Here is a 43,085-nt window from a genome sequence, read left to right on the forward strand (position 1 = left end):
ATTTCTTAAATAATAAAAAAAAATGAGAGAACACTACGCGATGATATAGCCGCCACCGAAATAGCTATCCGCAGAGATAGCACTTTCGGTGAGGTTGAGTACCACTTGATCACTAAAATTCTTACTGTTCACCACTTGAATACGATGTGGTATATTTAACAATGAAGCTTCTAGTCGGAATGCTTCCGACAGCTGTTTCGGATTATATGAGGTATAATCCTTCGAACTAATTTCGACTTAGTCAATTCTGAACGATTTTATTATATCGCTAAATCTCATCCTTCTCAATCCATTTGGGAACCAGTGGCGCTTCATACTGTTGCATCTTCTCGATCAGCTCCTCAATCGTATCAGCCACCAATAACATCGCTCGATTTTCCTGCTTAAGAAGGCCCTCTTCGACCATGTGATCAATAAATTGAATGAGATGATTGTAAAATCCATTGATGTTTAACAAACCAACTGGCTTTTTATGTAAACCCAATTGAGCCCATGTAATCATTTCAAAAAGTTCTTCCAAGGTACCAAAACCACCCGGCAGCGCAATAACTCCTTCGGCATAATCACTCATAATCCGTTTACGATCGTGCATGGTATCTACAGTAATCAGTTTTGTTACCCCCCTATGCTCTCTTTCTTTCGAATTTAAAAAATCAGGAATGACACCTATTACCTCACCTCCCTGTGCAAGAGCTCCATTCGCAACAGCTCCCATTAGGCCAACCCTTCCACCACCATAAACCAAACGAATACCGTATTCAGCCAAAACCTTTCCCACATAGGAGGCTTGCTCTTCATACACGGCCGAATTCCCTAAACTGGAAGCACAAAAAATAACAATACTATTAACTTTCTTCATATACAAGTATAGTTAAAAATAAACGGATCAGCTCTTTTTAATAAAAAAACAAACTCACTATCAATAATATACAAAAAAATACACGCATTATTTTCGCGCATAAATATAAATGTAAAAAAAACACTTAAAATAAATAACACATTTAATATCTTTGATTTACCGGTCTTTTTATACATAACGGCTAACCAGACAAGCTCATCAGATCTTGTTAATAACAAATGATAATTTCAGTCCATATGATCTTCAAAAACAAATTTTTGCACAGTGCTCTCTTAAGCTTATTTAGTCTGGCGCTATCTGCCCAAACAACTTCTCAATTGAATTATTTCGATTTAAGAGAAGTGAGGTTGTTACCTGGGATTTTTAAACATGCTGAAAATCTTGACATCAATTATTTATTGGAAATAGACCCGGACAGATTGCTGGCTCCCTTTTTACGCGAAGCCAATTTACCGCTAAAAAAAGACTCCTATACCAATTGGGAAAATACAGGATTAGATGGCCATATCGGAGGGCATTATCTATCTGCTCTCGCACATATGTATGCCGCTACAGGAGACCTTCGTATTAAGGAAAAACTAGATTATATGCTCAGCAACTTGAGACGTTGTCAGGAAGCAAATGGAAACGGCTACATAGGCGGAGTACCTGGGGGTAAAATTATTTGGACAGAGATTCAGCAAGGTAGAATCAACGCCGGTAGCTTTAACCTGAATGGAAAATGGGTGCCGCTATATAATATACACAAAACCTATGCTGGCCTGCGAGACGCCTACTTGTTGACAGGCAATGAATCTGCAAAAGACATGCTGATTCAAATGACTGATTGGGCGCTTAAGTTGGTCGCTCAACTTTCAGATGCTCAAATACAGGAAATGTTACGAAGTGAACATGGCGGACTGAACGAAACTTTTGCTGATGTTGCTGCAATTACCCAAGATCAGACTTATCTCGAGTTGGCTCGTAAATTCAGTCATCAATCCATACTTGAGCCTTTATTAGCGCATGAAGATCATTTAACAGGATTGCATGCAAATACACAAATTCCAAAAGTTCTCGGTTTTAAACGCATCGCTGACCTTTCTCACAACGAAAAATGGGCGGAGGCTGTTCGTTACTTTTGGGACAATGTCGTTGAGCAGCGCTCGATTGCTATTGGAGGAAATAGTGTAAGTGAACATTTTAACCCAACGGAAGATTTTTCAAAAATGCTCTATAGCATTGAGGGACCAGAAACTTGCAATACCTACAATATGTTACGGCTCACAAAAATGCTCTATCAGACCGATCCGCAAGGGAAATACCTCGATTTTTATGAACGTGCTCTTTACAACCATATCTTATCGACACAACACCCCGAAAATGGTGGATTAGTCTATTTCACGCAAATTCGTCCGGGGCATTATCGTGTTTATTCTCAAGCGCAGACAAGTATGTGGTGCTGCGTCGGATCAGGGATGGAAAATCACGCCAAATATGGTGAAATGATCTACGCATACCGCAACAATGACCTATTTGTCAATCTATTTATTCCTTCACGCCTGGACTGGAAGGAGAAAAATATGGAAGTTATTCAAGAAACGAACTTCCCGACAGAAGCCAAAACAAGCATACGAATGAACCCTAAAAAACCGACGTCATTCAGCTTGATTATTCGTAAACCCAGCTGGCTCACCACAGCTCCCCATGTGTTGATCAATGGAAAGCCTTACCGCAATTTCAGTTCCACAAATGAGCATATCCAGATCAAACGTACATGGCGAAAGGGCGATATCGTCAGCCTTCAATTACCCATGGGGATACATACTGAGCAGTTGCCTGATAAAAGCAATTATTATAGTATTTTATATGGACCTCTTGTTTTGGGAGCCCGAACTGGACAGGAAGATCTTTTGGGACTTCGAGCCGACGACAGCCGAATGGGGCACATTGCTTCTGGAAAACAAATCCCTTTACGTGATCTCCCGATTCTTCAAGCAGAACCGAACAATATTCCGGCACTTGTAAAACCGATAGCGTCAAAGCCCTTACACTTTACACTCTCAAATCTCTATTTGGGAAAAAAAGATATTCAAATGGAACTAGAACCCTTTTTCGGTATTCATGATTCCCGTTATATGATCTATTGGCCTCAAGCAACGCAGAAAGAATTACTGGCATTACAGGACAAAATGCGCCGCGATGAAGTGGAAAGCTTAGCGCTAGCGGCCAAAACGGTCGATAAAGTAGTCGCTGGGGAGCAACAACCAGAATCAGATCACTTTTTTCGCGAGCAAAATAGCAATGCTGGGGCATTCGGTGATACACGCTGGCGCGATACAAAAGGCTGGTTCAGTTATGTGATGAAAATAACGCCAGAGACCCAACTGGTCGCGATCAAATTGCTGGCAGACAACTCATCCAGGGTAACTGAGGTAATGATCGATGGTAAAACCATCAGTACATTGGAAGACAAGGATGAGAGATCCACCATGAAAACAATACGTATACAGCTTCCCATGGAAAGTGCAGGTAAAACCAAAATAGAACTGAAAATTAAGGCCGGGGCAGGATTTACAAGTCACAAGATCCTAGAAATAAGAACTCTTCGTCCTGACTAATGGATCTGGGAGATAGCTTCCATTAGTCAGGCGTGATTCACTTAGCCTGGATAATTCAGTTCATCAAAAGTGATTCAGTTCGTCAGAAGAGCGCTTAATTTATTTTCCAATTAAAACAACGGCGCCTTCAGGTTGCAACGTCAATTTGATGGACTTTGTTTTAGAAAGTCGAATCTGCTTCTGTTTTGACTCCCGGGCAACGTTATCGTCGATTAGCTGTACCGCATCTGTACTCAACATGGGCAAATTCACCGATACAGTCTTTTCTTTGCCCTCGGCATTTATCCCCGCTATATACCATGTATCATTCTTTCTCCGGGCAAGTATGACATATTTACCTGGATAACCATCAATAAAAACAGTCTCATCCCAGGTAGTTGGTACCTGCTTCATAAAATTAATCACATGGGTTGGCATTTCCTGTAAATTATTGGGTGTCAATCCAAAATTTTGTACCGGAGTCTGAAATAAAATCGCCGTTGCCAATTGAAATGTTTCTGTCGTTTTGCGGATAGTACCGCCGCTATTCTCGCGGTTATGACGTTTGTTCACCAAAACCGGGCCAAAATCCATTGCCGCCACGGCATTCCGAATAAAGGGATGTAAAGTCGCATTAAAAGCCTCCGTATCATTTGCATGTTGTGTGAAAATCAAATTTTCAGAGGCTAATACGGCTTCACTGCCCACGAAATTCGGATACATGCGCTCCCAACCACGCGGTAAAGTACATCCATGAAATATAACGGTTAATCCATAATCATTTGCATCCGAAAGAATATCTTCGTAAAGCTTGAGTGTTTCTTGTTTATCGCCTCCAAAAAAGTCGACTTTGATTCCTTTAATGCCCACATGCTGCATCCATTGCATCTCGGCTTTACGTGCAATCGAAGTATTCATTTTATTTTTTGGCGTCTGAGGTGCGTCGTTCCAGAATCCGTTCGAATTGTACCACAGACAAATACCTACGCCCCGCTCCTTCCCATAAGCCACCAATTGTTCAATTTTCTCATGGCCGATCTTTGTATCCCACCAATTGTCGATCAATACAAATTCATACCCCATTGAAGCCGAAAGGTCAATGAACTTCTTCTGGTCTTCAAAATTAATACTGCCGTCCTGCCATTCCAACCAGCTCCATGTCGCCCGTCCGAATTCGTATTTCTTCGATGCCGGATACTGCGGTTCAACAACATCAAACGGAATGGTCGTTTCCACAATGGGTTTTAGGTTGCTTCCGACAGTCAGTGTGCGCCAAGGTGTATAACCGGGTAATGAAATTGTGGGAGCTGCACGTCCAATGCCATTGTTCTCCCCTTCCTCCGGAAAAGAAATGCTATAAAGGCCATCCTTCGTGCCTTCGCTTAACTTGGATGCGCAATATGCACTTGATACACCCGTTTCCGAAACAAGTACCCATCCCCGATCTCCAACATGAAAGAGCGCAGGAAAAGTATAGCCAACACCATACTTCGAAGGTACGCCTAGCGCCTGATCTGCCTGATACTCCTCTTCGTAACTTGGTTTTGTTTTCATCCAGCCTATCATGGGGGAAGCTTGGGCTGTTAAAAATGTTGTTGTAACGAGGGGAAATTTAAAGCCGCTATTCTCCTTTATCAATGCAAAGTTGGCCGGCTCGCCCACCTGAGGCACATAATATCGGAACGCTATATTGTTGTTGCTAACACGGAAAGTAACCTCGATCTGCTGCTTTGAAGTATTCTCCAACACATAACGCAATTCATTCGCTTTATACTGTACCTGACTGCGTTTGATTTTTGGCTCGATATAATTGGTCAAAATTTCACCTCTTTTTTCTGCTATAGGACGCAAATTATCGCTTAAATTTATCGTCTTGCTTTGAAGCCCAAGCGGTGAAGCTTCCAACATTGTCTTTCCTTCCAGTTCAACCTGATAAAATAGATGACCGTTTTTCAGATCCAATTTAACGGTCAAAGTTCCGTCCGGACTCGATACCGATGTCTGCTGTGCTGCGGCAATTGTCCCCAACAAAGATAGCATACATACCAAAGCATAACGTTTTACTGGTAAACGTTTAAAATAGCGCGTATAATTGTGATTTAACATAGATTAACTCAAATAGTCGGTTAGTTATTCTGTTAAAGATAAGGTTTTATTTTAATAAATGTACAAAAAACACTTATTACAGAATACGTATTTTATCAGGTTGCAATCGACTGCGTCAAATAGGAATCGTCGTCTAATCTGGGAAGGCGCAAACGCAGCTTTTCTTGTCCTATGAGAAGATATACCAAACAAAAATTCCTTATAATTGTAAAGAAATAGTGACATTTATTTTACGATCTTAAAACGTATTAAACTATGAATCTAATTATGAACATGATAGCACTTGCCAGCATAGCAACTGCTACCTTGGCTCCATCATCTGCCAAATCAGGGTCATTGCTCGAGCAAAAGGACCAAAACATTACGCTGATAGAAAAAAAACAGGCTTTAAAACACGATTATGTTGGAACCGACTCGCTATTGCAATATTTTAACCAAACAACTGCGGAGCTTGAAAAGCAGGTTGCGGGTTTAAGCGAAGCGCAGCTCCAATTTAAGCCAGCGCCCGACAAATGGTCGATCAGTCAATGCCTTGAGCATATTATTCGTTCAGAACGAATGATATTTGACATGGCGAAAAAGGGCCTGGATCAAGATCCACAACCTGAAAGGAGAAAAGAGATCAAGATGAACGACGACAATCTAAAAAATGCACTCACAGACAGAAGTCACAAATATCAGGCACCCAAGGAACTCCAACCAGAGGGAATTTATAAAAATGTGAACACCGCTTTGGCTGATTTCAATGCCGCTCGCCAACCCGTGCTTGATTACATCAAAAAAGCTGATGCGGAAGATCTCAGAAATCATGTCAGCGATTCCCCAACTGGTCCAATTGATGGTTATCAAGCCCTGATGTTTATTGCTGCGCATTCTGCACGTCATACCAAACAGATCGCTGAAATAAAAGCCGATCGCAATTTTCCAAAACAATAGAAAGATGAAGAAATTAACTTATCAAATTAAGATCCATGCGCCTGTGCCGCGGGTTTTTAAAACAATGCTTGACAAAGAAACCTATAAACAATGGACCAGTGCATTCAATCCAAGTTCAGATTTCGAAGGCATCTGGGACAAGGGGCAAAAAATTCATTTTACAGGCGTCGATGAAAATGGTGAAAAAGGCGGAATGGTAGCAGAAATCGCCGAATACATTCCAAATTCATATGTGTCTATTCGGCATCTTGGTATCCTAGACAATGGCCAAGAAATTTTATCCGGACCAGCTGTCGAAGATTGGGCTGGAGCATTAGAAAATTATTCTTTTTCGGACATCGAAGGACAAACATTATTGAATGTAGATGTTGATACAAACGACGAATACATCGATTACTTTAATGAGGCTTGGCCAAATGCTTTGCAACGGCTAAAGGATATTAGCGAAAAGGAATAGGTGAAATACCCTGCATATTGAAGAGCTTTGCGAAATCAATGCGCAAGTCAGAAGCTTGTTGGCAAAAGTAAAAACGGCACCTAGATCTGGATGCCGTTTTTTTATCTTGCCGATGCTTTTTTTCGTTCGTTTACTTTTGTTTTTTGACCCGAATGTCAAATATATTGTAATACCGTAGCGTGCTATAGTCCTTCAGGCTCATAAAGTCATAGGTAAGTGGATAATTAAAGATATTTTCCGTCTGACTCACATAAAGGAGCATATCGCGGAGTGCTATTCCAATAGCCTTGGCTCCTTTCGGATACTGAATAAAACTGTTCTTGCCGCCGCCCCGATAGTAGATCAGCAGATTGCTGCAATCGAGGACTTTGGTATCTACATCATCCAGTGTTTTATTTTCCAGTATTTTGTCTATTGCCGTATTGAGGCCTGCCCGTGTTGAATCAGTTTCACCCATCAGAATCATATGGGTACCATAAGTCACCGAAGCAAGCACATAGGGAGAGTAACCTGCTTGGGTCAATACAGCTACCTCCGATTCCGGATAAGCATCAAAATACTCTGTGTGGTCAATATAAATTGTAAGCTTATTGACTTTGCCTATACGAAGCGTGCTGTTTTGCTTACTGATCGTCGTTGAGTCGGCATGTTTTACAAGGGATAATGCCTTTTTTACATCCTTCGAAATACCGAGAAATCCCTGTATTTCGGCGTAATCTCCAAAACTGCTCGAAGTAAAGTTCATACTACTTGCCTGTTTCGACTTTTCAAACTTATTGGCATAAGCAAGACCATTTTTATAGCTGGGCTCAAAGAATCCCATATCTACGGAGAAGTCATTGTAAGACAAGAAATGGAATTTTACTTTTTTCGCTTTTGCTTCCAGGCTTTCTAGCCGTGGGCCTTCAAGGGTGTCTTTGAGACTCCAAAGTCCGCCCAGGAAAACCTTTTCATCAATATTATCATCAGAGAAAAGCTCGCTCATCTGAAATTGTACTTTCCGAATTTCGTACTTATCAGGAGGAACAGTGGGCTCATTCTTGGTGGTATCTGAAGGTGCCACCTCTGGGGGCTCTACGTTTGGCTCGATGGGATCTTTTGTGCAACTTAGCCATATTAGTGCGCTAAGAAGAAGTAAAAAATTTCTAGTGTGCATATTGAAGTTCTTCAGTTCCAAATTCGGTTATCATTAAAAAAGGTTAGCTACGCTTTTTTATCTGATAAATTAAATATAATAATCTAAGATAATGTTTTTTTACATCAGTCCAACACGTACCATCCCGTTATAGCATATTTTTACAATTCAAATCAAAACGCTTCAACCTCGTTAAACGAAAAACAAGGTAATAACTTACGCGATAAGACTACCAGTAGTTGATCACAAATCATCAAAGCATACCCTTCCTAGCGTATTATAAGCGAAAAAGCGGGTTAAAGACTGAATTTTCTGCACACCAAAAAGACTTAACAGTCTAACCATTTAGGGCGAAAAAAAAGCGGGGTTTTCACCCCGCTTAAATTAATCGTTTGTAACAGCGCGAAAACGCCGAAACCTATCTGCCGGTTGAAACCAACAGGGATCGACTGCATTAAACACCCCAAAATGCCCTACATGCTTTAAAGAAAGATCCACAACCACCATTTGTATAGGTGTCTGAAGTATGTGTACCGACCAGTTGCGCCGTGTCATAATCATAAAAACTCAACACAAAAATACAGTGTGTCAATTTTCCTTCGCTTTCTTTGACCTCTTCGGTGACTTTCACGAGTGTATTCGTGTTAGGAAGACGGTAAGTCGTTGTCTTAGCATTGACATTTTCTTTCGGTGCCTTTTCCGTTGTCTTTGCAGAAGCGGCTGTAGATAGCAGTGCAACAGCCATCAAACTCATCATTAATTTTTTCATTGTTTCTATCTTTTTATTAAACTATAACATGCTTTTGAAGCAAGCCTTTATTTTATGGAAGTAAAAATAAAAACACCATTAATTAATTTTGCGGTTATTTATTATCTGTTGCAGTTCGTTCAATATTCGTGGTTTTTAGTCTATTATTCGCAATACAACTGTTTGTTAGGGTGATCTTAACCGCAAGTCCTATTTTTACAAATTGCATGTCTCTACCATAATTTATATTTTTAGAAATCTGATTCAAAATATTCTGTGGTTCAGCTGCCTAATTATTACAGCATCGGACAAATTCGGTAACAATATCCAAATATGCCGGCGCAAATGGCGGTAAAATTAGGGTAGCGAGCTGCAAACATTATTATTTAAAAGAAAATGGAAAATAATCGAGAAAGCAGAAAGATAAGGGACAAACAAAGAAAACAAAACGATAGAGGTTCTCGCGGCTTACACATGATTTGGCGCGTTACCATACTCGTTTATATTGTTGTCCTACTCTATTTTCTAGTTACTTGTGGCGGTAATGGCGCTAACTGGTTTCCCGGAAAACCTATCTATACAAGATAAAGACCACGAGCAAGTTACAGAATAGCTTCTTATAAGATTTAGGTCCATAAACATCAAAACGACCTCGGTACAAAACAACAGATAGGCAATAAAAGGGAGCAAACAGACTGTCAAAACGACTACATTTGGACTTTATTACCAAGAAAACTAGCCAAACTAAAGTCCGACAAAAACTATCAGTTACGAACCTGGTACCAGCAAGGTATACTCCTTTAAAATCATCCACATACAGCCCTGAATGGATTAAGACCTTAGTTCTACGCTAAATAATCTTTAGTTTCTTAACGCGTATTTTATATTCATTCAATGTTTGAAAAGCGGGAAACAAATAAGGCTTTATTATTCTCAAATTTATCAAATGCCTTCAGCTTGATCCCAAAAAATCGAACTGTGCTCAATTGCCCCTATGATCTGAGTGACAATATTTTTGTTCATAAAAAAAGGAGACAACTATTGACTAGTGTCTCCTTAAGTGCCCAGGAGCAGATTCGAACTGCCACGCCCATGCGAGCGCCACCCCCTCAAGATGGTGCGTCTACCAATTTCGCCACCTGGGCTCATATTCACCTTTGGTATCACAAAAATAAAGATTTTTCGCTCTTTTACAAGTCGAAAATCGCTTTTTACAGCATTATTTTACTAAATTCCTATTGATCAAGGTTCTAATTACACCGTCGACAAGCCCAACCCTTGGAACAATGATTTGTTTTAGACGACCATGCTTCATAATCGTTAGAAAAATCTCACTCGCAGGAATAATGACATCGGCACGATCTTCGTTTAAACCCAATAAGATAATGCGTTCTTTCAAAGAAAATGAAGATAAATGCTCATACACGGCTTTTAATTTAGCATAGGATAATGGTTTATCCAATTTTTCATTGGAAAGGCGCGCAAGCTTATTAATATTGCCGCCAGTACCAATACCAACCACTTGCTTATACATATGCGTATTGCTACGTACCCATTCCCTCAGTTCATCCCAGGTTTCTGCCTTGTCCTGATTGTCGAGGATACGGATTGTGCCCAAGTTGAAGGACCTGGAATTAACCAAAACACCATTGGCAAATAACGATAATTCTGTACTACCCCCACCTACATCAATGTAAAGGTAAACTTTGTCCTTTTCCATCTTATTATCCCAATGGCTATTGTAAATAATCTCTGCCTCCTTTGCCCCTTCTATAATATCGATGTTGATACCGTTTTTCTTGACCTCCGCAACAATATCAGCGCCATTTCGTGCATCACGCATGGCCGAAGTCGCGCAGGCCATATAATCCTCCACGTTATAAACATCCATCAACTCCCGAAAGGCCTTCATCGTTTTAACCAAACTCTCGGCTTTCCTAGGTGAAATTTCCTGATGAATAAACGCATCATCCCCCAAACGAAGTGGAACACGTAACAGTGTATTTTTCTTAAAATTATATTGGTCTTTCTGTCCAATAATGTCAGCTATCAAAAGACGGACTGCATTGGAACCTATATCTATTGCGGCGTATCTCACTTTATATACGATTTCATTAAATTACGCTAAAATAAACACAGTTATTAAAAACTGTGTTATATAAATGTTAAGTTATCATTAATTTAACAAATAACAAACGATTATTCCAGGGAATTCTTGTGTACACAACACTGATATGTCTTACAATAACTAAAATTTCCATTTTATCAAGAATACAAACTCATTTCCTGCCAAAATCATCTCGCTGGCAATCAACTGAGTCGGAATACAGATAGCACATCCTATCGAAACTCAGTACCTATCACAATTCCATGCAGAAAATCTAGTATTGTCAACAAAAAAATCATAAAAAAAGGAATATTCATCTTAATGAATACTCCTTTCCTTTTATTTATCTTATTTCTTAGTGATGGTGTTCTTCAACTTTACCGCCAGCTAATTTGTAGATCTCTTCCACTTTTTTCAAAGACTCCTCCGAAAGGTGAATAACATCCTTGTTTGTATTGTGCTCTTCATGAGACAATCTAGTATTGATCTCACCTTGTTTTTCAACCACTAGCGCTAAAAATGCTTTATCATTGAATGCCGCTGTACTGTCCGAACCAATTGTAGCAGGAACTTGAAATGCAGGCACGCCACGTTGCGCATCGCCAACATGCAATTCTTTTGCTAAATTGTCCAATTCTGGTAACACTGTTGCGTAAGCTTCTTTAATCTTTGCAGCTACATTTTTCACCTCTGCTGAGGTAGATTGTTTTGCAGCTACATCAGCAAGATTTACCAAGTAGTTTCCATTTTCGCCAACGAATTTAATCATTGCAAAGGCATCACCATCCGCTAAGGATGCATTAGAGTATTGACGCTGTCTATCTGCAGCTGTTTGACCACAAGATGCAAATAATGTACCCGCACAAGCCGCAACAATAAATAACTTATTAATCTTCATATCAATTTTGTTAACTATACAAAAGTAGATAAAATATATGTTCTCCGAAACCCTATCCGTGAAAAGAAAGAAAAATTACGCAACATTTCTTCCGGCATTCACCACGCCAAAGATTGTACGCGCTATTAATTTCGAATAATCTTCACGTTGTGCATCAGTCAGCTGATCCGAATTCAATGCACGAATCGCAAAATGCTGTATAACCAATAACGGTAATACAATTCCCTCGCGCGCTAAAATAGACTCACGATCCACAGGATAGTTTTCCATCAATTTTGAGGTTCCGCTCAGCTTTAACAGATATTCTTTTGTTATTTGGTACTCGGCATACAAAGTTTTCCAAAAGTCACCATAAATAGGATCATCTTTCATGTATGCTGTAATATCAAAGTTGGACTTTGTCATCGACATCATACAATTGTCGATCAATGTTTGGAAAAATCCAGATGACACATACAATTGCTGCACGTCTTTCCAAAGGTTATTTTTTTCAGCCCATTGCAATGCTGTTCCGACACCATAAAACCCAGGAATATTTTGTTTCAGCTGGCTCCATGAAGTTACAAAACTAATCGCCCGCAAATCTTCCAATCGCAATTCGCGGCCTGAGTTACGTTTTACAGGTCTACTTGAAATATTGATCGACGATAGCGCTTTCAATGGCGACATCGTTTCCAGATAAGGTAAAAACAATTCATTCGTCCGTAGATCCATAAACTTATGATGACTTAGCTCAGCCAGCTTATCAATGATCTCCTGTTGATGTTTGGTTAAGGTATCGCCTACGCGTTGTTTCAAATCTGAAATAATTCCAGCGTGCAACAATTGCTCTATATTAAATCGTGCCGTATCTAAAGAACCATACTGACTACTGATTGTTTGTCCTTGAATCGTCAATTGAATATGATCGTTGGCAATCTCTTTACCCATCGATGCATAAAAACGCTGTGTCTTACCACCGCCACGTGCCGGAGGTCCACCACGACCGTCAAAAAACACCAAATCGACATCGTACTCGCGAGATATCGCCGTAAGTTCGATTTTTGCACGATAAATCGACCAGTTCGCCATCAAGTATCCACCGTCTTTGGTACTATCTGAATAGCCCAACATAATGGTCTGTTTGTTTCCTCTACGCTTCAAATGCGCTTTATACTCCTTGTTACTATACAAGGTTTTCATCACATCTGCTGCTCTCGTCAAATCATCAACGGTCTCAAACAAGGGTACAAAATCGATCGTTAAAGCATCCTTCTTCCATCCAGACCACAAGAATAACTGACGCAGTCCCAAAATATCACTTGCCTGTTGGCAATTGCTGATGATAAAGCGTTGCGCAGCTCGCTCAGAACCGGAACGTTGAATCTCCTTTAACAATTTGATCACACCAGATGTATCTTTCGTCAACGGATCTGCATCTTCTCCCACCGTTAAGTCAAGTTCTTTGAATTTTAATGCTTTTTGCTTATCATTTTCACTGAGCTCCAGATAATCCAATGGCATTCCAGTCTTTTCCTGATTGTGCTGAACCAGATAATTGGTAGCCTCACGTAATATCCGACTGTCTTGTCTGATATCCAATGTGGTAAAGAAACAACCAAAAGTCATCACTTTGCGGAGTAAGTCATCAACGATTTCTACAAAAAGTCCATTGTGATATTCCTCCAAAACATTTTTGATTGCTTTCAGATTTGTGATAATATTATCAGTTTCGTCTGCTGGATGTTCGACTGGATTAAAACTGTTTTCGTAGAACAATGTTTGGAGATTTTCCATATATTCCTCTACACCTCTAAATGTGATGCGCCGTCTAACAATACGAAAATCCCTATAGTAACATCTAAACAAAATGGTACGTAGCAATGCGGCAACTTTCTTGGTGCTATCAACACTTACGTTGGGATTACCATCACGGTCACCTCCAGGCCAAAAGCCCAGTTCAATCAATTGTTTGACTTCTTCGGTATCCACGTCCAATTCATCATCAATAAAAGACTGAATTTCCGATGCTACTTTATAAAATACGTTTTCCAAAAACCAAGCTAAGCTCGCAGCCTCATCAACTGGAGTCGGTTTATTTTTATTGATGAAAGGCGTTTTACCCAGTTGCTGTAGCAATAAATGTATACTATGGATATCATTGGTCTTGATTGCATCGATCAGGTCGTTGATAATACCCAATACTGGTCCCGGATAGAATTGCGTAGGATGTGCAGTCAACACAAGACGTACAGAAAAATCCTTCAATTTTGACACGATCTTACGGCGCATATCTTCGCTGCCCTCGGCATTTTTTATTAATGCCCCCAAGACATTTTCGTCATCGCCACGGCCCACCATCTGAAAGGATGAGTCTTCGATCGCATCAAATAAAACAACCTGACGCTCTATATATTGAACAAATCGAAACAACAAATCAATCCGTTGTTCTTCCGAAGAAAATTCCTCATGCTGATCGAAGAAACTTTTTATGATCTCATCAGGAGTTAAATGCTGATCCACACCCTTTTCACATTGCTTTGCAAAAAATGGTAATAAAGTACCTGTATCTTTAACACGTTGAAATGGCAATGTTAAAAACAAACTTTTGAAAAGCTCAAAGCGTGTCAATACCTCGTCCTGAAAGACGGCTTCATTTTTACTTTGCTTCATATTTAAATCTTTGAAAGTGGTCAAGAGAGTTTAGGTGACTCTTGAAAATTTGTAATGTCTCTGAAATAACCCTATGGCTCCAAATATAACAATATTATAGCTAAACAAATAAAAAAATATAAATTAATCAAAAAAACAATTGAAATATTATAAACATACTAACAAATTTTAGTAAATTTTCATTTTTAACACATTAATGCAATGCAGTATAGCAACGAAGACCTTGAGAACCTGATCCTGTTAAGCCCCGCTACAAAATGAACCATCCCTGATCTGACAGGAACGGAACAGCTATCTCGCTTTCATCCGTACTAAAAAGGCAAACATAGCCGAACAATTGTTTTTAATATGAAAAGCAATTTATCTAAGTTTGTACTATACATTATGAAACAGACACAAGAAATAAAAAGTTTTTTCTATAGCCAATATTTTGCGGATGGACTCCGAATTACCATCGGATGTATTGTGCCTGTCCTAATCTTTGCAACTATCGGGCAATTTTCCAATGGAACCATTGTTTCCCTGGGAGCGCTCTTGGTAGGTCTCTCCGATACGCCCGGAGCACCTAGCCATAGAAGGAAAGGCATGATTGCGGGTGCGATTTTGACTACGTTAACTTTTATTTTAACCAATATAGTTAATCAAAATGTCTATCTACTGGCGATTTTTATCGGCGTAGCCTGCTTTATATTTGCCATGTTTGCAGTATTCAATAGCAGGGCCGCCAACGTAGGCCTTATGTGTATTCTGATGATGTTGATCCATGTGCAGATTCACTATCCTCTTGCTGAAGCCATCAACTATTTAGGCTTCTATACATTAGGTGGTCTATGGTATATCGCCATTAGTCTTTCCATCACCCAGGCACGCCCTTACAGGCTCGCCGAACAGGAGCTATCCGAAACAATTCGCTATGTGGCTGATTACATCCGGCTGAAAGCTAATTTTTACGATGCTAAAATTGATAATGATAAAAACTACCTCAAACTGATCGACAAACAAGTTGAAGTCAATCAGCATCAGGAAAACCTACGGGATGTATTGTTTCAAAGTAAACGATCAATTAAAGATACCACAAAGGTGGGACGTTATTTAACCCTCGTCTTCAACGATATTGTCGATCTCTTTGAGCAAAGTATGGCGGCACACTATGATTACAACACCATCAGCGAACGCTTTGGTCCTACCGGAATCTTGGAAGATTTCAAAAACGTGATCCTAAAATATACCAATGAGCTTGACAATTTGGCTTATCAGCTCAATACCAATACACAGCCAAAACCACTGTACGATTTCGATTCGGATCTCAGTCGCCTTCACACTAAAATCGATCAGCTGGATAAAAATCAAGAGTATAGCACCTTTGCTTTACGCAAAGTGTTGATCAATTTGCGTGATTTGGTTCGCCGAATCAAAAATATCTATGGTTACTCGCATCTACAACCGGACGATGTCAAACGAAAAGAAATTGACGACGCAAAACGCTTTGTCCAAAGTTCTGCAATTGATTTCAAAAAGTTCCGCGAAAATCTTACCCTAAAATCCACCATCTTTCGACATGCCTGCCGTATGGCGATTGTCATGTCGGTCACCTATTACGTGTTTGAGGTCACCAATATCACCAATAATGTATACTGGATCCTCCTCACCATCATGGTTATCCTAAAACCTGGCTTCGGACTCACAAAGGAGAGAAATATCCAGCGTCTCATCGGCACAACGATAGGTGGACTCATCGGAGCCCTCATCCTGTTAACCATACATGACCCAACTATACTATTTGTTCTCTTGGTATTCTTTTTTCTGACGGCATATAGTTTATTCCGCGTCAACTATGTTATTGCGGTACTTTTTATGACACCCTATGTATTAATTATGCTGAGCTTCGTCAGCGCCAATACCCTGGACGTCACCAAAGAACGCATACTGGACACCTTTATCGGCGGCATGATTGCATTCTTATCCAGTTATATTATTTTTCCAAATTGGGAAAGCATGCAAGTCAAGGAGTCCATGCGAAAGCTACTCATTGCCAACTACAATTATATCTTTCAGGCATTGAAAGAAATTGCAGGCCAAGCGCCTTCCATCACGGATTACAAACTAACCCGCAAGGCAGTCTACGTCGAAACGGCCAATATGGGTTCGACGTTCCAGCGCATGCTTACCGAACCCAAGAAACGTCAAAAATATAGTAAGGAAGTCAATAAATTCGTCATATTCAACCATATTTTAGCTTCTTTTTCGGTGACATTAATGAACCATCTCGACGAAATGGACAATAATTATATCAATAAGGACCATGTCCGGACAATTCGAAAAATATTAAGCTCCTTGGAGCAGTCCATTCAACTGCTACATTCTGACGATAGCGTCAATGCATTTATTCCTTTGGCGATCGAAATTCCCAACGACCAATTTGATAATACAGATGTCAGTTCAGTTGATGGACAGTTATTGAGCGAACAGCTGGACTTTCTCAATAAAATTGCACAGGACCTCCATAAAATAGTTCAGGATCTTCACGCTAAAAGCACAGCAATGTCAGAAAATGAACTGCCTAAAGCTTTAAGCTGATTTATTCTTTAAAATTCTCGACATTTATACCATGAGCGATACGATAACACGGTACGACCTGATCATAGTTGGCGGCGGGCCAATTGGCTTAGCTTGCGCCTTAGAAGCCAAAGAAGCAAATTTAAACTACCTTATTCTCGAAAAGGGCTGTTTGGTCAACTCATTATATAATTACCCCCAAAATATGACCTTCTTCTCTTCCTCCGAAAGATTAGAAATAGGTGATATTCCATTTGTCACCACCAATCCCAAGCCAAAACGCATGGAGGCGCTGGAATATTACAGACGTATACAGCAAAAGTTCGCACTGGATACCCATCTTTTTGAAGAAGTACTGGAAATTAAGAAAGAGGACACGGAGTTTCTGGTCAGCAGTAGCAAAAGCATATACCTGAGCAAGAAAGTCATCATCGCCACGGGTTTTTATGACATACCGATGTTGCTCAATATCCCGGGCGAAGAACTTCCCAAAGTGAGGCATTACTACGACGATCCACATTATTATAGCAGCCAAAAGGTGATCGTTGTCGGCGCCAGTAATTCATCCATTGATGCCGCCCTTGAAACCTACCGAAAAGGAGCACAAGTTTCTTTGGTAATCCGCGGTAGCGAAATCAGCCGCCGGGTAAAATATTGGGTAAAACCTGATATTGAAAATCGAATTGCCGCGGGTGAAATCGATGTCTATTATAACAGCCACTTAACAGAAGTTACTCCAACTACTGCGCATATCCAAACCCCAGATGGTATGGTCGAACTCGATAATGATTTTGTACTGGCTTTAACCGGCTATCGCCCAAATTTTGATTTTTTGAAAAAGATCGGAATTGATATTCCCCAAGAAGCACCTTGCATTCCCAGCCATAATGAAGAAACAATGGAAACAAATATTGCCGGGATTTATTTGGCAGGTGTCGTTTGCGGTGGCTTAAATACCCACCTTTGGTTTATTGAAAATTCACGAATTCATGCCAAACAGATTATCGGACATATTCGCTCAACACTTACTTGAAGACTTGAAAACGTAAGCCATTTAAGAAGATTTTCATCATTTTCTTCTGTAAACTGAGAATATGATCGAATTCTTCTTTTGTTGGGAACAACATGTTTTTCATATCCTTTAATATGCCCATACGCATACCGAATAGTGAATACAAAAGAATCCGCGCAGTTTCATTGATATCTTCCACCTGTATCTCGCCGGCATCGATACCAATCTTGAGAATCTTCTCAATAATTTCTACCTCACGGAGATAAGACTCTTTGAAAACCTGTTCCAGCTCGTCCGGAAGCTCTTTGACCATCTTCATGGTGTATTCAAATAAATTATAATACTGATTGATGATCTTGACACGCATATCAATGGAGTACATCATAATCTCCTCAAAGTCTCCCCCTTTTCCAATGACATCCTCAAGGTCCTCGATCATTTTGTCGATGACATATTCGAAAACCGCAGAATATAAGCTATTCTTATCCGGAAAATAATAATACAGCAATGCTTTTGAAAAATTGAGATCCTTGGCTATTTCCGACATCGTTGTCTTAGCCATTCCAAAATGTGCAAAGCGCCTTGTCGCAGCTTCTAGAATTTTGATTCTTTTTACATCTGCATTACCCATTAAACTTATATTTTTTATCGTTAAATAAACGGTTTATACTATCTTTACCGATTATCATGCTAAAGATAGCTGATTTTTTTGAATTTCTGAAAACTAAAGTCAACATGAAGTTAAACATTCAATCGAATATATCTTTAAAAGCTTTCAATACGTTTGGAATTGAAGAAAAGACAAATTTTCTAATCGAAGTGAATGACAATGAAACATTGACCGAAATTTTTAAAAATGGTATTTTTAAGGAGAACTTCTTTGTTCTTGGCGCAGGTAGCAATGTCCTTTTCACCAAAGCATTCGACGGCTATATTATTCGTATGACGAGCAAGGGCATACAGTCAAAAATTGATGGCGATGATGTCTATGTCACAGCGCAAGCGGGAGAAATCTGGAATGACTTCGTTTGGTATTGTATCGAACATAATTACGCGGGTATTGAAAACATGGCCCTAATTCCTGGCACTGTTGGTGCTTCACCTGTGCAAAACATCGGTGCCTATGGTACCGAGTTGATGTATGTTTTTCACGAATGTCAGGCTTTCGATACGCATACCGGTAACTTTGCGACCTTCAAAAAAGAAGATTGCGATTTCTCCTATCGCGACAGTATCTTTAAAACAGCACACAAAGGGCGTTTTATCATTACTCAGGTCACTTATAAGCTAAGTCAAACAGCTCATATCAATACAACTTATGGTGCAATTGAAGCCGAACTCGCCAAAGAAAACATAACAAACCCGAGCATTGCCGACATTGCAACCATTGTCTCCAAAATCCGCGTAGAAAAGCTTCCTGACCCAAGTACAGTGGGAAATGCAGGTAGCTTCTTTAAAAACCCTGTAGTGACAGCATCAACTTTTGGACCTCTTCAGAAAGAATACCCTACAATACCGCATTATCCAATGCCCAATAATGAAACAAAATTGGCTGCTGGATGGTTAATAGAACAATGTGGTTGGAAAGGAAAAGAATATGGACAAGCAGGTGTATGGAAAAATCAGGCACTTGTACTAATAAATAGACAAAACGCTACAGGACAGGAAATTTACAATCTATCGGAACAAATTATAAGTGATGTAGCCAACAAATTTGGCATCAATCTAGAGCGTGAAGTTAATTTACTGTAAAGATTTAAAAAAAGTATTTTTACTCTTTTTAAATCTGAAAGCAAAAGAAAAACAGGCTTCACTTTAGCTAAACATCACTTTGAGCTAATTTTATTTACTTAAAGTTAGCTTACGCACACGTTTGCTTTGCTTAAAATAATCTTAAAATTATATTAACAAATCTAATTTTGCCATTTTTGGCGCATTTTTTGCCTCATACTTAATGAACCGCATTTATAAACGTACTGTTTTGTAAAAAGAACAGTTATAATTCATTAAGCTATGACAAAGAATGAATTTGACACCATGGTTATTGAGCAATCGGACTCATTAAAACTCTACGCCAGAAATTTTACCAGTGATTACGAAGATGCCAACGATCTCGTTCAGGACACAATCCTGAAAGCTGTAACCTATTTTAAAAATTTCAAAGAAGGAACCAATTTGAAAGGATGGCTTTACACCATCATGAAAAATACGTTTATTAACAACTATAGACGTATTGTGAAAACCAACTCTTTCATTACGAAAGACGAGGATATTTCTAACGCTAACCTCCTATTATCCGCTTCCTCAAATCAGGGCGAAAGCAAATTTGTCATGGAAGACATCCATGAAGCTTTATCTAGTCTTTCCGAAGAATATTACATCCCTTTTTCATTGTACTTCGAAGGTTTTAAATACCACGAGATATCGGAACATTTAAATATCCCCATCGGAACGGTAAAAACAAGAATACATGTCGCTAGAAAATTAATGAAGAGATCACTATCGGCCTATAAAGTAGCTTAGTTTTTCTATCTTCGCCTTTTTACAATGACGAATGGCAGAAGAATTATCGGAATACAGCAAAAGCCAACTGGCTTTACGTAATGGTCAGGACAAACCACAGATCTGGGTTGCTTATCGCGGACTTATCTATGATGTCGGAGAAAGTAGACTGTGGAAAAACGGAATGCACTACGAACATTGGGCCGGACAAGATCTAACTGAGGAGCTCCAAGAAGCCCCTCATTCAGAATCTGTATTTTCAAAATTTCAGATCGTCGGAAAACTGAAAGATCAATGATTATAAGTTAAACTGAGATAGGGCAACAAAAGCATTCAAACGCTTTTGTATGTCCTCTTCGGTAAGATCAACCAACCGATCTGTTCCAAATTTCTCTACACAGAATGAAGCTAGCGCAGAACCAAAAATCAATGCGTTCTTCATGTTTGTAAAGTTGATACTTTTTACTTTGGCAAGATAGCCAATAAAACCTCCAGCAAAGGAATCTCCCGCACCAGTTGGATCAAAAACATCTGCTAATGGTAGCGCCGGAGCAGAAAAAATCTGATTCTCTCCAAAAAGAAGCGCACCGTGTTCACCTTTTTTGATAATTAAATATTTAGGTCCCATTGCTAAAATGACTTTTGCAGCTTTAACCAGCGAATACTCTCCAGAAAGTTGCCTTGCCTCTGAATCATTGATGGCTAAAACATCAACCTTGAGAAGCACTTTTCTTAAGTCATCCATGGCAACATTCATCCAGTAGTTCATGGTATCCAGAACAACCAACTTAGGCTTGTGTGCCAAGCGCTCCAACGTAGTCAATTGTATTTGAGGCGTAAGATTGCCCAAGAGAAGATACTCGCAATCCTGGTAACTTTCAGGAATAATAGGATCAAAATCAGCCAATACATTTAAGTCTGTCGCCAAGGTATCACGGCTATTCATATCGTTATGATACCTGCCAGACCAAGAAAAAGTTTGCCCACCAGTAATCACCTGAACACCCGTAACATCTATACCACGGCTCCTGATAAGATCGAGATTATCATTTCCAAAATCCTCCCCAACAACACTGACCAATTTGATTTGATCACATAGATATGACGCCGCTAGACTCGCAAATGTACCGGCACCACCTAGAATTTTGTCAGTTTTACCGAACGGTGTTTCTATTGTATCGAAAGCCACCGTACCAATAATTACTAAACTCATAGTTTTTTAATAAGCATGGTAAACAAAAAAACCGGCATAAAGCCGGTTTCAATATTGCTCCTGAAGCTGGGCTCGAACCAGCGACCCTCTGATTAACAGTCAGATGCTCTAACCTGCTGAGCTATTCAGGAATTTATTTTTCGAGAAATTCCTTTCTCATAGAGTGTACAAAAGTAGTACATTTTAATATCATTTGCAAATAAAATATTTGCATTGTTGCTCCTGAAGCTGGGCTCGAACCAGCGACCCTCTGATTAACAGTCAGATGCTCTAACCGGCTGAGCTATTCAGGAATGAAAAATTGAATATTTTAAAAACTCCGGTTATGTAAGTTATTAAATTGCTCCTGAAGCTGGGCTCGAACCAGCGACCCTCTGATTAACAGTCAGATGCTCTAACCTGCTGAGCTATTCAGGAGTGTTTTTCAATTTTTCCGGAGACCCTATTGCGTTTCCGTGATGCAAGTATCGGAAGATTATTAGAATACTACAAATTTTTTGAGCACATTTTTTACAACTTCCTAAATTCCAATTAGAATAATTTATTTTTATTTTTTCAAACAGCTCCACAAAATCCCCTTTTCAGCAATTAAACCAACATTATCCTTCTTTTACCTTCAATCGCCATCAGCGGATGAACGACCAGTATCGGCAATTGCGTACAATTAAAGCAACACACCTTTCAAAATTAGCGTTGCCACACTAAAATAAATCAGCAAACCTGTTACATCGACTAACGTCGACACAAAGGGCGCTGAAGAACTCGCAGGGTCGGCCCCAAGTCGTTTCATCACAAAAGGCAACATAGACCCCATCAACGACCCCCAAAGGACCACACCAACCAATGACAAAGAGATAACTAATGCAACCAACACCCAATACTGACCATAGCTATGCGCAAAAGATTGCCATGCCATAATCCTTATAAAACCCAAAGCCCCCAAAATAAGTCCCAGCAGTAAACCCGAAAGAATCTCTCTTCGCATCACACGCCACCAGTCACCCAAGGTAACTTCCCCCAGGGCCATCGCTTGAATAATTAATGTTGAGGCTTGCGAACCGCTATTTCCACCACTGGATATAATAACAGGCATCAGTGCAAACAACATAATCGCACTTGCCATTTGCTCCTCGAAATGCTCAATAACCGTAGCGGTCAAAAGTTGTCCCAGAAAAAGCACAATAAGCCATCCAGCTCTCTTCTTCACCAAGTTCTTAATCGACACATCCAGATAAGGTTCATCCAACGCCTCCGTTCCCCCGATACGTTGCATATCTTCCGTGTACTCCTCGTTTGCTACCCAAAGAATATCATCGACAGTCACAATCCCCAACATAACCCCCTGTTCGTCGACAACAGGCAAGGCCACGCGATTATTCATCCGGAAGATGTTGATCGCTTCCTCCTGGGGATCGTAAGCATTCAGCGAGATCAGCCGATGATCGATCAAATCTCCAACGACTCTATCTGGCTCCGCCATCAGCACATCTTTAATCCGAATATCATCAACCAGCTTCCCATTTCCATCAATCACATACAATACATCTATCGTTTCCGAATCTCTTCCATAACGCCTAATATGCCCCAATATCCGTTCAATACTCCAATGTTCTTTTACGGTAATATAATCAGGTGTCATTAGGCGCCCAACGCTGTCTTCCGGATAGCCCAGCAAAGCCAATGCTTCAACACGATCTTTGGGTGGCAACAGTAAAATTAAATGCTTAATATCGTCCTTCATTTCTGAAAAAAAAGAAGTCCGATCATCGGGAGGTAACTCGTTAATTAGTGCGCTAATTTTTGCTTTAGAAAGCTTCTTAAAAATCCTGTTTTGAGTAGGGAAATCCAGAATACGAAAAACGTTAACTGCGCGATTCAAATTTAACGATTCAATAAATAGTGAACCATGTTCGGGCAACTCATCAATCAGCTCCTCAACTTCTGAAATATTTAATTCATTCAAAAATTCTTCCAGCCCAACAAGATCTCCACCTGCTATCAATTGCTCTATTTGATTCACCTGCATTTCCAGTTCTTCCATATCTCTCAATTTAAAAATCCTACATCTAAACAAAGTTTATATGTTACAAAAATCGCTTTTTTAAAGTAAATTCTGCATAAAAAAATAAATAATAAAAACCTGCAGTCTGTCGCAGTAATTGGGATAAATACCCCGCGTAACGTTCAATGCCCAATTCAAAAACAAGACATTTTGTCATTAGTAAAAAACTAAGGGAAACCATTCTCGCCAACAACTTCAACAGATCTCTACAAAAGAAAGACGATGAAATTTATCGTCTAATTACCGATCCATTTTTTTTATCCAATAAAATGAATCAGGCCACACCCAACTCGCCAGCACACTCCCAAAGCAACACCCCATAGACGTCTGATTTTTCCACAAAAAAAACAGACAAATTTTCTCGGCGCAGTCTTAGAATCGCTATTTATTTAAGTATATTCGTCGTATACTTTAACCTGTTCAATATAGTGCTTTTTTTTCAGAACAGCCCAATATCATCAGGTTGTTTTACAGAAAAAAATAGTAAAAAGAAGTAAATCATAAAAATCATAAAAGCCTATTATTCAAATATAAATAAATTTGAAACAGAAGTTAAAGTTCATATAAATAGGAATAATAAAACTAAAAAAAATAGCAAACACTCGATATACAAAAATTAATGAAACATAAAAACCTAATTATCAACATATTATCATTATTATCATTAATAATATATTCACAAAAAAGTTCTGCTCAATTTTTTGAAGACAGCCAAGCGCCCTTAAGCCAAAAATGGTATAAAATTGAAACCAAGAATTTTCGACTAATTTTCCCTGAGGAAATGAAGAGCAAGGCCCCTACCCTAGCTGACCAGGTTAACCGATCGCTGCGTACAACTGCTAGAAATTACAAAATAACACCGCGGAAAATTCCATTCATTATCCATAACACGAATCTACAAACGAATGGTTTTGTACAGCTGTCTCCACGTAAATCTGAACTGTACAGCACCGCAGGCGCAGAACCCGACAACCAGACCTGGCTACCCAATTTGATCCTTCACGAGTCAAGACACGTAAGTCAATTTGACAAATTGACAGGAAAACTACGCGCGCCATTTTTTGAACAATTAGCCCTTGCCTACTACGGACTGACCGTTCCTTCCTGGTATTTTGAAGGCGATGCAACCCTTACAGAAACCATATATTCGGAGGGAGGGCGAGGAAGATTACCCGCTTTTGAAATGCCCATCAAAGCGAACTTTCAATCGAATCACAGCTATAGTTTTAATAAATATTTATTGGGGTCCTATAAAGATATAGTCCCGAGTTACTATACAATCGGCTATCTGATGACCTCCACTTTAAAGTCGGAATTACCTTCGAATTATGAAGCCGACCTCTTTTCGGAGCTGAACAAAAAACCATTATATCCCTATAATATCAATCGTGTTTTAAAGAAAAAAATTGGAGGAAATAGTGCCTACTTATACAATAAAACAATAGCAAATTTAGAGACCATATGGAATAAGAAAACAAGCGACTATCAATACCAGAAATACAAAGAAATAGACAAGAAAAACGACAGCTATTACAACAGCAATTTATTACCAAAACACAAGAACGGTCTGATCTATTTCATTAAGCAGAACCCACAAAAGACCAACGCAATTTACACGTATGATGTGGCAACAAAAACAGAAAATAGGCTCGCTAAAACTGGCATACAGTTAACACCACATTTTGACGTAAACAGCAATTACATCGTATGGGACGAGCTCCATAAAGATCCGCGTTTCAACAAAAGAACATACAGCGTTATCAATGTCATGGATCTCAAAACAGGTAAAATTAGCCAGCTCAGCAAACAGACGAGATATTATTCACCCATTTTAAGCCCATTAGACGAAACCATTGCCTGCGTTGAGGTAGATTTATCCAACGACAGCTATCTAACGCTCATAAGCCTTAAAAACAATAGCATCATCAAACGGATAAAAATAGGCAATTCCGAACAGCTGCAACACCCTGCTTTCAACCCCAAAGACGATAAAATAATAGCAATACGATTATCCGAATCCGGAACCGCACTGTGTGAAATCGATCTGAAAAATGACAAAATCACCAACCTAACACCTTGGGACAACCAGCAATATGAAAGACCGCAATACCTTTCGGGTATGAAAATCATCACAAAAGCTAACTTCAACGGTATAGATAATATTTACAGCATCGACCTCCTATCTGGAAAGAAACAGCTTTTGACAAAGGCACAATTTGGCGCGTTCAACCCTTTTTACGATAACGATACAAGGCAATTATTCTTCAACGACTACCAGTACAACGGCTACAAGATCGCCCAGACATCTATCGATACCGCATTTGATATCGACCCAGAAACGGATTACTTTTCGCATTATTACGCCACCGCATTGACCAGAGACAGCGTAAAAAATATCGCTGCAGTCTCCGTAGATACTAGTCAGCACTACCAAATTGTACCCTATCGTGGACTGGGCAGAACGTTCAATTTTCATAGTCTTTCGCTAAGTAGCAGCAATTTTGAAAGCTTCGACAATTTTAAACCAGGAGTCTTCTGGTTATCAAACAACATCTTAAACACCACACAAATTGCTCTGGGGTATGAATATGACACCGACATTCGAAAAGGAGTATACTCGGCAGAACTTACCTACAACAAGTACTTTCCAAAATTCTCGCTACGCTATGAAAACAGAGGGCAAATTGCAGCAGCAAGCATCCCTAACAAACCTGACAGTAGCATCCGTTTCGACTGGCGCGAGCATTATATATCTTCACAGATCTCCATCCCGCTCTCCTTTTACAAAAGAGACTACGTCTACTCCACTGGATTCAACCTGGCGACAGCCTATCTACGGCGCTATGACCTTAGCCGCACAGACGTCAAGAACTTTAATTATGAGACTGCATTTCCCTTGACCTATCAGCTTTACCTCAATCGAAATGCTCGAATGGCCAATATGGACCTCTACCCAAGATGGGGACAAAATTTTAGTGTCACCTACCGACATACGCCTTTTGAAAACAATGCAAAAGGTGAAATTTTATCAGCAAGAACAGTATTCTATCTACCTGGATTTATGAGCAATCACGGTTTTCAAATTAGATTGAGCGCCCAAACAGGATCAGGAATTTATCAATACATCAACGATATCCCTCTTGTGAGTGGATTTAGCTACTACAAATATGAAAAAATAAAAAACACGGTGTTGGTCAACTATCGTTTCCCTATAGCTTATCCCGACCTTGGATTAGGATCTTTAGCCTATATTAAACGTGTAAAAGGAGGAATATTTGCCGATTATCAAAATATACACAAACACAGGGAGATCTCACCAAAAAGCTTTGGAGCCTATCTGTCGCTTGATTTCAATGCTTTCAGATTCCCACTTCCAGATTTCGAATTCATCGTTAAGGGTACCTATATCAATGACAACACGACAACACAACGTGTAGTTCCAACTTTCAGTTTAAACTACACCTATTAAGGATAAGCTGCTTAAGGATGAATCGCCCAGTTAAAATTCAGTGCCAAGGCATAATGATCCGATAAGGGCAATCCTTTGACATTGGTGAATAGATTATTTTCTATTTTATAATCCCGGGCAGCAAGACTGAGGTGACTACTGCTCCGATAGAGGATCTTATCGATAGATTCGCTCTGATTGCTGATAGACAACATATGTGGCGGCTTAAACTCATGTCGCACCTCAGGCACTAAGCCTCCATTTTCGAGCTCAACCCAGCTATCAACCAATGCTGTGGAATCCATAAAATCATGCAGGTTATCATCACAAAAACTATAATGTGCATTAAAATCACCCATTACAATAAGTGGCTTACCACTCGAATGCTCTCCAATATAATCACGTAGCTGATTGAGATTATCCCGGCGTGCACTTGAAGCTTTCCTGCTATTTTGTGCATTTGCATGAACATTATAAACATCCAACCAGACTTCAGGAACGATTTCTATCTGAACTAAGGTGAAGCCCTTGGGTGTCAGAAAATCGGCTCCTGTACGTTTTTTCCAGGGCACACGGACAACATCGGTCATCGGAAAATGAGACAGGGTATTGAGACCATCACCAAAGGGAACACGTCCCTTGGTTCTTGTGCGATATGGATGTGAATTACCGCCCCAATATAGACTTCTATTATAATTGAAATCCTCCTGTACATTAACAATGTCAAAAGGATTGATCTTCTTTCCAATTTCAGCAATACTTCTGCTTCTTCCTGTAATCGCAGAGGAAATAATCCCAGGCAACCCCGCTACATTATACGTCAGTACCGAAAAAAAACCAGAACTATCTTTTTCTTTACTCTTATTAGCATCCATCAATATCTGCATATATAACCATGTCATGATAAATTTAGCAAATACAATAAAAACTCACCAGTGCTACACAAACATTTAACGGATAATTGATTTAATCTGACATTACATCAATAGTTTCGTACAAAACATCGATCTTTTTTAATAAAAAGATTAATATAGCACAAAGTGACTAATAAAGAGTAGTTTACAAGAGAGGAAAACTCTATCGGTAACGATTTAGTAATGGTGCTTATTACATTCTTTTTCATTTGATTACCTTGTAAATCAATATTGCAAATATAAAAAATAAAGGGTAGAGTACATTGGCTCTTTACCCTTTATTTCGACTTACAAAGTTATTGCGGAGGTTGCTCATTTGTGTGCTCCTACAATTGCGCATTACCGTAATCCCAATAGTATGAGCCCTGCTTTAGTATAAGACATGGCAAGGTGTATATAGAATATGTACCCAAACAGAGAGATACAGAATGCTTTAGATATATGGCTTAAGCAAAGGCTGGTAGTTTGACCTATCCATGTACCAGGAACACTGAGCATAAAGCTATGGTGCTGTTTTATATCCATAATGACAGCCTTACTGAGTTAGAGTTTTTTTCAAGACATTCAAAACTCAGTCAATCAGGTCGCACAATAATTAAATCGAAACCTATTAAGATCGATTTACCCTACTGTTCAAGATCTGCCCTTAAAGAGGTCTACGTTTTTAATTGCTATGTTTTTAAGCCTAATCCGCCTAAATTCTCTTCTTTTATTTGAGTCGAAATTCGGTAGGAGAAATACCTGAGAGTCTCTTGAAAAATCGGCTGAATACCTGCACGTTTTCAAATCCGAGTTCGTACGCTATTTCAGAAATATCCCGTTTTGTATAATGCAGCAAGTTTTTAGCCTCTAACAGAATACGGTCATGGATAAGCTGAAGTGGTGATTTTTCATCAATCTTCTTAAAGGTATTGGTAATGGTCTTTGGTGATTTGTGTAATAAACCTGCATAGTAAGAGACGCTATGCTGCTCCTTAAAGTTTTGTTCAACCAGAAAATTGAATTCCCTTATTAAATTATGCTGACTATCGTCGATGAAAGACAAGGTACCTTGCATTTTGTATATTCTTGTGCACAGTATCAGGATGCGCTTGAGGACAATTTGCAGCATTTCAAGCTGCAATTCGTCTTTCATTTCTAATTCCATATCGGTTAGGTTCCAGGCATCATTCATTATCGCAAATTGCGGCTCCTGAACCGAAACAACCGGTATTTTTGCAGGTGTATAATACAATACACCTTTACAGCCGACTTCGCTATCATGGTTAATTATGCAATAGAATTCTGAATTGAACCGAAGCATTTTCATAGCGTTAATCTGCTCATATTGCACATGATGGTATTGAGAGAGACTAACAATCTGGTTGTTATTAAAAGTTTGGTGAATGCCATCGATGATCAATTTGTTTCCGTCAGATTGAAACCACAGTAGCTGCAGAGCCCCAGATACAATCGGCCTAAAGCTTCTGAAATTGTCACAATCTACATACTCCAACTCAAAGTATTCGTTCTGCTTTCCTTGATAGATCATATTAATATTCAATTTAAAGTACTTCTATATTATTATCAAAAATACATATAATCTCAAAACACAATTTAATTTAAAGCGAATCTTTAAATCAGATCAATAGTTAAAAGTTGTTTCTTCCTTTGAATCATTCAATTTGATAGCTAACTCAGCGAGTCGGTTGCGTATCTGATCTGACAAAGTAAAGTTTCTATCTGCTCGCACCTTATTCCTAATTTCAATTAGTAATTTGATTGTCCCGTCGAGTTTTTCAGCGTAGCTGTCATACACACCCGATCTCATTTCCAATCCTAGTACGTCAAAAACAAAGGTTGAAATACCTTTATTGAAATGTTCCAGATCGGTTGCTGAAAGTATGGCAGTCTTGTCTTTCAGTTGATTAATATACGTAACGCCTTCAAAAAGGTGTGAGATAAGTATCGGCGTATTAAAATCGTCATCCAACGCCTCATAACATTTGGCTTCCCAACCAGCGATGTCGAGTGTCGATCTATTTCCAGGCTCAAGCTTCGATAAGCTATTTATCGCTTTCATCAGGCGGTCGTATCCTTTTTCAGCAGCCAGGATCGCCTCATTCGAAAAATCCATAATACTTCGATAATGCGTTTGTAACATAAAAAAACGCGTCACCGAAGCTGAAAACGCTTTGCTAAGAACAGGATTGTCGCCAGCCAAAATCTCATCTGGCAGAATATTATTTCCACTAGATTTGGACATTTTCTTTCCATTCAGCGTTAACATATTGGCATGCAGCCAGTAGTTAACCGGTGCATGGCCCGTGGAGGCTTCTCCCTGAGCTATTTCACATTCATGATGTGGAAATTTCAGATCCATACCTCCACCGTGGATGTCAAATCTTTGCCCAAGGTATTTTGTGCTCATTGTGGTACACTCCGTATGCCATCCCGGAAAACCATCGCTCCACGGCGAAGGCCAGCGCATTATATGGTGTGGATCAGCACGCTTCCATAGCGCAAAATCCTGTTCATTCCGTTTGTCAGACTGGCCGTCAAGTGGTCTGGAGTTATCAAGCGTGTGTATCAGGTCCCGATGGCTGAGCACACCATAATCGTAATCCTCACTATACTTTGCCACGTCGAAATATACCGATCCATTCGATTCGTAGGCATAGCCCTTATCTATGATGTTCTGTATGACATTGATTTGCTCAATCATGTGACCGGTCGCCGTTGGTTCAATGCTTGGCGGCAAAAGGTTGAATTTTTGGAGGATATCATGGAAATCAACGGTATAGCGTTGAACAATTTCCATTGGTTCAAGTTGTTCCAAACGCGCTCTTTTTGCAATTTTATCTTCACCGCTATCTGCATCATCAACCAGGTGTCCTACATCAGTGATATTACGCACATAACGGACTTTATAGCCTAAATGCAGAAGATAGCGATAGATGATATCGAACGAGAGGAATGTCCTTACATTACCAAGATGTACATTACTGTACACCGTCGGACCGCAGATATACATCCCAACGTGACCATCTTGAATCGGTGTGAATATTTCTTTTTCGTTCGAAAGTGAGTTATATATTTTCAGTGGATGATCTTTATATATAGTCATATTGAATATTCAAAAGTTGCAATGTTTTGAAGGTAAATTCTAATTCACTTTTCCAACTCTTCAATAATTGCGTAATCTAACCATAATAATGCTCGATTGGGATCCGAACCAAATATGGAACGGACTACCTTACCGTTTTTATCTACCAAAACCCAGTGAGGTGTCCCCCCGGCTTGGTAATCGTGAAAAGTGGTGGCCATACCGGCATCCCTAAAAACCGGAAACCTAACATGCAATGACTTTAAATTTTCAATAATTTCATCATTGGTATATTCGGGACCTTCAAAATTGCTATGAATCCCTAATACGTTCATCTTGTCCCCGTGTTCATACGCCATTTTATTGGCAAATGGGATAGCTCTTCCTACACATCCCGGACAGCCTAAATAGAAAAACAAGATCAATAAGGGTTTTCCTTTGAAGCTATCGTAATGTGGAAGATCTTTCTGTCCGATACTTTCCAAATGCCAGGGTTGGATTTGGTTGTTCAAAATTTCCATAACAATAAATATCAAAATTCCCCTATCCTTTTCAGAAGGGGAATGCAGTTAATCGACGTAAGCATGTGCGCTTAAATCAGTTTATTCAGGTTGCCATATTGATTGAATCTGTCTGATCATCTGATTGGTAAATCCCCATTCATTGTCATACCAAGCCATTATTTTCACTAGGTCTCCATCAACAACCCTTGTCATTTCTAAATCTACGGTAGAAGCGAAAGCACTTCCTATGATATCAGTTGATACAAGGGGTTCATTTGTTACAGCGATCACTTTTTTATACCGTTCTGTGGTCGCTTCTTCTGACAGAATCTGATTGATTTCCTCAACCGTGGTAGGTCTCTCAGCAATAAAAGTAATATCCGAAATGGAGCCAACAGGGACGGGAACTCTAATGGCAACGCCGTCGAACTTTCCGGCGTACTGAGGTAATACTTTAGTAGTCGCTATGGCTGCTCCCGTAGCAGCCGGTGCCAGATTCAAGCCGGCCGCTCTACCCATGCGTGGCTCTTTTTTCGAAGGCGCATCGACAAGGCTTTGTGAAGCAGTATATCCATGTATGGTATTAAGAATTGCTTTTTTTATACCTAACCTTCTTCCCAAAATTTCTATTACAGGGCTGATGTTATTGGTCGTACAACTTGCACAAGAAAAGACCAATGTCTTATCATCTGTAGTGTTTACGCCATAAACAACTGTTGGAGTGTCTTTTGTAGGACCTGAAATTACAGCTGCTTTAGCACCAGCCAGAATATGCCCTTCAGCATCGGCACTGTTGGTAAATATGCCGGTACTTTCAATAACAACGTCTACATTGAGTGCTTTCCATGGTAACTCTAAAATGTTGCGTAGACTGGAATACTTGATTTCTTTATCCCCCACAAATAAGCTGTCTCCTTCAAATTTAACATCTTTAGCATACTTACCATAGTTACTGTCGTATTTAAGCAGATATGCTGCATTTTCTACCGACATCAAATCGTTTATGGCGACGACTTCAAGGTCATCGGTTTCAAAAATCAGTTTTAATGCTGCCCTTCCTATGCGACCAAATCCGTTGATTGCTACTTTTTTCATGATTTTTTATAGTTTTTTGATGATATTATCATTTATTGGTTGCCTTATTAGCTTCCTTCGCCACTTTAAAAAGTGCCGGATTAATATGGCAGTATCCTCCCGGATTCTTATCCAGGTAGTCTTGATGGTAATCCTCGGCTTTATAATATTTCTTTATGGGGGTTACTTCAACTGCTATAGCTCTGATATGTTTTGCCGCCTCTTTATTTATCCGTTGGTTTATAAGTGGTAACTGCTGGCCTGAGGTGTAATAAATGCCCGTACGGTACTGATCACCGATATCATTACCCTGTTTATTTACGCTCGTAGGATCAATAGCAAGGAAATACAAATCAAGTAACAGATTCAAATCCAATTTTTCAGCATCGTATGTAACCTTTACGGTTTCAGCGTAGCCCGTATTTTTCTGTACTACATCCTCATATGTCGGATTGTCGGTACGGCCATTGGCAAAGCCTACTTCGGTAGCGATAACACCATCTACCTGTTTAAAAAAATGCTCTGTTCCCCAGAAACATCCTCCGGCAAAATAGATAACGTCCGTGCTATCGCTATTGCCTGTCATTTCAGTAACGCTTGCTTTTTCTTCCAAGCCCTTATTATGCTCGGCTTTGTTACTCATACTGTTGCTACAACCTGTCATGGCGAAGAAGCCGAGTGCGGTCGATAAGAAAACTACTATATTCATATCTTTATTTTTTTATTTTCCATTTCTTCAACAAGCTTTTTGTATACCGACTTTGTAAACCGAATATATTCTTTGGTTAAGGTATCATAGCCAACCCATTGTTGGACATTTTCATAAGGGCATGTAGGTGCGCCTTCCTCCTGTCCAGAGACCAATATATACCGATCGGGATGCAGCTGGTAAATTTCTGCCGTTACTTTGTTCATTGCTTTACAAAAAAGTTCCAAAGCGCTCAAAGTGGCAGGTGTAGCCATTCGGATTTTTGACCAGATAATCTTGATGGTAGTCTTCGGCAGGCCAAAATTTTGTGAACGGCTCCAATGTCGTTACTACCTTTCCAGGCCAGCGTTGCGAATCATCAACTAATTTGATCATTTCCACGGCATCATTTCCTTCTTCATCGTTCTGAATGAATAGTGCCGAGCGGTAACTTTTGCCCCTGTCATTGCCCTGCCTATCTACCGTGCTGGGATCATGTACCCTGAAAAAATAATCCAATAACTCCCTATAAGTTGTCTTGCTTGGATCATAGGTAATTTCAACACCCTCTGCATGGCCGGGATGATACTCGTAGGTGGGATTATCGTTCTGTCCCCCTAAGTACCCGACTTCGGTATTAATTACGCCAGGACGTGCTCTGAAAAGATCTTCCATGCCCCAGAAACATCCACCCGCCAAATATGCTTTTTTCAAATTTTCCATTACTTATAGCTTTTATTTTATTTAAGTTCTTTAAAATTTTTGATCTGAAATGCTTGAGAGATCTCAGCCCTCTACTTTCTTAAGCGCCACGGCATTGATACAGTATCTAAGACCACTTGGTGCAGGACCATCCGGAAAAACATGGCCCAAATGCGCATCACAGACATTGCAGGTCGTTTCCACTCTTATCATACCATAACCACCATCCTTATGGTAGGCAATATTTTCAACAGCTATGGGCTGAGTGAAAGAAGGCCAGCCAGAAGTGCTGTTAAATTTTTCAGTTGCATCAAACAAAGGTGTTCCACAACTGATACATTCATATTTACCCGGTTCAAATAAGCCGCACATATCCGAACTATGTGCTCGCTCAGTACCCTTCCCCCTGGTAACAAAATACGAATCGGGGCTTAACAGTTCTTTCCATTCCTCGTCTGTTTTTTCCACCCTGCGAGTCGGAACAGGATTACCTTTGTTTACGAACTTGATGATATCATTCCAGTTTAACATAACTATTTATTTTGAATGTTACTATTTATTTCCTATTTCCAACGCGGATATCTTCTTTTGAAGTTCGTCCTTGGTTCGAAGACCTACTATGGTCTCCACAGCTTTTTGGTTCTTGAAAAAGATCAATGTGGGGATGCTACGCACACCAAAACGCTGGGCAAGTTCCTGTTGATTATCAACATTAACTTTAACTATTTTGACCTTCCCCTCAAAGTCTTTGGACAGGTCATCCAATGTGGGTAATAGCGCCTGGCAAGGACCACACCAGTCGGCGTAAAAATCTACAACTACGCTTGCTTCTTTTTGAATTGTTTCTTCAAATTCCTGTTTACTTTCTATTTTTCTCATAACTAAAAACTTTAATTGTTATCTAACTCCACAAAGTTAATATACGGCAATACCCTTTCTCTTACCGTTATCACCCGATATTTTGGCAATTCTTCCCATCTTAAAAATCATTTCGAATATGATGACCGAATGTTTTGCGTATTGCAGCTAGTTTAGGATTTATATTGGTTTGGCAGAAAGGTTTCTGTTTGTCTTTTTTATAATAATTGAGGAAACGCTCCGAATTCAATCTGAAGTCTGCCAAGGGCAGTGTCTGTGTAATATATTTGGTGTCATTTTCCTTTGACAGTTTATTGATTATTATTTCGATAGTGTCTTTATCATTGGGATCAATATAATACACTGCCGAACGATACTTGTAACGCATACTGTGTGCGCTTGCGCTACTATGCGTCAGCAGATGCACTTCAATTAACACATCCAGTGTGATGCCTTCATTAAAATGGACAATAACGGCTTCTGAAAATGTATCATAGGGGTTCAATGAGGAGATCCAGCCCTGCTCCACAGACTCAACGCCATTTAAAGCCTGAAATATGGCTTCTGTACACCAATGACAGCCTCCACCAAAACCTATTTTTTTCATATTTCTTATTAACAAATTATTATCTGAGCTAGCGTCTTTTATATTAAAATAATGAATTGAACTCCTAAAGATTATTCGGAGATGCTGCGCATTCTAAAAATTCTTCGAGTTGTGATATCGTTGGATTCTTAATATAATCGTTGCCCACTATTATGGTAGGGAACTTTAATTTACCTTCGTACAGACCCCGTACTTTAGCTTCGGCTTCAATTTTTGTTTCCACATTAAAATCATCAAATTCCATCCATTTGCTTTGCAGGTAGTCGGTAACATCTCATCCCTTCCTTTTGATATACATCCGTAAATTGGTCAATGTACAGCTACAATACCAGATAAAACCGTTGTAAACGGATCGGAACCAATATCACTACCATCATTAAATGCTGGTTCATCGAGAACCAGTTGTCCTGCTCGCCAGTTAAAAGTAATTTTCCTGGTTGTCTTTAACGATATCACCCATAATATCCTTTACGAAGAGTCGTACGGTTTGTTTTTTGTGTATCATAATTTTTAAATTTGCACGATCTTAGAAGTATTTGGTTCCCTTTGAAAAATCCTTTTGAATTCAGTATTCTTTATCTAACTGATGTCAAAATAACTTGGATGTTCGGCTATAGCCTTTGATAGTTTCCACTAACACATTAAGTTTACTGTCAAACGAAACAGAACCTTTTCGTATTTCAAGAATTTCCTCTTCACTGAAACCCTTCAATTTTGCTATCATGGTGTGCATGCTCAGACAGTACATTGCCTTATTCTGTTGTGATACTGTCAATGCTATTGCCTCTAACTCCTTTTTTGACAGAGAGGTCTTTCTCGTATGAAACGGTAGTAGGCAGATAACGCATCGTTAGAATACATCACCGTCAAAAACAAATTTGGTTTACGCCCCAACTTTCTATTGAAATAAGTTAAATACTTACTATTCTGCTCACTCATTGCATTAAGAAGGTACATGTTGTTATCTATCGTTGACATCTCTATTATATTAAAATGTTTCTATCAGATACTTCTGAACTTCGAAATATTTGTTCCCGTATAGAGCTTAAAAAACTTGCTGAAATGTGCCGGATTTTCAAACCCAAGTTCGTATGCTATTTCTTTAGCTGATTTTTCGGTATAATGTAAATAACGTTTGGCTTCCAACAGAAGCTTTTCACGAATGAGTACCGAAGGTGCCGGTTGTTTTAATCGTGCAAAAACATTGCTCAATGTCTTAGGAGATTTATGGAGGGCACCTGCATAAAAATTAACCTGATGTTGTTCTTTGAAATTTTTTTCGAGAAGCAATGCAAATTTTCTCACAATATCCATTTTTTCATCAGGGAATTTTGAATAGCTTTCACTTTGAAGCTTTGCTATTCGTGTAGTTTTTATAATTACCCTTTTTAATAAGGTACGAAGCATTTCTCCCTGAAAATTATCCCTCACCATCAGTTCAGTAGAAAACACTTTTTCAAGGTCGGACAATTCTTCTGCTTCATCGGCATTTAGTGTGATAAACATTGGATGCTGGATTCCGTAGAAGAGAAAACCGACGCATCCAACTTCAGCATCGTGATCGATGATACAGTAAAATTCACGGTTAAATTGCCAGGCAGTTAGGGTCTCAGGATGCTGAAAGGTGAAATGCTGATTGGAAACGAGCGGAAGAATGCTCCGTGGTGGCATTGTGTAGGCTATCGCATCGATGAGTACTTCTTGCGATTCACCCTTATTGTAAACAAAAGTATTTACGGGATTAGGACTTGAATTGCTAAGTCCTAATCCTGAAAACAGTTGATTATCGCTGTGCATAACAAACCGCGCCAATGTTGCATTTTCGTTATATTCTTTGATCATTCCCGTTCAGATTTCATTTTCTTTCATATAATACATATAAAAAAATAACATCAATTGCACTATTGGGCTATTCTCCGGTTACCATATGCATGGCAATAGCGATTCAGTTCCAGCTACCGATGGTAACTGTAACAAAAATTACTTGAGCTAATTTCTGTTCACCAAGCAGCGCTAGTGCTCGATCGTAAGTTTCATCAGAAACCCCAGCTATATCAAGTTAAGCAATTTCTTCTGCCAGTTTAAGTACAGCTTGTTCTGTTTCTGTAAAAAAGTTGTTTCCCACCATGCGGCCAGGACAAACAGGCGCTACGGAGTTTACCCTAATTCCAACGCCGCTTGGGTATGACTGATTATATAGTAACCGCAAACGTTGATTGGTGAAATCCAAGTCCGGATAAGTTCCTTGGGGGTTTGGTTCCTGATCTAAAGTTGGTAAATATTTGTCCGAAGTCCCCCTCGCTCTGTATAATTTAGGTTCTGCTTTTCCGATGTCCTTTCTTGTTTTTAACTTATATTACTGTCGCTTATAATCTTGCAATCTTGTTTTTAGCATGTTCATGTCTCTTAGAAGATTATTTATCCAACCACATAAAAGTTAGATCGAACCAGCCAGCGGAACAGCGGGATAGTCCTTCTCCGGATCGAACACGTTATTGAAAAAGTTCGTCAGTGAATACATAGCCACCAGAGCGACAATCTCCATGACATTCGCATCTGTATATCCAGCTTGACGAACAGTTTCCAGATCAGACTCACCGACCTGACCGCGGGTCTCGATGATTTTGCGCGCAAACTGGACGGCGGCGTCCTTCTTCGGATCGATAGCATGGCCTTTTCGAGCGAGAATAATTTCATCGGCCGGCAACTTAGCCATACTGGCCGCATAGCTGTGAACCGCCAGGCAGTAGTTGCAGCCATTCACCTCAGAGACGGCGAGGCTGATGATTTCTCGCGTCTTCACGTCAAGCACCTTGTTCAGGGAACTGCGGAAAGTAGCCCATGCATTAAACGCAATTGGACTCTGCGCAAATGTCGCAAGCATATTTGGCGTGAACCCGAGCATCTTGGTGAACGTATCAAGAGTTGGTTTAGAGTCAGCCGGCACCTGTTCCGGCTTTAGAGCTTGTGTTCTTGGCATCATAGTCTATAGATTTAAAGTTATTTTGACGTTAACTGAATAGTAGTTATTACTAGCTAATAGATTTTGCTAATGGAAATTCATTAGGCACTTGGGTTACAGCATGTAATATGTTACTGATAGTTCTGTCGCCTATGTGCACGATCATATCAATAAGGTTCTCTTTCGAATAACCGGCATCAAAAAAGGCTGCTACCAATGTTCCATCACCTGCATTTCTTTTTTCTGAAAGCTGTTTGGCGAGTTTTACCAAAGCATTCAATTTTTTATCAAACCCTGCACTTCCACCTCTGATTTCAAGCGTCTGTTCTTCTGTGAAACCATTCATCTTGGCTACCATAGTATGTGCACTTAAGCAATATAAACAACTATTCACCTCACTAACTACGAGCGTTACCGCCTCAATTTCTTTTTTTGTTAACGAAGTTTTGCTATTTTCAAGATTAATATGAGCTTCTAGCGCATTTTCGGAATAAGCTAACGTAGAGTACAAATTAGGCACAGCACCGAATGCTTTTTTCAGACCATCGAATATCTGTTGATTTTTTGCTGAAACCTCTTCTCTTTTTAGGACGTTGAATGTATTTTCCATTTTTATTAAATTGTTATGTTATAAATTTATTCGTTTGTATAGTACAAAGGTAAGCCGAGGGAAAGCTTTCACAAATGTCCGTACTTCCCTTTAAGTTGTCTATACTTCCCGATATGGAAAATTTCACTTCCGGATATGTTTTAATAAATATTGACGATGTACAAATTGACTAGCTATATTAGAGTACTTACACGTTAGCCATCACCGAAAAAGAAATTGTGGGTGAAATAGTTTATCTGTATGTAAGACCTGCTTATGTATGTTTCTTAAAACGCACGAGTATTCCCTTCCAATAATTTCAAATTTGTTTTTTTGATTTTCCCTAAAGTTCTCTTTTAAACAACTTTATTTGATATTTCCCAGATGCATCGGGCAGTTTATTCTCCCTTCACTTTCCTTATTAAGAAGTAGTTATTTCTACATTGTATTGTAGTACTGTGCGCCATCTTAGGTGTGAATTTTGACAGTAAATTGCCGGCTTTCTTAAACAATATATTGCCATTTTACTCTACTTTAAATCGTAGCAGTTTAGCGGGGGAAGGTCAACTGTTTATAGCATTATTACTTTTTGTAATTATTGATGATCTAAAGAGAAAACTACCGTAAACAATACTTTTCTATTATTATTTCAATGCTAAAATTTCATTGGCGACTTTCAATAGATCATCCTTAACGATATCTGGCCTGATCGCAAGAGGAAATAGCTGTTGACCGGGCCTAGATACAAACGCGGTTTGCCAACCAGCCCACTTTGCTCCACCAACATCCCATCCATGAGCAGCTACTAGCATACAATCAACATTTTTTACATTCATTTTTCTTGCAGCCCACTTATACACTTCGATATGCGGCTTAAATTTTCCATAATCCTCTACACTTAAAATTTGATCAAAGAAAGAGTCAATTCCGGCAAATTCTAGTTGCGACTTGACTGCCTTATTCGAAGAATTGCTAAATGAGACTAGAACATATCCGGCTTTTTTCAACAGCGCTAAAGCCTCCGTGACTTCAGGATGTGGCTTTAAAGACAAAATTGGCTTCACTGCTGCTTTCGCTTCATCCTCGCTTAGATCAATCTTATTGTTCTTTGCAACCATTCTTAATGTTGCGGCTCCAATGCTGCCAAAATCCATGTATTGGTCGCTTACGGTAACCACTAGTGAGTATTGAAGCATTGTTGTAAACCATAATGTACCAAGTTCCTTGTTACCTCCAAGTTTTGCAACAACAGATTTCTTCAGGGGCTCTAAATCCAGTAAGGTTTCATTTACATCGAAGAAAATAACTTTCGGCTTATCTGTTGCAACTTCATGCTTATTGGTTGAAAGCTCAGGCTTATTTGCAAAGCCTTCAATATTCACCAAACTTAATAGTCCTATTGGTGCTACGGTCTGTAAAAAGGTTCTTCTGTTCTTCATTTTTTTTCAATTGATTTTAAAACTTAGCCATTGTTAGTTCTTTGACTGAAAAACATTTTTTGTTTTACCAACCCACGTAATTCGGTGGCTTAATGCCTTTAAGACGCAAGTAAACGATAAGCTGTCCGAGATGGTGAGTTTGGTGGTCATGCATCAAAATTAAAATCTGACTCCTGGTCATTGGTCCGGCAAAAAACTTCACATGCTCTTCCAATTGCATTTTGCTTGTTCTATTGTGGCCCTGCAATCCACGATCGTAGGCCTCCGCTAATACTTTTAATACTTCAGCCTTTGAGAGCTTTATTGCAGGATCTCTTTTAACAGGGGCATTAGTAAAAAGGTAAGTGGACGATAACCAATTCATATTGTCGGCAATATGAAGCAACTGCTCCGTAAAAGTCATTTCCTCATCCGTAGCTCTAAATTCATAATCCTTTTCTGGCATTAAGGCAGCAAGCTTTAGTGCATAAGATTTACTATTAGTCCATTTTCTTGCTAACTGTACCTGTAGACTGTCTGTTGATTGAGCCATTGCTGTACAAAATGTACCAAAAAAGATAATCAGTGTAAAAAATTGTTTCATTTTCTTATGTAATTGAGGTTTTCTATTTATTCAAAGGCAATTTCAAATTAGCGACATAATCCTTTATGCTACTTTCGATAAGTGAGCATGGTATGAGTAGGGGTTTGTCGGTAATTTCGACGTTTACAATGATCAACATTATATTCTTTTCGTAGATTTTTCAATTACTGCGACTACAATAGAGCCATTATTACATGCTTTCCCGCAACATTTACTTGAACATTCCCTTTTACATTTATTATTTTTTGTCTTACCGGATTGATGTGATTTACAATCACTTTTTAAAGGATTGCAATAAGAGATTTCCATATGGGAAGCCTGTTGAGCTTCAATCGTATATCCATACGATTGAAGCTCAACAAAATCAATACAAGGCTACTTAAAAGTAACCTCATACTAACGCCTCCCATTATTTCTAATCTTGTTTTCATTAATTATTTATTCACAATACAATTTTATCGTTGATTCGATTGATTCTTCAGCTACCGAGGCTTCATTTAATACTATCTTTCCATAAGGCCACACCAAATCCCAAAAAGACTAAATCTTTCAAAATAAAAAAGTCCGTAACAGGTACTCCATCTACTGTCTTCCATACTCCAGGAGTAGTAAATAAAAAACTAATTGTAAATCCAAAAGTCAAAATCATTAGCAATCCAGCCCATTTTAGGCTATTTTTTATTTTTATTCCTATCAACAGCATTAATCCCGTGATAATTTCAATTATGCCGATTATATTTGAAACGGTTCTAATTGACCATATTTCATAACTCCATCCCATTAAAGGATGATTTTCTACGAGAGATTTAATTCCTTTAGCTTCCGTTAATGTAAACTTAAAAGCACCGATCCAGAGTAGAACAACTGCTGTACCTAGAACCATGATTAATAGCCCGATACTTGGCGTTTTTATGTTGCTTGATTTTTCCATTTTTTTATTTTTTTATTTGATAAAACAAAGATATTTATAAAACAGCGCGGTTAATAGTCCATATTTCCCTAATACATGACGAAATTTCCTTTTATCGACTAAATTGGAATAGCTTTCTTTCTAATTCTAATTTAAAGCTGTTCCGTATTTTTTATATTCATGAATAAGATGCTTTCTAAAATAATAAAAAGGCCTATCATAGAATTAAAGTGATTTTATCTTTTGTGAAGAATAAACTAAGCAATATAGCCACTACAGGATTACATAAGCATATATACTTACTTGTGTAGATACTCGTACATACCACTAAAAGATATAAGGGAAGCAAATATTATCAGGTAATATAGTGAGAGCCGTGATCCTATGTCAACGGTCCTTATGTTGAAATTTTATATTCGGAATTTAGCAGACTAAATGTAATAAAGACCACTCCACCAATTCGCATTTGCCATGAGGTGCTGACCGTCAAACTGTGTAATAACCTCAAATCACAATTTCATACACGGGCACCTATCTTACAAAATTCGCGTATATTCGATTCTCAGCAGTTAGGTTTAGGTTTTTAGACACACTGCCGTTAATGATGTTTTGGAATCTGCGTATTTTTTTGAATATAAAAAACCACTTACCCAAGCAATTTGTGCAAGTAAGTCATGATACCATTTTTACATAGAACCCGCTAAGACCTCTATCCTGTGAAGGAATAGAATATGATTGATGAATACATGGCTGGATTGTATGTTAACATGGTATTAATTCTCTTTTTTTGATTCTGTCTTCGATTTACTGTTTCAAATTTTCCTTTGAATAGGTGGTTGACATTTTAAGTTAGCTAATTTTGTCAATTTGAATCTCCCAAATCACTTGCGTCCTAAACGTT

General features: G+C 39.1%; 38 protein-coding genes and 4 tRNA genes. 9 read left to right on the top strand and 33 right to left on the bottom strand.

Annotated elements, in window-relative coordinates; all coding sequences use genetic code 11:
* Positions 1 to 33: 33 nt before the first annotated feature.
* Together B3E92_RS18365 and B3E92_RS18370 are read right to left on the bottom strand one after the other, a co-directional pair.
* Positions 34 to 162: a hypothetical protein gene (locus B3E92_RS18365; RefSeq protein ID WP_286727312.1), complete on the bottom strand. Its 129-nt coding sequence runs from the start codon at positions 160 to 162 to the stop codon at positions 34 to 36.
* A gap of 106 nt (positions 163 to 268) precedes the next feature.
* Positions 269 to 859: a TIGR00730 family Rossman fold protein gene (locus B3E92_RS18370; RefSeq protein WP_070570493.1), complete on the bottom strand. Its 591-nt coding sequence runs from the start codon at positions 857 to 859 to the stop codon at positions 269 to 271.
* Between the two features lie 236 nt (positions 860 to 1,095).
* Here B3E92_RS18370 and B3E92_RS18375 point away from each other — a divergent pair, with 236 nt between their 5' ends.
* Positions 1,096 to 3,459, top strand: coding sequence for a glycoside hydrolase family 127 protein (locus B3E92_RS18375; RefSeq protein ID WP_286897848.1), 2,364 nt, complete (start codon positions 1,096 to 1,098; stop codon positions 3,457 to 3,459).
* A gap of 99 nt (positions 3,460 to 3,558) precedes the next feature.
* Here B3E92_RS18375 and B3E92_RS18380 read toward each other — a convergent pair whose 3' ends face one another.
* On the bottom strand, positions 3,559 to 5,544 hold the full coding sequence (locus B3E92_RS18380) for a glycoside hydrolase family 97 protein (protein WP_286897850.1): 1,986 nt from the start codon (positions 5,542 to 5,544) through the stop codon (positions 3,559 to 3,561).
* A 255-nt stretch (positions 5,545 to 5,799) separates the two neighbouring features.
* Here B3E92_RS18380 and B3E92_RS18385 point away from each other — a divergent pair, with 255 nt between their 5' ends.
* Both B3E92_RS18385 and B3E92_RS18390 read left to right on the top strand, forming a co-directional pair.
* Positions 5,800 to 6,480 carry a DinB family protein gene (locus tag B3E92_RS18385; protein ID WP_286897852.1) on the top strand — a complete coding sequence of 227 codons (681 nt, stop codon included), beginning with the start codon at positions 5,800 to 5,802 and terminating at the stop codon, positions 6,478 to 6,480.
* Between the two features lie 4 nt (positions 6,481 to 6,484).
* A complete protein-coding gene (locus B3E92_RS18390) occupies positions 6,485 to 6,937 on the top strand; it encodes an SRPBCC family protein (RefSeq protein WP_286897854.1) in 453 nt (150 codons plus the stop codon).
* Positions 6,938 to 7,067: 130 nt separating this feature from the next.
* Here B3E92_RS18390 and B3E92_RS18395 read toward each other — a convergent pair whose 3' ends face one another.
* From B3E92_RS18395 to B3E92_RS18420, 6 genes are all read right to left on the bottom strand, one after another.
* Positions 7,068 to 8,093: a hypothetical protein gene (locus B3E92_RS18395; protein WP_286897856.1), complete on the bottom strand. Its 1,026-nt coding sequence runs from the start codon at positions 8,091 to 8,093 to the stop codon at positions 7,068 to 7,070.
* Between the two features lie 433 nt (positions 8,094 to 8,526).
* Entirely contained in the window at positions 8,527 to 8,841 is a 315-nt protein-coding gene (locus tag B3E92_RS18400) for a hypothetical protein (RefSeq protein ID WP_146753017.1), read from the bottom strand.
* Between the two features lie 1,040 nt (positions 8,842 to 9,881).
* Positions 9,882 to 9,965: transfer RNA gene (locus tag B3E92_RS18405), tRNA-Leu, on the bottom strand.
* A gap of 74 nt (positions 9,966 to 10,039) precedes the next feature.
* Positions 10,040 to 10,918 carry an exopolyphosphatase gene (locus tag B3E92_RS18410; RefSeq protein ID WP_115047823.1) on the bottom strand — a complete coding sequence of 293 codons (879 nt, stop codon included), beginning with the start codon at positions 10,916 to 10,918 and terminating at the stop codon, positions 10,040 to 10,042.
* Between the two features lie 364 nt (positions 10,919 to 11,282).
* On the bottom strand, positions 11,283 to 11,825 hold the full coding sequence (locus B3E92_RS18415) for a hypothetical protein (protein WP_286897858.1): 543 nt from the start codon (positions 11,823 to 11,825) through the stop codon (positions 11,283 to 11,285).
* Positions 11,826 to 11,900: 75 nt separating this feature from the next.
* Positions 11,901 to 14,477, bottom strand: a complete 2,577-nt coding sequence (locus tag B3E92_RS18420; RefSeq protein WP_201639479.1) for a phosphoenolpyruvate carboxylase — start codon at positions 14,475 to 14,477, stop codon at positions 11,901 to 11,903.
* Between the two features lie 384 nt (positions 14,478 to 14,861).
* On the opposite strand from B3E92_RS18420, the gene B3E92_RS18425 reads away from it, so the two are divergent.
* Positions 14,862 to 17,054 carry an FUSC family protein gene (locus tag B3E92_RS18425; protein WP_286897859.1) on the top strand — a complete coding sequence of 731 codons (2,193 nt, stop codon included), beginning with the start codon at positions 14,862 to 14,864 and terminating at the stop codon, positions 17,052 to 17,054.
* Positions 17,055 to 17,085: 31 nt separating this feature from the next.
* Positions 17,086 to 18,066: a YpdA family putative bacillithiol disulfide reductase gene (locus B3E92_RS18430; RefSeq protein WP_115047819.1), complete on the top strand. Its 981-nt coding sequence runs from the start codon at positions 17,086 to 17,088 to the stop codon at positions 18,064 to 18,066.
* Here the strand turns inward: B3E92_RS18430 and B3E92_RS18435 are convergent.
* Positions 18,059 to 18,676 (bottom strand): TetR/AcrR family transcriptional regulator, encoded by a 618-nt coding sequence (locus tag B3E92_RS18435; RefSeq protein WP_112374184.1) that lies wholly within the window; start codon positions 18,674 to 18,676, stop codon positions 18,059 to 18,061. The two genes, B3E92_RS18430 and B3E92_RS18435, sit on opposite strands and share 8 nt — an antisense overlap.
* Before the next feature lie 104 nt (positions 18,677 to 18,780).
* On the opposite strand from B3E92_RS18435, the gene murB reads away from it, so the two are divergent.
* From murB to B3E92_RS18450, 3 genes are all read left to right on the top strand, one after another.
* Positions 18,781 to 19,797 (top strand): UDP-N-acetylmuramate dehydrogenase, encoded by a 1,017-nt coding sequence (gene murB, locus B3E92_RS18440; protein ID WP_286754273.1) that lies wholly within the window; start codon positions 18,781 to 18,783, stop codon positions 19,795 to 19,797.
* 261 nt (positions 19,798 to 20,058) lie between these two features.
* Positions 20,059 to 20,568 carry an RNA polymerase sigma factor gene (locus tag B3E92_RS18445; protein WP_046671910.1) on the top strand — a complete coding sequence of 170 codons (510 nt, stop codon included), beginning with the start codon at positions 20,059 to 20,061 and terminating at the stop codon, positions 20,566 to 20,568.
* A 31-nt stretch (positions 20,569 to 20,599) separates the two neighbouring features.
* Positions 20,600 to 20,845 carry a cytochrome b5 domain-containing protein gene (locus tag B3E92_RS18450; protein WP_286897861.1) on the top strand — a complete coding sequence of 82 codons (246 nt, stop codon included), beginning with the start codon at positions 20,600 to 20,602 and terminating at the stop codon, positions 20,843 to 20,845.
* On the opposite strand, the gene B3E92_RS18455 is transcribed toward B3E92_RS18450, so the two are convergent.
* From B3E92_RS18455 to mgtE, 5 genes are all read right to left on the bottom strand, one after another.
* Positions 20,846 to 21,760, bottom strand: coding sequence for a PfkB family carbohydrate kinase (locus tag B3E92_RS18455; protein ID WP_070570461.1), 915 nt, complete (start codon positions 21,758 to 21,760; stop codon positions 20,846 to 20,848).
* A gap of 57 nt (positions 21,761 to 21,817) precedes the next feature.
* A tRNA-Asn gene (locus B3E92_RS18460) sits at positions 21,818 to 21,891 on the bottom strand.
* Positions 21,892 to 21,979: 88 nt separating this feature from the next.
* Positions 21,980 to 22,053: transfer RNA gene (locus tag B3E92_RS18465), tRNA-Asn, on the bottom strand.
* A 50-nt stretch (positions 22,054 to 22,103) separates the two neighbouring features.
* Positions 22,104 to 22,177 (bottom strand) — tRNA-Asn (locus B3E92_RS18470).
* Positions 22,178 to 22,424: 247 nt separating this feature from the next.
* The gene (mgtE, locus tag B3E92_RS18475; RefSeq protein WP_286754272.1) at positions 22,425 to 23,801 is read right to left on the bottom strand and encodes a magnesium transporter; all 1,377 of its coding nucleotides are present in this window, start codon (positions 23,799 to 23,801) and stop codon (positions 22,425 to 22,427) included.
* Between the two features lie 802 nt (positions 23,802 to 24,603).
* On the opposite strand from mgtE, the gene B3E92_RS18480 reads away from it, so the two are divergent.
* A complete protein-coding gene (locus B3E92_RS18480) occupies positions 24,604 to 27,291 on the top strand; it encodes a hypothetical protein (RefSeq protein WP_286897863.1) in 2,688 nt (895 codons plus the stop codon).
* An 11-nt stretch (positions 27,292 to 27,302) separates the two neighbouring features.
* Here the strand turns inward: B3E92_RS18480 and B3E92_RS18485 are convergent, their stop codons facing one another.
* From B3E92_RS18485 to B3E92_RS18565, 18 genes are all read right to left on the bottom strand, one after another.
* Positions 27,303 to 28,172 carry an endonuclease/exonuclease/phosphatase family protein gene (locus B3E92_RS18485; RefSeq protein ID WP_083296135.1) on the bottom strand — a complete coding sequence of 290 codons (870 nt, stop codon included), beginning with the start codon at positions 28,170 to 28,172 and terminating at the stop codon, positions 27,303 to 27,305.
* A 721-nt stretch (positions 28,173 to 28,893) separates the two neighbouring features.
* Positions 28,894 to 29,715: a helix-turn-helix domain-containing protein gene (locus B3E92_RS18490; protein ID WP_072996003.1), complete on the bottom strand. Its 822-nt coding sequence runs from the start codon at positions 29,713 to 29,715 to the stop codon at positions 28,894 to 28,896.
* A gap of 93 nt (positions 29,716 to 29,808) precedes the next feature.
* The gene (gene cysS / locus B3E92_RS18495) at positions 29,809 to 31,290 is read right to left on the bottom strand and encodes a cysteine--tRNA ligase (protein ID WP_286897867.1); all 1,482 of its coding nucleotides are present in this window, start codon (positions 31,288 to 31,290) and stop codon (positions 29,809 to 29,811) included.
* Positions 31,291 to 31,334: 44 nt separating this feature from the next.
* Positions 31,335 to 31,790, bottom strand: a complete 456-nt coding sequence (locus tag B3E92_RS18500; RefSeq protein WP_070562088.1) for a TlpA disulfide reductase family protein — start codon at positions 31,788 to 31,790, stop codon at positions 31,335 to 31,337.
* Positions 31,791 to 31,871: 81 nt separating this feature from the next.
* Positions 31,872 to 32,867 (bottom strand): type I glyceraldehyde-3-phosphate dehydrogenase, encoded by a 996-nt coding sequence (locus B3E92_RS18505; RefSeq protein ID WP_070562090.1) that lies wholly within the window; start codon positions 32,865 to 32,867, stop codon positions 31,872 to 31,874.
* Between the two features lie 28 nt (positions 32,868 to 32,895).
* Positions 32,896 to 33,555, bottom strand: a complete 660-nt coding sequence (gene msrA / locus B3E92_RS18510) for a peptide-methionine (S)-S-oxide reductase MsrA (protein ID WP_286897874.1) — start codon at positions 33,553 to 33,555, stop codon at positions 32,896 to 32,898.
* The gene (locus B3E92_RS18515) at positions 33,552 to 33,761 is read right to left on the bottom strand and encodes a hypothetical protein (RefSeq protein WP_070562094.1); all 210 of its coding nucleotides are present in this window, start codon (positions 33,759 to 33,761) and stop codon (positions 33,552 to 33,554) included. Before B3E92_RS18515 ends, msrA (B3E92_RS18510) begins: the two co-directional genes overlap by 4 nt.
* A 4-nt stretch (positions 33,762 to 33,765) precedes the next feature.
* Positions 33,766 to 34,257 (bottom strand): peptide-methionine (S)-S-oxide reductase MsrA, encoded by a 492-nt coding sequence (gene msrA / locus B3E92_RS18520; RefSeq protein WP_070562096.1) that lies wholly within the window; start codon positions 34,255 to 34,257, stop codon positions 33,766 to 33,768.
* 63 nt (positions 34,258 to 34,320) lie between these two features.
* Entirely contained in the window at positions 34,321 to 34,767 is a 447-nt protein-coding gene (msrB, locus tag B3E92_RS18525) for a peptide-methionine (R)-S-oxide reductase MsrB (RefSeq protein ID WP_070562098.1), read from the bottom strand.
* Between the two features lie 21 nt (positions 34,768 to 34,788).
* A complete protein-coding gene (gene trxA / locus B3E92_RS18530) occupies positions 34,789 to 35,115 on the bottom strand; it encodes a thioredoxin (RefSeq protein WP_286897878.1) in 327 nt (108 codons plus the stop codon).
* A 100-nt stretch (positions 35,116 to 35,215) separates the two neighbouring features.
* Positions 35,216 to 35,701 (bottom strand): peptide-methionine (S)-S-oxide reductase, encoded by a 486-nt coding sequence (locus B3E92_RS18535; protein ID WP_070562102.1) that lies wholly within the window; start codon positions 35,699 to 35,701, stop codon positions 35,216 to 35,218.
* A gap of 589 nt (positions 35,702 to 36,290) precedes the next feature.
* Positions 36,291 to 36,542, bottom strand: coding sequence for a carboxymuconolactone decarboxylase family protein (locus B3E92_RS24385; protein WP_376781272.1), 252 nt, complete (start codon positions 36,540 to 36,542; stop codon positions 36,291 to 36,293).
* 161 nt (positions 36,543 to 36,703) lie between these two features.
* Entirely contained in the window at positions 36,704 to 37,543 is an 840-nt protein-coding gene (locus B3E92_RS18540) for an AraC family transcriptional regulator (protein WP_286897880.1), read from the bottom strand.
* A 595-nt stretch (positions 37,544 to 38,138) separates the two neighbouring features.
* Positions 38,139 to 38,684: a carboxymuconolactone decarboxylase family protein gene (locus tag B3E92_RS18545; RefSeq protein ID WP_286897883.1), complete on the bottom strand. Its 546-nt coding sequence runs from the start codon at positions 38,682 to 38,684 to the stop codon at positions 38,139 to 38,141.
* Between the two features lie 49 nt (positions 38,685 to 38,733).
* Entirely contained in the window at positions 38,734 to 39,273 is a 540-nt protein-coding gene (locus B3E92_RS18550; RefSeq protein ID WP_286897885.1) for a carboxymuconolactone decarboxylase family protein, read from the bottom strand.
* A 623-nt stretch (positions 39,274 to 39,896) separates the two neighbouring features.
* Complete coding sequence (locus B3E92_RS18555) at positions 39,897 to 40,691, bottom strand: haloacid dehalogenase type II (RefSeq protein WP_286897886.1); 795 nt, start codon at positions 40,689 to 40,691, stop codon at positions 39,897 to 39,899.
* Positions 40,692 to 40,755: 64 nt separating this feature from the next.
* Positions 40,756 to 41,274 (bottom strand): DinB family protein, encoded by a 519-nt coding sequence (locus tag B3E92_RS18560; RefSeq protein ID WP_286897887.1) that lies wholly within the window; start codon positions 41,272 to 41,274, stop codon positions 40,756 to 40,758.
* 493 nt (positions 41,275 to 41,767) lie between these two features.
* Positions 41,768 to 42,205, bottom strand: coding sequence for a DUF417 family protein (locus B3E92_RS18565; RefSeq protein WP_072996028.1), 438 nt, complete (start codon positions 42,203 to 42,205; stop codon positions 41,768 to 41,770).
* Positions 42,206 to 43,085 lie beyond the last annotated feature (880 nt).

The sequence above is a fragment of the Sphingobacterium sp. UBA6317 genome (genome assembly GCF_002440385.1).
Taxonomy (GTDB): Bacteria; Bacteroidota; Bacteroidia; order Sphingobacteriales; family Sphingobacteriaceae; genus Sphingobacterium; species Sphingobacterium multivorum.

Excerpts from the sequence above, each read along its gene's own strand:
- B3E92_RS18370 (WP_070570493.1), bottom strand. The coding sequence starts at position 859 with ATGAAGAAAGTTAATAGTATTGTTATTTTTTGTGCTTCCAGTTTAGGG.
- B3E92_RS18375 (WP_286897848.1), top strand. The coding sequence starts at position 1,096 with ATGATCTTCAAAAACAAATTTTTGCACAGTGCTCTCTTAAGCTTATTT.
- B3E92_RS18380 (WP_286897850.1), bottom strand. The coding sequence starts at position 5,544 with ATGTTAAATCACAATTATACGCGCTATTTTAAACGTTTACCAGTAAAA.
- B3E92_RS18385 (WP_286897852.1), top strand. The coding sequence starts at position 5,800 with ATGAATCTAATTATGAACATGATAGCACTTGCCAGCATAGCAACTGCT.
- B3E92_RS18390 (WP_286897854.1), top strand. The coding sequence starts at position 6,485 with ATGAAGAAATTAACTTATCAAATTAAGATCCATGCGCCTGTGCCGCGG.
- B3E92_RS18395 (WP_286897856.1), bottom strand. The coding sequence starts at position 8,093 with ATGCACACTAGAAATTTTTTACTTCTTCTTAGCGCACTAATATGGCTA.
- B3E92_RS18400 (WP_146753017.1), bottom strand. The coding sequence starts at position 8,841 with ATGAAAAAATTAATGATGAGTTTGATGGCTGTTGCACTGCTATCTACA.
- B3E92_RS18415 (WP_286897858.1), bottom strand. The coding sequence starts at position 11,825 with ATGAAGATTAATAAGTTATTTATTGTTGCGGCTTGTGCGGGTACATTA.
- B3E92_RS18420 (WP_201639479.1), bottom strand. The coding sequence starts at position 14,477 with ATGAAGCAAAGTAAAAATGAAGCCGTCTTTCAGGACGAGGTATTGACA.
- B3E92_RS18425 (WP_286897859.1), top strand. The coding sequence starts at position 14,862 with ATGAAACAGACACAAGAAATAAAAAGTTTTTTCTATAGCCAATATTTT.
- B3E92_RS18430 (WP_115047819.1), top strand. The coding sequence starts at position 17,086 with ATGAGCGATACGATAACACGGTACGACCTGATCATAGTTGGCGGCGGG.
- B3E92_RS18435 (WP_112374184.1), bottom strand. The coding sequence starts at position 18,676 with ATGGGTAATGCAGATGTAAAAAGAATCAAAATTCTAGAAGCTGCGACA.
- murB (WP_286754273.1), top strand. The coding sequence starts at position 18,781 with ATGAAGTTAAACATTCAATCGAATATATCTTTAAAAGCTTTCAATACG.
- B3E92_RS18445 (WP_046671910.1), top strand. The coding sequence starts at position 20,059 with ATGACAAAGAATGAATTTGACACCATGGTTATTGAGCAATCGGACTCA.
- B3E92_RS18450 (WP_286897861.1), top strand. The coding sequence starts at position 20,600 with ATGGCAGAAGAATTATCGGAATACAGCAAAAGCCAACTGGCTTTACGT.
- B3E92_RS18455 (WP_070570461.1), bottom strand. The coding sequence starts at position 21,760 with ATGAGTTTAGTAATTATTGGTACGGTGGCTTTCGATACAATAGAAACA.
- mgtE (WP_286754272.1), bottom strand. The coding sequence starts at position 23,801 with ATGGAAGAACTGGAAATGCAGGTGAATCAAATAGAGCAATTGATAGCA.
- B3E92_RS18480 (WP_286897863.1), top strand. The coding sequence starts at position 24,604 with ATGAAGAGCAAGGCCCCTACCCTAGCTGACCAGGTTAACCGATCGCTG.
- B3E92_RS18485 (WP_083296135.1), bottom strand. The coding sequence starts at position 28,172 with ATGACATGGTTATATATGCAGATATTGATGGATGCTAATAAGAGTAAA.
- B3E92_RS18490 (WP_072996003.1), bottom strand. The coding sequence starts at position 29,715 with ATGATCTATCAAGGAAAGCAGAACGAATACTTTGAGTTGGAGTATGTA.
- cysS (WP_286897867.1), bottom strand. The coding sequence starts at position 31,290 with ATGACTATATATAAAGATCATCCACTGAAAATATATAACTCACTTTCG.
- B3E92_RS18500 (WP_070562088.1), bottom strand. The coding sequence starts at position 31,790 with ATGGAAATTTTGAACAACCAAATCCAACCCTGGCATTTGGAAAGTATC.
- B3E92_RS18505 (WP_070562090.1), bottom strand. The coding sequence starts at position 32,867 with ATGAAAAAAGTAGCAATCAACGGATTTGGTCGCATAGGAAGGGCAGCA.
- msrA (WP_286897874.1), bottom strand. The coding sequence starts at position 33,555 with ATGAATATAGTAGTTTTCTTATCGACCGCACTCGGCTTCTTCGCCATG.
- B3E92_RS18515 (WP_070562094.1), bottom strand. The coding sequence starts at position 33,761 with ATGAACAAAGTAACGGCAGAAATTTACCAGCTGCATCCCGATCGGTAT.
- msrA (WP_070562096.1), bottom strand. The coding sequence starts at position 34,257 with ATGGAAAATTTGAAAAAAGCATATTTGGCGGGTGGATGTTTCTGGGGC.
- msrB (WP_070562098.1), bottom strand. The coding sequence starts at position 34,767 with ATGTTAAACTGGAATGATATCATCAAGTTCGTAAACAAAGGTAATCCT.
- trxA (WP_286897878.1), bottom strand. The coding sequence starts at position 35,115 with ATGAGAAAAATAGAAAGTAAACAGGAATTTGAAGAAACAATTCAAAAA.
- B3E92_RS18535 (WP_070562102.1), bottom strand. The coding sequence starts at position 35,701 with ATGAAAAAAATAGGTTTTGGTGGAGGCTGTCATTGGTGTACAGAAGCC.
- B3E92_RS18540 (WP_286897880.1), bottom strand. The coding sequence starts at position 37,543 with ATGATCAAAGAATATAACGAAAATGCAACATTGGCGCGGTTTGTTATG.
- B3E92_RS18545 (WP_286897883.1), bottom strand. The coding sequence starts at position 38,684 with ATGATGCCAAGAACACAAGCTCTAAAGCCGGAACAGGTGCCGGCTGAC.
- B3E92_RS18550 (WP_286897885.1), bottom strand. The coding sequence starts at position 39,273 with ATGGAAAATACATTCAACGTCCTAAAAAGAGAAGAGGTTTCAGCAAAA.
- B3E92_RS18555 (WP_286897886.1), bottom strand. The coding sequence starts at position 40,691 with ATGAAGAACAGAAGAACCTTTTTACAGACCGTAGCACCAATAGGACTA.
- B3E92_RS18560 (WP_286897887.1), bottom strand. The coding sequence starts at position 41,274 with ATGAAACAATTTTTTACACTGATTATCTTTTTTGGTACATTTTGTACA.
- B3E92_RS18565 (WP_072996028.1), bottom strand. The coding sequence starts at position 42,205 with ATGGAAAAATCAAGCAACATAAAAACGCCAAGTATCGGGCTATTAATC.